This is a genomic window from Paraburkholderia tropica (genome assembly GCF_014171495.1).
In the GTDB taxonomy this organism is placed as follows: domain Bacteria; phylum Pseudomonadota; class Gammaproteobacteria; order Burkholderiales; family Burkholderiaceae; genus Paraburkholderia; species Paraburkholderia tropica.
The window spans coordinates 173,014-230,684 of the sequence record NZ_CP049137.1; the positions used below are offsets into that span (position 1 = coordinate 173,014).

Here is a 57,671-nt window from a genome sequence, read left to right on the forward strand (position 1 = left end):
CGCCTTTGCACAGGGCGCTTAAATGTAGAACTTGAACGGTAGCATTGGCTCGCCTTCGAGAGGCGCCGCGACAAGGATATCGCCAATCGCATCTGCGAATCTGATGGTGACAGGCTCACGATCGTTAAACAGGCATGTATTGAAGTTTATCTTGGAGAGCGCCAATACATCACTCATCACCGTGTCGAGCGACGCTTCACCCCGCCGGATTGTGACCTGCAGGGGGTTTGGAGTGTCCGGTCCCATGTAGGTCGCAAGACGAGGCACGAATCCGGATGTCCAAAGAAACGCGGATCGGCCGCTGACTTTCATTGCCGTACCGCGGATAACCGGATAGGCACCTGCCCGGAACAGCTTCAGTTGGTCCCATGCATCCGCTATCTGCACGCCGACGATGTTAGCGGACGTTCCCTGACATGCCGCCTGGAAGCCAAGCCACTCTTCGTCGCTAAATGACGCCTTCGCATGAATGAACAGCTCTGCCGGATCGCTGCCGTGCCGATTACGATACTCATTGAGAACCGTGCCCACCAAACGCGCGGCAGCCTCCTGATCGAGATGGAACTGCTTCGTGTCAGGATGGAACCAGGGTCCGAGAGCCCCACGAAAAACGACGCCCTCCCCGTCCGACAGGAACATCTGGGCGGCACACACGGAATGGCGAGACGTTCCATCCTGCTCTTGCCGCTTGTACACGAGACCGACGTAGCAGACACCTGGCCGCATGTTCGCAATTTGCCATGGACGCCCCCCACTCTTGTAGTACGAACCCGCACCCAGTTTCCACGCAATCGTTGCGGCATCCTCGACCCCACGCTTCGGTTCCCCGTTAGATTTCACGAAATCGTTCGGCGCAAGCGTGCTCTCGCGCACGATCTGCGTGACGATCTGATGGTTCAGCAACCGGGCTTTCAGTTGCCTCCTGAAGTTCTTCTCGTACTTGTATATCTCCGCCTCTTGCTCGTCCAGGCCGAACAGCGTCGGCTGCGTCGCCAGCTTGAGTGCGTCCCGCTCCGTCAGCGTTACCCTGCCGCCGACACGGGCAGCTTTGGGCACCGTTGACTGCGGGCGCCCGAGTTCATAGACGAACTCAGGCACGACCACATACCAGAAACTGGGCGGATCCTCACTCCGTTTCTGCTCTGCGATCAGACGATCAACGAAAACATCGACTGCAGACTTGATCGCCTCATACCGGTTCGAGATATGGATTCGGCGGTGCAGGTCTGCTTCGTCAATGTCTGAGATGATTGTCGCGGGCTTTGACGACCAGATGGCATGGAATGCTTCCGAGAATCCAGGGAATGGCACATGGTGCGGTTCCAGTGCCTTGGCTCCCCGTCGCTGCTGAGGTGTCGCGATGAACGACGACATGTCGCGAGCCCAACGTTCGAAGCGCTCAAGACCTGATTGCGTTCCAATGAATCCATAGCGTATCTGCCGAGGTGTCTCTCGCGCGTCCACTGGACCGTACAGATATAAACCGTCCCGTGAGTACTCCAGCTGTTGCCCGTATCGAAACGCCAGTTTTGGCTCGGCGACGTGCATGATCTTTGGCCAGTTCGAATCGCTCACTCTTCGGTCTCCTCGGCCTCATCATCCCACTCGTCAAGCATGACATCAGGATCGTCCTCGTCTGCGACTTCTTCGCCGGTCTCGTCGACACTGACCGGGCAACTGATCTGCATTGGCGGAATGCTGGCCGCGATAGCCACGCCGTCCGCCACCGGCAGGCTTAGATCGGACTTCGTGTCCGACAGCCACCATAGGTAAGCACACAGCATGTCGCGCCATCTTGCGTTTCTCCACGCCTTGGCCAGCGACCGGCGAAGTGAATGCGCGCGACGTGGATCCGCGATGGCATCGAGCCCGTTCTCGCTGAAAATCAGCCGGGCTGCGAGACGAACATGTGGAAATGGAGAAGTGCGAAGCTGGGCGTTGACCGCATAATGCCAATGTACCTTGCGCTTGTCGGACTGCCCGATTATCTGTCTCGCACCTCGCCGGAAACCCCAGTCGAACTTGACCTGTCCCAGCGGAACAGTTTTGACGTCGCCCCACCAGCTCGCGCGATTCCCTGCCCCCGCATGCGCTTTCAATCCGCGACGACGACAGTAATTTTCGAACGCCTGCGCGCCCAAATCAGAGTACATGTTCCGCGCCTGGTAGGCGTCAATGCCATAATCAGCCCAGCCCTGCTCCAGGAACGCATCCGTCGGAATTGCTCCAATCTGTTTGGCGGGCAGATCAGTGCCAATCAACCCGGCTGCATCGGGCGTGGCAAATGTTATGACGCCCGCGCGATGCGGCACTACCGGCCACAAATGGCACTGGCGATGCTGGAAGCGCTCCAGCGACGACCCGACCGGCGGCTCGCAATAGAAGACCTGTTCCGGGTTGCGTTGAATTGTGAGCCAGTTCGACATTAAAGGCTCACGTTTTACCAGCAGACGCGCAGAGCCGAAGGCGTGACTTCGCAGCCAGGCGTCCATGGACCCCGGGGCGCCCGAAGGTACCGCCTAGTCCCTGAGTAGCTCCGTCAGTTCCGCCAGCCCCGATGCCCAGCTTTTCCTGAAGTCAATATACTGCGCATGAGCGATGCGGAAAGGTGCATCATAGGGCTCCAGTCGAAGCGGGACGATGAACGACGCGTCGCCAAGCTGACGCGCGAGACCCGTCGCTATTTCGATCTCGTTGCGCACGCCTTGCTTGTCAAGTCCACTGGGCGTGCATACCAGCAACATCTTGACTGCGCGCTGACGTAGCGCCTGTTCAAGTTCTCTCGCCCAGTCAATCCCGCCGTGCAGACGCATCACATCTGCCCAGACTTCGTATCCCATCGCTGTCAGCTTGGCCCCGAGCCAACGCACGAACTCATTATCCTCGGGCGTCGCATGGGAGATGAACAACGCATTTCGAACCGCGGGGACAGTGCCATCCATCGAATCAGACTCCGAAATTACCGCACGTCAATATGCCCGGGTGCGATTGGCCGAAATACTCATCCAGACAGCGAGCCATGAAATGGTCAGCGCCATAGGACACCTTCCGTTGTGGCCGCAACTGCCCCGAACCAGAATCGTCGCGCCGCGTGGTTGACACTTTCGAGATTCAAAGCACCAAACATATCTGGTCTTATGGTTGTCTAGATTTTTGAGTCCGGTGCGACGTTGCCTGCTACTCATACTGGCTCAGGATTGCGCAGCCCATTCTCGAACCTGAGCGCCGCGCGCCGCCGCGTTCCCCCGGCCTCGCTACCGGATTTCCTCTACGTCAGGGTTGGCTGCAAGGAAGGAATTCCATTCGTCGTCCTCGACCAGCACGCGGTACGGATCCGGAGAAATGATCCGCAGCCGCACCGTGGTCTTGTGGTGATGCCACAGCGCATAGACACGCCCCGGCTGGTTCCGGTGAAAAGACTCCCAGCTCAGGCCATGAACGACCTGTCCGTAGCGGTTGAACAGCGCAAGCGCTACCTCCTGATAAGACTCGTAGCCCGCAAATTTCCGCTGACCGCCGGCAAGTCCCAGCGCGGCACGGTTGCGGGGACCATCGATCGGTACAAAAACAGCGGGCGCATCGAAGGCATAGCGCACGACGCGATATTTTTCGGCTCGCTCCCTCAGCCACGTGTACCGGTCAGCCGCGTCCGCCGCAAGGATGTGACACTCGATCGCGACTGTCGCCAGCGTGTTGCCGGTATAAAGAACCGCAAACGCATCCTTGTGGCCAGCCGGCGGGTCGACTCGCAGGTTCCGGTACTTTTCTTCTGGCGGGTCCCAATCCCCACCCGGATGCGCGAACAGGCGGACCAGGGGTTCACTGTTCGCATCCAGCAGCTCAAGTTCCAGGTCCCGGCCTCGGAATCCGCCCGGCGACGCAGCACTCATGACGCAAGCACCGCCGCATAGGCCTGGGCTGCGTGAGAGACTGCTTCCGTTCGATCGCTCGGGGATCCCGACAGGAGCCGTCGAGCATCGTCGTCGACATCCCTCCCCGAACCTATCTTGCCGAACATCGCTTCGATGGGTGTCAGGCCACCCAGGAGATCGTTGGGCGACGTAAAAAATGCGTACGCCTCGGCGCCTCCCGGTTCGTCAAGCGCCTTCAGAACCTGCCGCAACGGCTCACCTGTAATACCCGCCCACGCCTGGAAAGCCGGATACTCCCGCCCCCGCTTGCGCCCCGGGCGAAGGATCGAAAAAAGCTCTCCCGCCCGTTCGCGCTGACGCACCGTCTCGTCTCCAATCCCGCCGAGGGCCTGCCCCATGGCAGCGGCCGAAAGCAATTGCCCCGGATCCTCCTGCAGCACCGCTGGATCCGCTTGCGGCGTCTGGCCGCGCACACACTCAATTACGCGCTCGACTTCAATCTGACGCTGCAGAAGACGCGTTTCAACCATCATTTCGACCCAGGACTGCAGCAACTCGAGCACCGACTCGTTAAGACCTGCTCCGCGCAGCGCCTTGACGTGAGCGGTGTTCACGCGTTTCAAGGCTTCGTCGATCACATTGTTTCTGCGCAAATGCGCCGCCACCCGCTCAACAGTCGACGCGGGAACAGCAGGCAATCCGGACACCACGGTGCTGGTCAAGGCTACATGAAGCTGGTCCTGCACAGAGGCGGAACCACTGCGACCCGGCTTCAGCCGGGAAAGCATATTGGCGACGCCCTGTTCAATTGAGGCGAGCTGATCGTCGCGTTGGTGGCCCAACGCACCTGACTCACGTGAACCAAAGTTGATTGGCATGACGTCTCTCCCGCACAGTTTCCCTTACAGCGACCGATTCTACCTGTTTTTGCCTTAATTGGCTAACTTGCCTTAATTTCGCAATGGCATAAATAGTGTCGCATCAAGCGTTCGCCGACCGTCCTCGCGGACGGACTGATCCGTCACGGCCCGGTCGCACCGGGCCGACAGGCGCGGCACGATCCGACCCCATCGACATCTGGCCGGGATGCCGGCACAGTGCGACGGTGTACCAGACGCGCGTTCGCACACGACATTGGGCTGACTGGCTAACTGGCAGTGCCTCGAGGAGAATGCTCCGCCACCGCAGGCTGCGGGGTCTATCGCTGTTTGCAATCACGGCTCAGGGGTAACGGGCGGCGGCCTCAGGCGCTTGCCACAGTTCAGTATCGACGCAGCCGTCCGAGTGGCGGATATTTTGTCGCGAACTCCCGAAGCGAAAGCATCTCTACCTGGTGAGACGTATAGTCCGCAGTGAAAAAGATCGGAAAATCTCCGGGAGGCTGCCGGACGGTCTGGCTCAGCAACACCACATCGAATATGGATCCGTAGAGGCGCGTGATGAGAGCGATCGAACCACCAACGGAGACCAATGCAAACACGTGCAGGTTCTCCGGTACGGCCACAAACATCGGAGCAAAAGTGTTCGCCCTCTCTAGCGGAGTGATTCCCATCTGGGGATCGTTATGCATGATCGAATTCTTGACCGATGTGAAATCGGTTCGCGTAACGTACTCTGCCCCGAGAGAAAACGCTAAAAGATTGATTCCTATTTTCGCGAGCACGCGTGGTTGGGTAAATATATCAACTCGCATGGAGCCGACATGCACCAGCGGTTGATGCACATCGCTAGAAACTGCTTCTGACGTTTTAATCTGATGTGCTGCCTTCCGAAACAGGGTTAGTGCCTGCTCCTTGCTAAAGCCCGCAGGCAAACGCATCCCGATTTGGCCCGCAGATCGACCAAAGATTCTTGGCCCGAGAGCTGATCGACCTTGACTCTCTGGATCCATGGCGCTGTGCCATATGTAGATGTTGGGCGGCCTTTCTGCATTTTCAGTTGACGAAAATTCGTAATTCCCGTTGCGAAGATCGAAAGTCGTCACTATCAAGCGGTCGCTCGAATGGGTTCCTTTCGCCACTACCGCGACCGTGTCTATGAGACGTCCGCGCAGAGCCTCGAGAAAGGCGACGAGCTGATCGTGATCGGTTGCGTGAGTGCTGCAGTTCAGCCCACCGGTGAGATGGATCTGAGGCAGAACGATGGGGCGTCCAGTTGCGCCCAATTCTATTTCGACTACCTGTCCATCTGCGGTTATGATCGATTTCTGCTCCGCCTGGATGCTGGGTGGATTTCGCTTCGAACCTCTACGCCGACCAGAGGACTGTGAGAACATTCTCGCGACGGCGACGGGAGAAGACCTGAGAAACGCAGCCTCCAGCGGCGAGAAGACCTTGGTGTTGCAGGTGGCACAAACTAGTTCTTTCAGCATGAATCGACGATCGTCGCCGCCCAGCCCTGCAGGGATAGCGTGCTCGTCGGTGAAAGGCCCCGTTCCCCGACAATAGATACAAGTGTTCATATATTGAATACACCACACGATCTGGTCTTCAGACACCTGTCAGAATCCCGGTCTATCGCGCAACGCCTGAAGCGTTCAGTTGCCTAAACCGGAATCACGCAAGCGATTCGTCCGCTGAGTATTCCGCGGCAAGCTTCGCATGTGGGCCGTCGTCTTCGACCACATCGGCCGAGGTGAGCTTGTGCAACATTACATGACCGGCATGTCCGGCAGACTGCCGCATCAGGCCAACAAGACGAGACTGCCCGCAGGCTAGAGCGTCGAGCAATCTTGCTGAGGCAATGCCGGTAGCCAAACGTCGAAGCATTGGGGCAAATGTCATCTTTCCAGGCGCACTCTCAGGCGGCGCGCTCGCTCCTGAAACGCACCTTCTCCGCCTTCCAGGATATCGCACACCAATTTCCGGATCTCTGCGTTTTCAAGCCCACCGGATTTGTAGGTAATTGGCGGAAGCGCTCCTGGCGGATGGGGTCCCGACTCCGCAATAATGATCTGATCTGCATCCGTGTTGATCACGAGGTTAGCGTTGTGCGTCACCATGATGACCTGGCGATACGCCTTCGCTTCGACGAAGAGATGAACCAGCTCCTCAAAAACCGATTTCGGATCGAGATTTTCTTCGGGCTGGTCAATCACCAGCGGGCGGTTGTCGCTGTCGTCGAGCGCCAGATAAAGAAGGAGCAGCACGATGCCGCGGGTGCCAGGAGACAACTTGCGGATATCGACGCCGTCATAGTCGATTCCGTAGCGCACCGCGATATGATCCGTGCCGAACAGCCACTGCGCGAAGCGTCTGGACCAGGCACGAAACTCTGCCTGCTCGCTTTGCGCCACCGGTGAATGCTCAAGGAGATCCTTCTGATACAGATGGCGGAACTCGGCCATCGCAGCGCGCACCGCTGCGGAATCACCGGACTCCCACGCGCCCTTAAGCACGTCATTCGCCTTCTGAAGTAACGTACCTTTCCCACGAAACGCACCGGCCATCCGGAGATCGATGAGGTTGTCCTCCGCCTCAGCCGCCCACTCATCCACGTTCGCCACCCGTGCGACGGAAAACGACAGCTTCTTCAGCGTACCGGACGCAGCGGCCAGCCGGGCCATCAGCGGCGCGTATAACTCTCCCAACACCGTCTGTTCGGCGATCAGTGCGTCGAACGCCCGGCCATAGGCCTGCTCGCGCTCCTTCTGGAGTTCGCGCGCACGATCCTTCGCACCCTGAGCGTCCCTGATCTTGTTGTTGAGCGCCTGCAAGGCCGCCGTCTCCTTCGTGATGCGACCGGATAGCGCCGTATATTTCCGCTGTGTCTCCTTGTCGGCGCTGACCAGTTTCTCCAGACGCGCCATTTCCGCCTCGAGCATCGCGAGCGGCAGCTTGCTGAGATCGGCGTCATCCGGGAAGAAGGGCTTGTTGGGATCGCCCGGTGCCGGGGCGACGCCCTTGACTAATGCGATCTCGCCATCGACCCATTTCACGTAACCGGCAAGATTGTCGTCCACCGGACCTTTGTAATCGAGCAGGAACGAGGCCCACTGCTCGTCCGACATGCCACTGTGAGGATGCCGCACCTGAGCCTGGCGCAAAGCGTCGGGGGCCTGGTTGACGCGGAGATCCTTCACCTCGTCCTGCATGGCGAGGAATGTCTGCCGCTGGCTGGAAAGGTTACGTAGTTTTGATCGCAGCTCGTTTGCGGCTGTTCCGAGTTCCGTGTGGCGCTGGGCGCGCCGTTCGCTGCCCGCCGAGACAAGCTTCGCCCGGTCTGCCGTATAGGCGTCAACCAGCTTTTTCTTCTGTGCGGCCTGGCTCTCGAAGCCGGAGAGGAGCTTCTCCTTTTCCAGCTCATTATTGATCAGATCGGAAAGCTGAGATACAGCCTCGGCCTCGCGTTCACGCGCAAGGCGATGCCGTGATGCGCGCTGTTCGAGTAGCTCCTCGAAATCCAATGCCCCATCGCGCGACTCGTCGGGGTGCGCGTTGAAAATGACCCGCTCGATTTCCCGCAGGAGCCCGTCGGTCAATCCGTTTGACGAGCACAGCTCTTCCACGAATTGCTGGGAGAGATAGCGCACCCGCTCGTAAACAGCGGGGCCATCTGCATCGGTCCCATCGAGCCTGCGGACACTTGCCTCACCCGCCGCCCAACTGACCTTCACCTTCCCGTTTCCGACCAGTTCGCGAGCGCGGACGAGAAAAGAAGGATTCGCCCATTCATTCGCATGCCACGCTTCGCTGGAAATCGAATCGCAGCCGGCCGCAATCATGTCCGCGAGCGCGGTCTTGCCGGACCCGCGCGCGCCGATGATGGCCACCAGTCCTGGATTGAGCGGAATGACCGGCGTGTTGACCCAAGGCGCGTCCTGTATTTCGATCTGAGCGATGACCTGCGATGGCGTCGCGGTGGCAGGCGGCTCCGAGCCGACATAGGCGCGTCCGCCGGGATCGATGCATGCCTGCCGGAGCGAGTCAAACTCCAGTCCGCCCTTGACCCAGGAAAAGCGATCGCCGAATGGGGTGGCGACGTCTTCGAGCTTGTGCGCGTCACTTCCGTGCAGGCACGGTTTAAGGCCCCCATACAGCGCGTGGATTTCTGCGGGTCCGAGGCCACGCTGGCCGAGCCAGAATTCTCGCTGTGACGCGCTGCTGGCGAAGATCACATGAGCGAAACGCTCGATCTCGCGCCGGATCGTCTGATCGGCCGCCTCACGAACGCCGGATGTGCCGTCGTTTGCTCCGCCCGCAACAGCAATCAGGATGTTCTTCTTTGCCCATCCGCTTTCGCTGAAGACCTCACGCAACTGCTGGAAATTCACCTTGAACTGGTTAGCTCCGTAGGCGAGCGCTGCCCGATCATCAGTGATATTCGGATCGGCCTTCTTCCCAAGGCGGATCAGCTCCGATCGCGTACAGTCGAAGCGATCCTGCATCACATTGAACTGAAGGCGGGACAGCAGCCGCTGAAGTTCCTCCAGATGCTTCGGGTCGTCGGGACTCACAAACAGGTGAAGATTGACGAAGCCCCCCTTGGCAGTGGCAACGTCGAGTCGAAGCTCGACATTCGGGAAGACGAGCTTCACCCCTGGCAAGCGGCCTGCAACCTTGTGCCGGCACACTGCCTCATACGTATCGGTAACGTAATAGTCAGTGACTGCAATCGCCTCGATAGCGGGCGTCGCATTTTCCAGGGCAGTGAGATAGTCCTCCCATGCTGTCGGTCCGTTGAACTGATTGTTCATGACGGTACCGGGCGCGTGAATATGTGGCTCCCACCTGCGCCATTCTGACCCCCGACTCATCATTGTCACCAAGCCCCTATTTCCGAAAAAATTTTGGCAATCTCGCTACGTGTTCGCCCGCACAGCACTGCAGGGAGGATACAGCTTCAAAGCTTCCGCCGTTCCTCCCCGGACGCATTGGAATAACGCCCACGCGTCGACAAACCGCCATGGTCTGCTCCATGCCTTGGTTCGCCAGCAACATGAACGAACGCTATGCCGTTTACCTGTCAATCTTCGGCCCCTGTAACCTGGCGCCGGAATTTCGGCTCAAGCATCAATTTGTGCGTCACATAGGTGACGGCCCTGGACGGATTGCGAGGGTCCTTAGCCGTCTTTTCCACCCTGTCCTGCGCCCGCCAGATGCCGAACATGACGATGGCGGCGCCCACTGGAAAGCTCAAAAGCCAGTTCGCGTCCTCATGGGCAATGCTGACTTCGAACGTCTCGACACGGTCTGGAGCAGCGGTTTTCCGGTAGAGCGCGTCACAGTTCAGAAAAGCATTCTTGAACTTCTCTCCCGGTGACGGGACGTAGTGCGAGCGCACGGTCGCCGCCAGCGCGATCGGAAAAGCGTTCGTCCCGCCCTGCCTCACCAGTTCCCACGCTTCGTCGTACCGCTCACGCTCGAAAAAGAAGTCCTTCCATGCGATGCGTCGCGTACCGAAACGCAGAATCAGTTCCGACGCGAGGAACGTATCCGATTCGCATAACGCGCGAAGGGCGACGAGGTCGGCCGTCGTTCGCACGTAACCCGAGAGCTTCTTCTCTGACTGGACAACATCGATGGTGGCATTCCCGCCCGGCGTCCCCGCACCCGTGCCGGGACGGACCGGCGTCGTGCCGGAAAGCCCCTTGCCGCGCAGGCCATTGTGAAGCACGAGCAGTCGCAGTTCGCGTTTGCCGGTATCGAGTGCCTTCACGAAATCCGGATCGGACTGCGCGACGATCGCCGTCAACCGTCCCGGCGCGTCATAGCGGCATCCGGCGACATGCTCGGAATCACTGGTCAGGCCGATGTAGGCGGGCACATCGATTGGCTCGATCCGGTTGGAGCGGTTCTGCTGGTAACGATGCACGAAACGCACCGCACATCCGCATGGCGGATGATCGCAGACAAGATCCGGTATCTCCCGCTGCCCGTCATGAAGCGTCTGCAACGCCTCAACAGTCCACGCCTTTCCCCGTCGGTCCAGTGCGGACCGCATCCTGATTCCTTTTCCCATCGTTCTGAATCTTTTACTGTCAGGAATAGGCATGTTATCCCATCAAGACGCCGGTGTGCGCGCAACAGCAACGTTGAAATAACGACCTGTGGCGAAGGTACCCGCGCCGTACCGCGAGACAAACACGGGAACTGGGCGTTGACCACTGCCTCGTCTCAGACCTGCGGCCTGGTCCGCTGGCAATGGATCGTAACTGGCGCATGCGCTGGCCACGCCACCCGTGTCAACGTCGGGCGCCCCTCGCCGCTCACGCGTCGTGACCGGGCTTTCGCGCTGCGCGTCGAGCCCCGTTCCGCGTCTCGCCCCTGACGGGCATCAATCCCTGGCGCAGCAGATAGCCCCGTCGCCTTCGAGGAAGATGCCGCATCCGCGGCACCGCTGCCCGGTCCACCCGGGACGCGGCATGCATCCGGCTCCCTGGTTACCGCCCTTGACCCGCGACCGTAGCCGATCGCGGGCGGGCATCAAGGGGCGAGGGACCGTGTTGCCCGCACCCCTCCCTCGCCTTTTTCCTTGACGCCCGCCCGCGATCGGCTCCTTCAGTCGCACGGGCGGAAACCCGGGAGCCTGGCGGCAGCAAGGCCAACCCCGAGTTCCACCGGAAGGTGTCCAGCCGCAACGGCACGGCGCATTCCTCCGCCCGGTTTCAGACCTCAACCTTGACTGTGGAGACTGCCATGCAACTCGCATCCTCTTTCCGTTACGGCTCCCCGATGCTGCGCGCCGATTCCCCGCTCTCGGACGACCAGATCCGCCGCGTCGCGCCATCGATTTTCGCGGACGGCAAGCACGAAAGCCGCTCCGAGCGATACACCTACATCCCCACCATCGACGTGCTGCGTGGCCTGCGTAACGAGGGCTTCCAGCCCTTCATGGTGTGCCAGACCCGCGTGCGCGCTCAGGACAAGCGCGAATTCACCAAGCATCTGATCCGCATGCGCCCTGCGAGCGAGATTACCGGCGAGGACGTCAACGAAATCATCCTCCTCAACTCGCACGATGGAAGCAGCGGGTTCCAGTTACTCGGTGGCGTCTATCGCTTCGTCTGCCAGAACGGCATGGTTGCGGGCGAAACCGTGGGCGAGGTCCGCGTCCCTCACAGGGGCAACATCGTGCAGAACGTCGTCAACGGCGCGTTCGACGTGCTCGACGGCTTTGACCTGATCCGCGAACAGAAGGACGGCATGCGCGCCGTGACACTCATCCGTGACGAACAGCACGCGTTCGCCCGCTCGGCCCTCGCCCTGCGCTACGACCCGACCGACAAGGAAGCGCCGCCCCGATCACAGAAAGCCAACTGCTCAACGTGCGCCGCTTCGAGGACCGCCGCGACGATCTCTGGACGGTTTTTAACCGCATTCAAGAATCTTTAACAAAAGGCGGACTGCACGGGCGCTCGCGCAGCGGACGCTCCATGTCCACCCGCCCCGTCACCGGCATCGACCAGAACGTGAAACTGAACCGCGCGCTGTGGATGCTCGCGGACGCGATGCGTCAGATGAAGGCGTAAGCACGGCACGGGCAGCGGCCCATCGCTGCCCGACTCCGGTCCATACCATCAGGACTCCTATTCGGGTCATTCCTGATGGCAAGCCGCAGCACCGTGACCCGGAACCTTCCTTTCCCTATCTGGAGCAAATCATGCAAGCCGAAGTCAACACGCAAATGAACGACACCGCAAACGCCGCCAAAGCCGACACCGTCACAGACTCGACGGCCAATGCTGCGCCGCTGCTCGAAACCAGTTTCGGCAACGAGCAGCCGGTCGTATCCGTACCGTATTCCGCCCTGCGGCGCTCGCCGCTCAATGCCCGTACAAAACCGCTGTCGGGCATTGACTCGCTCGCCACGAACATCAGGGCAAAAGGGCTGTTGCAGAACTTGATTGTTCACGAAGTGAAGGGCTCGCGCGGCAAACATCGCAAGTTTGGCGTTTGTGCCGGTCAGCGTCGACAGGCCGCACTCGACCTGCTGTTCGAGCAGAAACACATCGCCTCCGATTATCCGGTGCCGGTGCGCATCGTCAGCGAGGGCGAAGCCCTTGCCATTTCGCTGATCGAGAACAGCGAACGCGAAGGACTTGATCCGTTCGACGTGCTGCGCGCCTACCGGATGCTCGCTGAGGAGGGTCGCAGCATCGATTACATCGCCGCGCTTTTCTCGGCCGCACCGATCACGATCAAACGACGCATGAAGCTCGCCAACGCCTCCCCAAAGCTGCTTGCCCTGCTGCGCGAGGACGCCATCACGCTCGACCAGCTTTCGGCGCTCGCGCTCACCGATAATCACGAAACGCAGGAGCACATCTGGTTCGAAGCAAACGAGTGGCAACGTCAGCCCAACTATCTGCGGCAGGCGATCACGCGCACCGAGATTGATGCGAACCGTAGCCGTCTGGTGCGCTTCGTGGGGCTGGACGCCTATGAAGCAGCGGGAGGTTACGTGAGACGTGATCTCTTCAGCGACGACGAGAACGCGGGCTACATTGCCGACGCGGAACTGCTGCAACGCCTCGCCGCCGAGAAGCTCGACGCCGCCGCCGAAGAAGTCCGGGCCGAAGGGTGGGGCTGGACCGAACAGCGTATCGAGCGCGACGTGTTCGAACTGAACCGCTACGGCAGACTGCAACCTGTGCAGCGCCCCTTCACCGACGACGAACAGCGGGAAATGGACGCGCTCACCGCGCAGCAGGATGAACTGGCCGAAAAGTTCGAAGCATTGTCTGAGGGCGATGAAAACGCGTACGAGGAAGGCGAACAGCTCGAAACCGAAATCGACAGGGTGAACGCGGCCATTATCGCGCTCGAAAGCCGCGCGGAAACATGGGACGCGCAGCAGATGGCCGAAGCGGGCGCATTCGTGATCGTAAGCCCGCAGGGCGAACTGGTCATCGAACGCGGTCTGGTGCGCCGCGAGAACGGCGCGGCACTGGATACGGTCGGCGCAACGGTAACCGGCACGCCGGAAGCTGAACGCGCATCCGGCAAGACACATGAACCCGAGGCGAAGGAAAAGCCGGTCCACGGCGCGAAGCTCTGCCAGCGCCTCACTGCGCATCGCACCGCCGCTGTTCACGCAGAGCTGATCGCGCAGCCGACCGTCGCCCTTGCCGCCATCCTGCAACGCCTGATCCCGGAAGTCTTTCCGGAGGGATATGGGACGCGTTTCGCACCACATTCGCTGAAACTGTCCTGCACGAGCAACCGCGATAGTCTGCTCGGCGCGGCAGACGATCTGCCCACGAGCACTGCGTGGAGTCTCATCGAGGCACAGCGCGAGCGGTGGGGACGCGAACTCCCTGCGCGGCGCACGGACCTGCTGCCATGGTTAATCGAACAGGACGCCCGCACGACCCTGCTCGACCTGCTTGCCTTCTGCACCGGCGCGCTGCTTGACGGCGTCGCGGGTGACGAAAAACCTCACGCCATCAACGCGCTCGCGAGTGCACTGAACCTTGACATGACGCGGTACTGGACGCCCACGCGCGCCTCGTATTTCGATCACGTCAGCAAGGCGCGCATCGCGGAGGTCGTCGCCAGCGCCGTGTCGCCGAAGGTGGCCGCCGACCTCGGCAAGATGAAGAAGGCCGACGCGGCAGCCGCCGCTGAACTGCGGCTTGTGAAAGCCGCATGGGTCCCGGAAATCCTCACCGATCGCGAAATCCCGGCCACGCCTTCGTGGGAAAGCCACGACGACGAGGATGAGGACGACAACGACGATGCCGATACCGGGGACGGAGGGAACGAAGCGCCGGAAGGTGAAGACGGCCACACGGAACCGCATGCCGGGACCGGCACGGAACACATCAACACCACACCTGCCGACGCAGAAGCCGCTCCCGTCGCCAGCGGCCCGCTGACGCCGTGGCCCTTCCCCACTGCGGATGGCATGAACGGCACGCAATCTGGCCCGCGCGCGACCTGACCCTACCCCTCGCCCCGGCAACGGGGCGAGGCAGGCGACAGGTCCGTACCCGCTGCCTGCTTATCCGACGGAGAAAACCATCATGACCAACCGCATCCGCATGACCGTGCTCGCCACCAATGCAGCGGGCTCGTCCGACCTCTATCTGACGTTCGTCGAGGTGACTGACCTCCAATACAACGAGAGGCAGCACTACGACTTGGCGCTCGCCCGCGCAGAAGATGAAGGCTACCGGGCACCGATGATTGCCTTCGATCAGAACGACGCGGCAGCAGGCATGCTCCGCCACGCCACCGCGTTCATGGAAGGCGAGACCGATGGAGTGTAGGCTGTGCGGGCTGACGGCGAACCGTCTGCCCGCACAGAATGGCTGCTCGCCCAGCAACCTGCCAGCCCGCCCACGCCCGCCGCCAGCATCATCACAACCAGCCCGCCGATTGCCAGCCCGTAACACAACCTCACGAACCGCCGTGCGGCAACCCGCTCATACGACGCCACTGAAGCATGGAACCGTTGTCGCTGCTCGCGCGCCGCGATAGCCATCGCACCCACGAGCCGGTTGCCTGCGGCATGAGCAATCCGGTTCGCGGCCCGTTCCGACAACAACGTCAAAGCCTCGCTGTTCAATTCCGCGAGCGCGGCCCGATAGCGCGTTTCGTGCTCGCTGATCATCTGCTCGGCCAGTTCAATCGTCGCCTTGCAGCGCGCGAGCGCGTCGCGATGCTGCGCCATCAGCACATCCGCCGCCGTGCCCGTCTCGGCACGTACCGCATCGAGACTGCCTGCGCTCGCCTGCCGGATGCGTTCCGGCATCGCCTCATAGAGCCGCCCATAGTATTCAAGCATGACCAGCACAGACCACAGCGCATCGTTATCGCGCAGGTTCAGCGCCCCCGACACCCGCCGCATCCGCAACATACTGGCGTCGTTGGGTAATTCGCCCGTGACGTCGAGAAACAGGCGGGCAAGTTCATCCGGCGGCCTGCCCCGCCTGTTACCCATCGACCGACACCCTGTCAAACATCGTTCCGCACAGCGCGCGCCATCGCAGCAACTCCGCCCGTTCGCCGATATGCATCGTCTCGACAGCCTTGCGTATCGACAGACGCTGACCACGCAGTTCGTCGGCAACCCGATCCGCGAGTTCGGGAAAATCAAGCGACTTGCCCTTCTTCTCAATGGTTTTGCGAAGCTCCGAGGTCTGATACAGCGTGAACTTGTCCGGCGTGCCGAAGTACCCGTTGCGTACAACGTGTGATAGCGCATCGGGGAAGGTCCGGCTGAAACCATGCAGCAGTTCGAGACTGTCGCGCTGCCGGTTAATCACCCACAGGACGACTAGTCGGCGCTGAAGCTCGCCCAACGTACCGGCCAGCATCGCACCAAATCGCGCAACACCTGCCTGATTACGCGCCGCCGTATTGACGATTACTGCCGCGTCCCGGTGTCCGTCGCAGAAATTGACGAGGCCAATCCAGCCGTCTGCATCATCCAGACTATAGGCAACGCAATGCATCTCGTCCTGAACCGCCTTCATGACGTCCGGATTTGAGGTGTCGGTTTCAACCAGCGCGGCATGGATATCCTGACACTGGAGATAATCGGCCAGCGCAAGCGATACAAAGCTCTTGCCCACACCGCCCTTGCTGCCGCCAACCAGATAAATGGGGGAAATCGTCGTGTCCATTTGAGCCCTCTACAAGTTTTCAACATCGGGCGTGATCTCGAACGAGAACGCGTCCCGAATCACCATTGATCCCTGCTGACTGACTGCCCTTCTCCCATCCTGCGTTTTCCCGGCAGGCTTGTTGCCGGCATCTGATGAATGTTTTTGACTACCCTTCTTCGCGCGTGTTGCCGTTGTCGCTCTCGGCACTGCGGCCGCTTCCGCCTGCACAGGTCGACTCTCTTTCGCCGCGCGCTGCATCGCGTATCTCAACGTGCTTGCGCTGATTTCGACGCCATCCTGCGCAAGCTGCTGCACGATTTCCTCCAGCGTGTACCCCTTCTTCTGGGCGCTGCTGATCTGGGCCTGCATAGACCTGATTGCATCCCGGACATTGACGCGATGCTCATGCGCAGGCTTTGCTTGCAGCGTATCGAGACGGCGCGAGGCGGCATCCCATTGCGCCTGGGTAAAGCTCTTCACCATCGGCATGACTCGCTCCGGTGTACGGCCTGAATGCCATCTTGCAAACGGTTGCCGGTGATCGTCAATACCCTAAATCCAGGCTGAATCGGGACACGGGAACACAATGGAATGCAGAGGAACTGGCCGGAACAGTAAATTTTTTTCGCGATTGTGTGGGGACAAACACAAAGGATTCGCACGAGAAATGGCACGACCACACGGGCTACCTGTGGAGCCATCAACGATTTCGTTTCGGCAGTGGTTCCGATGGTAGAAACATTGCGCGCTGAGGGAAACCTCAGTCCTGCATGTTGCGCCGGGCAATCGCGGGATTCGATTCGATCGCCCTGCCGAACAGCGTTTTTCCTGCTCTGCTCGGCAATACCTCGCACCCTCAAGCTGCGGAAGCAACAGGCGACTAGTGTCGAAAGCCAACACCCCGTTTGAATTTTTCTGCGCGACGCACGTAATCCCGCTTTCTACATATTGCGCCAGCACTCATGGCTTCACGTTTTCAATTGATTGGCCGATTTGCGCGCGCAGAGAGATCTACCCGCAAGGTGTTGCCCATATCCCCCAACGAGCGGTTCATTTTTCTGCGTCGATGGATCGTCTTTCTTGCGCCGGGCAATCGCTTTTTTGCGCAGCAGCAGGCTACCCTGCACATGGGATTTTGCGGACGACAAACTGAACAACACAAAAACAAGGAACGGCAGGATAGGCTTGCGCCGGTTTTGGGCGCCGTTCGCCACATGTTCTATTTCGCCCCGTCCCGGCTCGAAGGCATCAGCCAACAGTTATGCAACTGCGGCAACGAGAGCACCCGGAACTGAATCATTCGTTACAGGCAGAGCCTGAGTTGCCGTCTCTTCGCCGAGGCGATAGTAGGCGTTGATAAAGTCCCTTGTAGGAAACTGATTGGTGGTCGGCTCGTGAGGGAAATGCCGATCGATCGACGACCGGAGCCGAAGTGGAAGTGAATGCCAGCTCTCCACACCCAGTTTGATGTATGTGAGCTTGCCCAACTGAGGCTTGTCGTTATAGCGAACGGTCCCCGTCAGAATCACCTTCTGGATATCATTCCTCGTCTCGCGTGGAAAGAGATCGGGAATGTCGATCACGGCGCAGAAGTCGTCCCGGCATCGCTCGATCGCGTAAGCCAGATCTGCAAATTCATAGTTCGGATCGTGCCCCGCATCCACCACTACGATGTCCATGCATTCCCGGGCAATCAGCTCATATATCCCGAGATTCTCGAAATGGCCGCCGTCGCTGAGGCGCATCCATTTTGTCCTGTTGTTATGTACGCCAAGTGCCGCCATGAAATTCAGAAAAAAGGTCGGCCTCCACGTGCGGCGCTCGGGATCGAAGCCCGGATTGATCACCCACACCCCAAGTCCTATGTTGAACACGGTCAGGAGGGAGTTCCATAAGGGGCTTTGCCTGACAGGATGGATGTCAAATGCGGCCCCTGACGTCGCCGCAAGCCGCCAGGTCCACTGATGCTCCCATCTCTTTTTCCTGTTTCCGACATGCCATTCTTTCGTCGGAAAATACCCACCGGAGTTGGTTCCACAATAGCGATGACTGACACAGAAATTTTCCCCACCACGTCGCTGCTTCTTTTCGTCATCGCGTGCAACAGGCGACTGTGAAAAGCAGTTAATCAGATGAATAGGAGCCTCACGACAGCCACCAGTAAAATGCACCGGCTGATCCATGCCACGCCCAAATTTGCGTAGCAAGCCTTCATAATAGATCCGCACCGTCAAGCAGAACCAGTTCGGATTGGCCAGCATCGCTGCAACCACAGTCAGCAAGGAGAGCCAGTAGATGAAGTTCAACTCCACAGCGACAGCGTGGCGCGTCAAACCGCGCATGACCACCTCCATGAGCAATCCGCCAGACAGGATGGCAGTAAAGGCCAATGCGTAGCGCGCACCACGATGGAACCTCGTGATGGCAGGTAGGCGAGGACGTATGCTTAATGCCACGCCAACGATGACCCAGATCAAGACCGCCACTACACATGTCGCTATGTATGGCACTCCTGTCAGATCGATCGGCTGTCGCTGCCCCGATTGCGGATGCCCGGCCCAATATGCAACCTGAATGGCGAAGAATATCGCGGCAAGAAAGAACCAGGGCTGACCAACGGGCGCGGGTCGCTTTCCAAACCGCGACAACGCTAGCTGACATACGCCGATCATCAGTAGAAGCGCCCCTCCGATTCCCGACACATACCGATCAAAAGCACGGAGCGTTGGAAAACTGTCCATGACCAATGGGCCGGACTGGCCAACCAGAAGCAGAAGCGGAGCCAAGGACAACACCATGGACACAAGCCATAGTGCAATCGTTGCCAGCACGGTCAGCAACGAAAATCGGATATATCCCTCGTCGTCGCGATTCAGTTCTGCAAGTACCGTTTCCGCCATGGTCACATCATCGGCCTTCTCCTCTCCACCGGTCTGGATGCCTAACACAGCGGACGCTGCGTAACCCCCACCGGAAACGCTGGAAATATAGTCAATGCGCTCCCACTGCCCTGATCGCTCCATCCAGTTGATCACTCCGAGCGCGAAACATGCAGATCGAACACCGCCTCCTGAGAGCGCGAGCCCGATAGCCGACTGCTTGCGAACCCCAACCGATTGCCGGCGGCGCGAAAGGTACGTTTCTTCGCAATCGCGGACCTTACTTAAATCGATACCGGTTCTTATCAACGACGGCTTGCCCTCTGACTTATCCAATATTTGCCTCGCAGGAAATCAAACGTTAAACAAGAAAGATCCTGTCTGCATATCGGACAATCTGAAATTTTCTTTACCCCAAGTACACTGCCCAACAGATAAATCCGAAATCTGAACAAATATCCTGTCTGTGACAAATTATTGCTCCTCCGCCATACTCAGTCGGCAGACCCGGCGTCGGATCTCATCCTCAGTCAGAGCAGGTTGTCGCCGATTACGTCAAGGATTGGCTTGGCGCCCATTGAGTCGGGATGACGTCGCGCGCGGCGTGATGCTGCCCGCCGTCGAGCAACGATTCGAGACCGCGCCTGCGCCGCCATGCAAGATGACATACAACACGCAAAGTCCCGATGGACTTCACGATCATGTGACGGACAGCAATCGTTGCGCGCCATCTCGCTCGCGCACGGGATATGGCGTCTACCGGGTTTCTCAGCAAAAGTGTGGGTAATTGAAAGTCTGCCCAACCGCGACAGGTCCGTCACGCGCCGGCGCAACAGCGGTCAGTCATAGCCGATCCGCTCAGATCGCGGAGTTCCAGGCGCCCCTTTTTACGGACTTACCATTTTCCCGTCATCTCACATAGCGTACGAGCCAGAGGCCGCGAATGCTGCCCCTTTGGCTCGATTGCGGGACTTACCCATATCTCACGATCCTCATCATCACCTACCCTGACCGCGTAGGCTGCTGCCACCACCGGTGGTGGCACCGATCCTGAACGCGGGAGAACGGATTGATGACGGGCAATATACACACCGTGCAGGTATGCACCGCCCCTTACGTTGCCGGAACAGGCGCACTTGAATCGCGGTTACACGCGGTGCAGGCCAAGTACCCGTTGCACTCCACTATCGTTGACAGGCAATCATGGACCTGGCGGAGGACAGGCCGGTCCGCCTGCCCGGTGTTGCTTTTGCCCGGGATACAGACGGGTGGCGATACGTTCTTCGAACTGGCCTCCCTGATCGGAGAAACTTTTGATCTCGTCATGGCCACACCGCCGCCCGTTGCCGAAGCCGATGAGATGGCGCGGTCGATCAAGAGCGTGCTCGGAGAACTCGGCATTCCCGCCACGAGTATCTGTGGATCTTCTCTCGGCGGATATTTTTGCACAGGCTTTCGCATTGGCCGAGCCAGGAATGGTACATCAACTGTTTCTTGCAAACACGCTCTTCGATGCGACGGTCATGCAAGGCAAGCTGCCGGACGTTCACGAGATCGAGACGGTCAACGCAAACCAGTTGATTGCTGGTCAGCGATCCATGACGACGGATGAAGGCGAGAAGGCACTGCAAACCTTTACCGAGCTTCAGCCGACAAACGAAGCATTGCTCAGGGCCACGCTGCTTGCGTTGGTGCGCGCAAGGCCGCTGCCAAAGGTCCCGCTCCCCGATAGCGCAGTGGTGGTCATTGACGACGATCACGATCCGTCAATGCCGGCACCGATGCGCTACGCCGTACGCGAGCGTCACGCCGGGAGTTTGCAGCTGTGTATTCAGGGTGGAGGTCACCAGCCAGCGATCCAGCGTCCACATACGGTTGCCACCCTCCTCCTTCACCGGCTGACGACAGCCTGACTCATTCTCGAATGTACTTGGGGACATTCCTTTTACGACCTTTACCGCGTAGACGGAGATTGTGATGACGCTTCCCATCAGATGGGTATCCCGCGACGAAATGCTTAACCAGTATGTTGCACGATTCAATGACCTGCACGGTTCCGACCAGGGCTTGCCCGACAGCAACATCGAAGGACATCGAAAGTTCATCTTGAACGTGTTTGGCTTCGAACCGCCGCAGGGAAATGAGGCAGTCAATCCGGTCGGCGACGATACGCCTGCTCTCATCAGTCCGCAAGCCGGGTTCAGCGTCGGCTGGCTCAAGGCTGAAAAGGGCAACGGTCCGGTCCTGCACAACCACGACACCAACGAGACGCTCATCCCGATTGGCGGCCGCTGGCGATTTATCTGGGAAGCCAGTCCGGCGCACGATGAGACCGTGGAACTGGATCCCTACGACACGATTTCCTTTCCGCCGGGTGTGCCACGGCGATTTGAATGCCTGGTGCCCATCCCGGGCGAATCGCACGGCTAGCTGCTGGCAATAGTCGCTGGGGATGCACCGGTTTCCGAGGCAATGCCGGGTGTGAAGGACCTGCTCATGCGCGTCAATAAGGGCGAGCTGAAAACCATCGACAAAGACGGCAACGTTCTGCTCAGCCCCCCAGGCGGCGGCTTCGCGGGTTAAATGGCAACGGATCATCGCCTGCGCGCGAACCAATGCGCGCCCCCTGATATTTTTCATGGAGCCAATTGATGCAACATGAACATCTCGATCTGTTTCTCGATGCGATGCATCGGGGCGATGCCTCTTCGCTGGCGCCTCATGTCGCCGAGAGTATCGTCATCTGGAGCCCGCTCGTCGCCGAGCCGTTCAGGGGCAAAAGCCAGGTCCTGGCTGTGCTGGGCTACCTTCTGAAATTACGGAGACATTCGACGTCAACGACGTTATGCACGGAAACACCCATATCGCCGAGTCGTTCCGGCTGACCTCCGGTGATATTCTGCTGGACGGCATGGATTAGCTGACGCTGGATGCTGACGGCCTGATCGACAGCCTGTCGGTGACGTGGCGGCCGCTTCCTGCAATCGTCGCCATGCAAAACAGGTTGGCGGCAGCGCTTGGCGCGCCGGCTTTGACACTGGTTGAAGCGGACAGCGCGTCGTGAACCAGGCTCTCAACAATCCGTCGTCGCGTGTGAGATGACGACGGATCTGGTCGAGACTGCGTCGAGAAGCATGGCGAGCAATGCGGCTCGACTGCGCACCCCGGCCTTTGCGTAGACCGCGCGAAGGTGATTCTCGATCGTTCGCATACTCACGTCGAGTTCGGCTCCCATGACTTTGGTAGACAACCCCTGCTTGACGAGCAACACGACTTCCAGTTCCCGTGGCGTCAAGGACGTCGTCCACCCTGACACACCAAGTATGCGAGCGGGATCGGGATTTACCAGTTGCACCCTGGCACCATCCAGGCCTGGAGAAGAGACCCGGAGCCCGCGGGTGCAGGCGTTCGGCTCGACATCACCTTCTTCGACACCCAAAGACAGAACCGAGTTGGCTGCCCCCGATGCTGGAGCTGGATATCGTGTGCAATGTGCCCGCCGATGGTCTCAATGACCGACTGAAGGCGTATCAATTGCTCTTCAAGCAGAAGGCCACGGAGTGTCGTGCGGATGATCGGTAAGAGGTCCTCCAGCATCACCTCATCACTTGCTTCGAAAGGCGCCTGATCGTCCTGGCGTTGAAAACATAGGAAAGCTACTGTTCTAACGCCCCCTACTTCGAATACGAACTGGATCCGCAGCATCGGGCCCAGGGCATGGGGTGAGATGAACCGGTCGAGGTATACCTGGATGTCTGCGTCATTTGGCACTCCGCTTGCCGTGATATGGCCACGACGGCACCGCGCGGTGAATGCGCCAAGACCTAAAAAGGGATCCAACCGATATCCCCAGCCCGAATAGGCTCTGGCGACAGGGTGGGCTTCACCAATGTTTTCGATCTGAACAGGCCCAGCCGTGATATTTGTGTCTGAGAAACGTGAAAATACCGAGCCCGTTGCCGACAATAACGTGGTGAGCGGCGCGAGCATGCAACTGCTGGTTTCGCTTGCGCGGGTGCACTGTGCAATGGTCCTGCAAAGTGACGATGGGCTGGAAGAAACAAGCATGTCCGACGACCTCGCTGCAAACTTTCGGGCGGTTTGACACAACTACGCACAATTCGCCACTGATCACGTAGTGCCATATATGTCGAGAAGAAAGCTTAGTGTCGCTAACAAAACTGCTTCGTGAATTCACGAACAGCGGTTGCATAGCGATGGCACAGTACAATGAGAACCTGTCACTACGACTGAGATAACTATGTCACTTTGTGTTACGTGCCTATGTGGCAAGATTTCCGTCAACCTGCACGGCAGTCCGGCGGCACGTGCGAACTGTCACTGTTCGTCATGCAGGAGCTTTTATGGGACGTCCATGTTTTCTGCAACAGCTTGGGCGGCTGATGCAGTCAGCATTGACGATGGCGCAGGCCGGACTTTCAAACATCCGGAAAAGCAGTTGACGAAAACATTTTGCGACGTCTGCGGCGAAGTGATGTTCGGTACCAATCGCCTGGGAATGCGTGTGGTTCCAAATGCATTGGTTGCCCGCGCTACCGATGTGAAGCTCGACGCGGCCTTGGCTCCAACAATGCACCTGTTCTATCGCCAGCGTGTGGTTAATGTTTCGGATGATTTGCCGAAGTATCTCGATGGCTGGGATGGTCCCACGTATGCGGGATAACAGGTCATCGGCAGTGGCGCTCAAGATGCCGGGAACCAATGATGGAGCAGGCCAGCATTAACAATGCTGTATGTGTCTCGATACTTCGCTCGAACCGGATACGCAGCTTGCCGAAGCCGGCTAGCCACGCATGCGTTCGCTCGACGACCCAGCGATGCCTCCCGAGTCGGTCGTTTCGTTCAATACTACGTCTGGCAATGCGGGCTGTGATTGCCCGCTCCTTCAATGCCTGCCAGCATCGCAGGTAGTCGTAGCCCTTGTCCGCGTGAACTTTCTCCGGACGCTGTCGCGGGCGCCCGCGTTTGCCGGCAACTGGTGGTATAGCATCAAGCACGGCTTCCAACTCCTTAGAGTGGTGTCGGTTGGCGCCCGTTACGACCACCGACAACGGAATACCCTGACGGTCTACCGCGATATGCCGTTTGCTCCCAAGCTTGCCACGGTCAGTCGGATTTGGCCCGGTCTGTTGGCACCCCGGGAGCTAGCCACGCTCGCACTGTCGATGCTGACGCGACTCCAGTCAATTGCGTCGTATCCACGCAATCGCGACAACATCTCCGTATGCAATCGAACCCATACGCCGTTGTCCTGCCATTCGCGTAAGCGGCGCCAGCAGGTCATTCCACGGCCGAATCCCATTTCTTGCGGCAAATATTCCCACGGGATGCCTGTGAGCAACACGAACAAGATGCCATTCAACGCCGCACTGTCATCAACGCGCGGCCGGCCGCCTTTGGGTGAGTGGCGCCGTTTTGGCAGCAACGGTTCGAGCGTCTCCCACAACGCTTCATCAATTCGTCTTCGTGTCATCCGCCTTCAAACGTATACCCCTCGACTTCGGATGACACGGTTTTGTTAGCGACTCTTACCAGCAAATTCCGGGCGATACCCGGAACTGCTGATTCCCCGGGTTGAACGCTAGGTCAATGCAGCAAGTACACAGGAACGCGACTTCAATCCATCTGGCAATGGTCGTTTTTAATTCTGCCATCTCAAGATCTGCATCGACGAAAATCCCGGAACATTGCATTCGTGACACGACCATCTATATTGAAGAGGAAGCCGATACGTATTCTCCGTGGCCAAACCTTTTCGATCGACGCCACAGCAACGAGATCGTGCTGAATGCCTGGGAGCATATTCCGTGGAACTTCTGAAACTGGCGATGATCATCGGTGCAGTTGTTGGTATTGCCAAGGGCATCCAGATGTTCAAGCGCCACTGTCGGCAGAGGTTCGGCTACCGTCTCTTCGCCGCACGGGGGTTCTGGCTTGCAGCCATCGGCATCAACTTCCTGTGGTGGGGATTCTACGTCTGGGGAACCGCGTACCTGCACCACACTCCGCAATCGGATGGCATCGTTCTCATCGGAATGGGACTGCTCGCAGTCGCGTGGCTGATTTTCGAGAACATCCGGGATACCGATCTTACTCATGGCCTGGCTGGGTCAGCGCTCCAGCTCGTGCTGTTTTTCCCGCTGGCGATCTACGGCGTCCCGATGCTCCTGATCACGGTGATCTTTCTGCTTTTTGCCACGTTCAAGGCCGGCCCTGCTGCCTGGTTCGCCGAGCCGTAAGCCTCAACCCTGTCGACAGACTGCGGCAAACAAGCCCACTGGATCATCAGCCGTGACCCAGCTATAGAGGATCTACTCCCCCCTCCGCGGCGCCGGATGATCGCTCACAGTCAGGACCGCGTGCCCCTTGATTCTGTTGCAGACGAACGAAAGCGTGCGGCCCGCTGGACGTTCGTGAGCGTCTCCGTCGTTGTGTCGTTCAAGCATTTGAATATCTTTCGACTACTCAAAATCCATGTGAACTCGCGGATGAACGCTTCGGAATAATTCTGCACAACGCGATACGGATTGACGCGGTCATCGTTGACATCATTCAGCACATCGACCTCCGGAGGCGCCCCGCGAGCAGAACAGCCCCGCTGCGCGCGAAGACCTCGACATGGCAAGTGCGATAGCCGAAGCCGACGAATCAGGATATCGGCGACGCCAGACATGGCTTGCCACGGATTCACTCGCCAGATATGGCCACGCAGGCCTCCCGGCGTCAACGATCTACGTCCGGCCCAACGTCGCGAGACCGATCTCCAGCTTCTGGTGTCTGCGGCCCCGGATGCTCACGCCGCACATCTGGCGCCTGCTCCGGTACAGGCCGGTCCCGCTGTACCGGCATCCCCCCAACAAAATAAGCCATCTCGACTGCCATCACACGATCCTCGCGCTCACGCGATCTTGCCATCGCGTAGGCCATCTCCCGCCAGGCGGCAAACACGCCGCCGTGCGCTACCCACGCCGCGTCGCGCTGTGTGTCGGTCGGCAGCGGTTTCCAGTAGCGTGGCATCTCACCGCGCGCGATCATGTGCACGACGGCGGGTTTCGGATAGCGCTTTGTCACGCCACGCGCACGGCGAGGCGTTGCATTGGCCTCGACGCCGTGCTCACGCAGGTGCTCCGCAAAACGTTCGCGCCAGCGCTGGAGATCCTTGTGCCGTGGATTCAGGCGACGTCCATCCGGGCCCCGCACCTGCACGCTCAGGTGTACATGCGGATGGGCCTCGTCATCGTGCGCCGCGAATACATACGCCCGTCCGTCGCCAAACTCCTGTGCCGCAAAGTCACGCGCGGCGTCACGCACAGCCCGCCGGTCCGTGCCCGGCGGCATCGACAGCAGGATATTGAACACTTCGCGGCGTGTGCTGCTCTCTGGAATGCCCCATCCGCCGAGCTGCCACGCCTGCGTCAGATCGCGCAAGGCGTCGACACCGGCGATGCGATCGCCGTTCTGGTCTTCCAGTTCGACCCTGCCGTTGCGCGAGATATAGCGCAGATGACGGCGCACGGCCCCCATACCCTGTGCGCTCGCGGCCTTGTTCGTGATCTTGACCATCACCTCCGGCGTGCGGCTGAGCGTGCGCGCGATGCGGGCACGCATGCGTGCGGCTTCGTCCCGAAGACCGGCACGCGAGAGCCGTGGAGCACGCGCATGGCGCAGCGGCTCCTGGAACAGCCGGTCGCCCCAGTTCACGAGCATCGCGTCGATGTAGATCTTCGGATAAGGCATGTCAGCGGCTCCATCGGTCAAGATTCGCGCGAATGACAGCGGAGGTTGCGCGCAGATGCGTGTCGATCCGCTTGCGCATGTCGGACCAATCCGGCATCCGCTCCCGCGCAGCGAGCTCGCCCCCGCCGGCGCGCACAAGCTGGCCGAGCAGGCGGTTGATGCCGGCAAGCTGCTGGCTCGACTCCCACAGCGCACGCATCTCGTGCTCGTCAAGCTGCGGTTCGCGTGTCAAATGCGCGCGAACCAGTGAGACGATCCAGCGGTTGCCGCTCAGGCCCGACGACGACGCCCGCTGTTCCACGGCCGAAAGCTCCGACACAGTCAGGCGAATCTCAATACGCGTTCGCAGCTCGCCAGCCACCGGTCTGGCGAGATCGCGAACGCCCATGACGGATTGCGCATCCCCATCATCGTCAATGGCAGCCATGATCAGCCGGCGTGCGCCTTCGCCCGCCGTGAGGCCGCGACGCGCGCACCAGTCGTCCCACAGCAATCTGGTTGCACCAAGTTCGACGCACAGACGCTCGCGCGCGGCCACGATTGACCTTAACGGCTCGGCGACATCGGCGACAGCCCGGCCGGTGCCCGTTCGATCTCGGGTGCCAGTGCGCGCGCCTGCGCCGGTCGCCTGCGTTGATCCCGGCCCGACGGCGCTTTCGGATCGAAGACTTTCGGCGTCGGGACAGGCGTGCCGTCCCTGGCGAACGCAACCAGCATGCGTTCGGCGCGCTGCTGCACGCGGGCAATCGAGCGCTCGCCGAAACCCTGTTCACGCATGGCCGTCGCCAGCACGGCCAGGTGCATGGTCTGGTCGTCTTCCGCTCGCCGTGTGCCATGATGAGGATGCGATGGCTCCGGAGCAGGCGCCGCCGGTGAGCCGGCACCGCGCGCATCGTCGGCCGGGGGATTACCGGCGCTCTGCGGCGCGGAAGCTTCAAGGTCAAGGTGACGTTGCACGGCATCGACCTGCCAGGTGTTCCGGTAAACGTCCCTGTCGTCCTCGCCGATCACCCTGCCTTCACCGTCGACGACCGGCACGCGCACGGTCACGAGGCGCTTGCCGAGGTTTTCGAGCACCACCTGCTGACCGATGCCGGCCCCCGACTCGCGCATGGCGCGTTCGAGATCCACGCCCCATACGGCCTGATCGACTCCCGCCTGGTCACGGAACACCACGTAATACGAGTCACTGCGCGCGGGATTGTGCAGGTACGGCGCGCTGCCGTGCTCACGCAGTTCACCGAGATAGCGCCTGGGCGCATCGGCTTCGTCGCTGGTGGTGTTCCGGCTTGCCCGGGAGGTACGCGGTTCCAGCACAGCATCATGCGCTGGCGCGGAAGATGTAGCCGCAGGTACTGAAGGCGTCGCCGAAAACGCAGATGGCCGGGCATCCGCGTGCCCCCGCTGACCGGCAGCAGTCGCCGCATCGGTCGTCGTCATGGTCTCCGACGTCGCCGCTGACGCAGCCGCCACCTCGATGCGATTGTCGAGCCGCGCCTGCCGGGCGTCAGATGGAGAAATTGAATAGAGGAGTCATATGACTCCCCGTGTCAACGGGGATCGGTTTTTCACTTTCTCCAAAGACATGTTGTTTGAGTTTTCTGACGGCGATGTAGCAGTACATCTCGACAGCGGATCAAGCTTCTATGAGCGCAATTTTGTCAAGACCGCTTTCGCCGGCATCTTCATACCGCGCCTCCTGTGTTGCCGAAGTCTGACGTCGCCTTTTCGCTCGCAATTTGAACCGGCATCTCACCGCCTTCTATCCGCTGGCGTGTCACCAGCCTTATCCTGCTTGCGCGCTACGCCGGAATCTCTTCCGGGAACATGCCCCATCTGAGAATATTCGGTTGCTTCGGCACCCAGCGCGATCACGGGCATGTTCACTCTCACCGTATTTGTTACGCAAATAAAGTGCCAAATCAAGACTCTTTATCCTTTCATATAAAAACAAGGATACCTAATCTACCTTAAGGTCCACACCTTTAGGAATGACTCCCTTTTCAGATAGCGCCACAGTGTAATTGCAAGAAGTCTCGCTACCGCGACGATGGCGATGCGTCTCGCGCGTCGGTTTGGTCCCGTGCGCTGCGTGCGTCGGTCAAGCCATTTTGTTAATGCGCTACCGGGCTGGTAGCGCAGCCAAGTCCATGCAATCTCGATCGGCAGCGCGTGTACCCGCCGTTTTGCCTGTTTGCTGATCCCTTGTTCGACTTGGCTTTCACCCCTGTCGTATGGCTTAGGCACCAGTCCGACACACGAGCCGACTTCGCGGCCTTTGCTGAGGTCCCGCCAGAGGAGCTCGAGCGCAAGGCACCCATTTCGCCGATACCCTTCAGGCGCGCCAGCGCATCGAAACGCAGGCGCGCGACTACTGGTACATTTGTCTTTCGCGTCGCCCCAAGCACCGCAAGTTGCTGTTCGAGGGGGGCCAGCCGATCGCACCCACGCCGCTACCGCTCATACAGCTCGCGCGGTAACGGTGCACCGTCGTGGCAGCGTCCTTCGTCGCGCTCGTGCCGGTCTCTCCCAGTAGCCGAGTGCGGCCAGCAGCTAGCGCGTGCGATCTTGGTGCTGCAGGATTTCCTTCTGTAGCTGGCCGCGCTCTCGCATCAAGTGGCGCGATGCCTCATCCTCCGGTAACGGTACGCGAATGAAATGCATGCGATCGCGCTCGCCGCGCAGCCAGACGCGCAAGTTGATGACGAGCTTTATGATATCGAGCTGATCGCTCTTGGCGCGCCGATGGTGGCGTTCAACCGGAATACCGGCCAGATCAATAACGTAGCAGTCGATGCGTCGGGCCCGAAACGCGCGGCGGATCCAGAACGCGCCCTGCCCGGCCTTAGCTCACGGCAATCCGTACATCTGTCGGTAATGACCACCTTTCCTTGTGGGTCTCAATCAGGTCCAACACCGCCTGCGGGCGTGCCGCAGCCTGCGACTGTGCAACGATGTGGACGACCGGCTCTTCGCGCCGCCCGTCGTGAAACGCGACTTTCCAATTGGCTGCCGCCAGTTCCAGCGACACTGCCAGTACCAGTCCGTAACACTACCCGTGTATGCCTGATCGGTGAGCATTATGTTCTCCTGTGGGCAAACCTCAGAATGCTGATTTTAGGCGTCAGCTTGGTGAGTGTGCTGGGCGACGCCGCCTTTAGGAAACTCCTGCTTCTCGAGTGGTCGGCGTAACTCAGTGATTGCTCAAGTTTCGCGCAACGCCATGCGCACCTCGGGCCAGACAGCGAGTGACATCGCAAGCCAGCTGACGTCCCAGATGAACCAGGCAAGTTCGCGGGCAACCGCGACCACCGCGGTGTTCTTCTGCTTGCTGCGTGCGACGAGCTTGCGATAGCGTTCGCATAGGCGTACCTGCGCAGGCGCGGTCAATGACGGGCTCGGAAATCCCTTCGTGGTGGCGCTGGATGTCGGGGCTCACGCCGGCTGGGTGCCGGTAGCTCCAGGCTAGTAGTAACCGTTACCGTTGGCAAATTGCTGGAAAATTTACCCGATTGTTTAAAGTATTAAGCACTAACAGCATGAAAATATAGGCATCTAGCGATAGAATGGTGGTACGCGTGCAGAACCACTACAACCTCGTCAATCGCGCCGACGACGCCTTCGTCGACGCGCTCGCCGCGCGCGGCATCGCGTGGGTGCCGTTCTTTCCGCTCGGCGGTTTCACGCCGATCCAGTCGACGGCGCTCTCGACCCTCGCGCGATCACTCGACGCCACGCCGATGAGCGTCGCGCTCGCCTGGCTGCTGCACCGTTCGCCCAATATTCTGCTGATTCCGGGTACGTCGTCGCGGGCGCATCTGCGCGAAAACCTGCGCGCGCAGGATCTCGAACTGAGCGCGGACGTGCTCGCGAAACTCGATGCGATCGGCAACCCGTCTGCGTGAATCGCCAGGGCTGATCGGATGAATCACGGCGACCCGCGTGAGCGTGCACGCGGGAATACGCCTTGCGTGAGACACGGTTTGGCGCGATGACGGCGCGAAACCGGAGAAGCGGCGATGAACACGCTGCGCATCAGATCGAGGACGGCAAGCTGTATGGCGATACTGGGCGCCTGCGCGGTTTCACTCGGTTACGGACTCGACGCCCAGGCCGCGGGTCCCTTCGACGGCGCGTGGAACGTCACGCTCAATTGCCCGTCCGCGCCTGACAATACATTGAGTTATACCTGGCAATTCCCCGCCACCGTGGTGCAGGGCGTGCTGCATGGCGAACATGGCGTGAAGGACGGAGGCGGCTGGCTCACGCTCGACGGCAAGATCGAGCCCGACGGTTCCTCCACGCTCATGGCGAATGGACTCACGAATGCGCCCGCGTATGCGGTCGGTCATCCGCAGCCGCGCACGCCGTACACGTACGAAGTGAGCGCGCATTTCGACGCGGCTTCGGGCAGCGGCCAGCGCACCACCACGCGGCATTGCGATTTTGTTTTCGTGAAGCAGTGAGCGCCGCTAATCCGGTCGATCGAAGATGACGCAACGTTGACGCATCGATTGCGGATAAAAAAAACGCGGCCCGAAGACCGCGGTGCATGAGCGCTTGTCACTCCCGGCTGCCGTGAATCACGGCGCATCACCGAGCATCAAGGCGGAAACTTCGCCTGCGCCGGCTCAGGTTTGCGAATCCGTGGCGGCCGCGTCGTCGTCGGCCTGCTTTTCATCTTCCTTCTTTTCGACCATGTTCTCGAGCGCCCCCGCGCCTTCGAAGCCCGCGACCGCGGCGGCCGCCTTCGTCAAAAAGCCCGCGTTCGGATCGACTTTCTCAGCCGCTTCCACCGCGGCCACCGCGCCAGCCACTTCACCCAACTTGTCCAGAATGCCCATTTGACCCCTCCGGTTTGCCCGATTTCCGATCACTGCTGTCCATCCCTGCTGCCTGCCTGTCGAGATGCGGGCCGCACACAGACACCGTTGCCGCCGCACCTTTCTCCCATTGCGCTCGCCACGCTCGCCGAGCATCGGCGTTGATGCATTCTGGGCGCGACCGACTGGCAGAGCAATCATAAATCTCCTTGTTTAACAATGGTTAACGGTTGAATCCGCAGACAAATATTGATCCTCGCCAAAGCCCTGCCTATACTGGATTCGTCTCCTCCATGTCTCTATCGACGTGGTTCAAGCCCGCCTTCATCGCGGGCTTTTTTCTTTTGCGGCCCCGGAATCGGTCCATGACTGGCCAGATGCCGGCCAGAGACCGGTCGCTGCGGACGCGCGCGCACTGGCATAATCGACGTTTCGCCTACTTTTTTCTTACGTCCGCCGTCGCAATGAACCTGCATACCTGGTGGCTTTTCCTCGCCACGGTCTTCGTCGTCTGTGCCATCCCCGGTCCCAACATGCTGCTGATCATGTCGCACGGCGCCCAGTACGGCCTGCGCCGCACGAGCGCGACCATGGGCGGCTGCCTGTCCGCGCTCGTGCTGATGCTCGCGGTCTCCGCCGCCGGGCTCGGGGTGTTCCTGCAGGCTTGGCCGACGATGTTCAACGTGCTGCGCTTCATCGGCGCGGCCTATCTCGTGTACCTGGGCGTGAAGGCCTGGGGCGCGCCCGTCGAAGAACACGCCGCCAGCAACGCTGAAGCCGAAACGCTCGCCGCCCGCCCGGCTCGCTCGCCCGCCACGCTGTTCCGCAATGGCTTCCTCGTGGCCAGCAGCAATCCGAAGGCGATCCTCTTCGCCGCCGCGCTGCTGCCGCAGTTCATCGACGCAAGCCGCCCGACGCTGCCGCAGTTCGGCGTGCTGGTGGCGACCTTCGCGGTCTGCGAAGTGAGCTGGTATCTCGTGTACGCGGGCTTCGGCACGCGCATTGGCGCGACGCTCAAGAGCCGCCGCGTGGCGAAGGCGTTCAATCGCGTGACGGGCGGCGTATTCGTCGGCTTCGGCGCGATGATGGCGTTGATGCGGCAGTAATTCGGCTGAAGCGGAAACGGAAGCGGAGCGGAAAACCGCTCCTTTCCGCGAATCGAAGTTCTTCCCACACGGCGCCATGCGGCTCCGCAGGTCCTGTGGAAAAGCGCAAAATCTCCGCCCCGCAGCAGCCGTCTTTCTCCCCCATCCTGCCGACGCCTCGCTCCGGCATCGAGCGCGTCCAACAGGGAAGCGACCAACGCAGACCAACGCAGACCAATGCGGATCGGGGCATCCGTCCATGTGCTCGTCCCTTACCGAACGCTTTTGAGCCGACGAAAAATGCAGCCTCGGTGCTGAATCGTCGAAATGAAACGTTTGCGTGCCCACAAGTGCTTTTTAACCATTGCACGCGCCCCGCCAAGCCGCATATATTCCGACTGGGCATCTCGCGAAACAGATCAGATCTTCAAAAAAAATGAAAGCTGAGCAAGCTGGCGCGTGCGTCAGAACGGCACGCAAATCTGGGCACCTGTCTCCCTCGCGCCTCTCCCAGGCGGCGAACCTCGACTCCACGGGTCTGATAATTTAATGCGCGATCGCATCATAGAGCGCTCGCTGGACAAGCCGACGCGCGACCATGAGCGCAGTTTCAGGTTGCTGGTGGAAAGCGTCACCGATTACGCGATCTACATGCTCGACACGAACGGCATCGTCTCGAACTGGAACGCCGGTGCGCAACGGGCGAAAGGCTATGAGGCGTCCGAGATCGTCGGCCAGCATTTCTCCTGCTTTTACGAGCCCGCGGACCGCGATCGCGGTTTGCCGCAGTACGGCCTCGAAACAGCTCGTCGAACCGGCAAGTTCGAGACCGAAGGCTGGCGCGTTCGCAAGGATGGAAGCCGGCTCTGGGCGCACGTGGTCATCCAGCCGATCTACGGCGATGCCGGCGAGCTGTTCGGCTTCGCAAAAATTACGCGCGATTGCAGCGAAAAGCGCGAGATCTCGCTTGCGCTCGAGGAGACCACGCGCAATCTGGATCTCGCGCTGGACAACATGGCGCATGGATTGTGTCTGTTCGATCATCGCGGACGCCTCGTCGTGTCCAACGACCAGTTCGCCCACATCCTGTCGCTCCCTGGGGGCACCTTGTTCGAAGGGATGCGGCTGAGCACGCTGCTACGGCGAATCGGCGAGCACGCTGGCATGTCCCAGGCTCAGGCGGCAGGGTGGGCCAGAGAGGTCCGCGCGCAGCACGTTCAGCGTTTTGAAGCGAATCAGCAGCAGGCGACGATGGAAGTCGCCCGTCTGGGCCGCAGCATTTCGGTCGTCACGCGCCTGCTGTCGGATGGCGGCTGGGTGTCCACGATCGAAGACATGACCGAGCGGCGTATCGCCGAAAACCGTATCACTCATCTCGCTCATCACGATCACCTGACCGACCTGCCCAATCGTTTGAGCTTCCAGCAACGCTTGTCCGAACTGGCCGAAAGCGCCTCGTCCGAGCAGCCGTTTGCCCTGCTTTTTCTCGATCTGGATCGCTTCAAGTCCGTCAACGACACGCTCGGTCATCATGTCGGCGATGAACTGCTCAAGGCCGTGGCGCAACGGCTCGCCGGCGCCGTGCGCTCGAGCGGCCAGTTGGCCCGTTTGAGCGGCGACGAGTTCGCGATTCTGCAAGTCCCGTTTCGAAGCGTGAATGACGCCGCGGAACTCGCGCAACGCTGCATCGACAATCTCTCCGCGCCGTTCGAAATCACGAACAATGAAATCAGCATCGGCGCAAGCGTCGGCATCGTCGTTCACGCGCGGGCCGGGATCGATGCGGGCACGGTGCTCCAACGCGCGGACCTCGCGCTGTATGCGGCCAAACGCGCGGGCCGCAACTGCTTTCGCCTGTACGAGAGCGGCATGAACAATCCGATCCGACTGCGCAACGAACTCGAAGACGATCTGCGAAACGCCCTGCGCGCGAATCAGCTGGAATTGCATTATCAGCCCATCGTCGAAGCGCATAGCGGCATCACCACCGCATGCGAGGCGCTGCTGCGCTGGCGTCATCCCAAACGGGGCCCCATGTCGCCCGCCGAATTCATTCCGGTTGCGGAAGAGCGAGGCTTGATGCCGGAACTCGGAGCGTGGGTGCTGGAGAAGGCGTGTCGGGACGCGGCGCTCTGGCCTGCGCATATTCGCCTGAGCGTGAACGTTTCGCCGGCTCAGCTGATTCACGCAGACTTCACGCTCATCCTCGCGAACGCACTCACGAACGCGGCGCTTCCGGCACATCGTCTCGAAGTGGAAATCACCGAATCGGTATTGCTGGAATCGTCCGGCACGTCCTCGCGCATTCTGAACGAAATTCGCGCAATGGGCGTGGGTGTCGCGATGGACGATTTCGGCAAGGGCTATTCGTCATTGGGGCTGCTGCAGAGCGTTCCCTTTACGCGCGTGAAGATCGATCGCGGCTTTGTGAATGGACTCGGTAATAATCCGAAATCGGCCGCCATTATCCACGCGATCACCGAGCTGTGCCGCAGCCTCGATCTGCCGATTACCGCCGAAGGCGTGGAAACGAGAGACCAACGGCAAGCGTTGCTCGATGAGCGCTGTCACGAACTGCAAGGCTTTTTCTTCGCCAAGCCGGCCCCCGTCATTGCACTCGAACGCTATCTGCATGCGTGATGGCCGTGCGGCGATCGCAGGCCATCGATATTGACGGTCGCGAGGCGAAGAGTTCTTCGGCAACCGCATTTTCTACGGCGCAACTCACGCCCCGCTCATTGCCGGATTGACCGCCCCCGGCTATCTATACGCGATACCGACTCGGTATCGCATTCTCCAGCGACAGTATTGGACGCCGCAACCGCTGGCTGCGTATCCTCCAGGGCGTTGTTTGGCGGCACCGCGCAACTCGTCGTCACGGCGCGAGCGGCACGCCCGGATGCGTGGTCATGAGCGCGATCGCCGGATAAATCAGCAGCGTCGTGAGCGCGATCGAGGCGAGCGCCATCGGTTTGCGCGCGCGCATGCGGTCCGCCAACAGCCCCGAGACGAGACACATCACCATCATGGTCGCGCCCGATACGCAGCCCGCCATCAACGAAAGCGAGGTCGGCAGGTGCAGCACGCGCACCAGAAAGGTCGGCATGAAGAACACCACGAGGTACATGCCCACCGTGCTCGCGACGATCGACAGTACGCCGCGCACGATCTTGCTCTTGTGCGAGGCAAAAAGTTCGGTGAGCGGTTGCGTCTCGTGCGCGCGCGCCTCGAGCGTTTCGTCGAGGTGTCGCCGGATGTAGAGACCGACCGGCGCAATCAGCAAGCCGAGCAGAAACGGCACGCGCCAGCCCCAGGATTCGAGCGACGACGTGTCGAGGGTCGCGTAGAGCGCCGCGCCGCTGAGCGCGCCGATCACCGCCGCGCTGCCCTGGCTCGCGCCTCGCCAGCCAATCCGGAAGCCCCGCGTGCTTTCGCGAGTGGCGCATGCGCAATCACGTCGCCAGCCGCACGATACTGCCGGAAATTGACAGTATCGACCATTAGACTGAGCTTCCTTTCCAGGCGAGGAGCCAAAGAAATGAAGTTCGCATCGGTTCGTGTTGTTACTCGGAATATCGATGGGATGGTGGCGTTTTATCAAAGGCTATCCGGCCTCGAAGCGCTACGTCCGGCCGATGGATTTGCTGAAATGCGCTTCGAAGGCGCGACGCTTGCCATGTCGTCCGAGCAGTTGATCGCGCGTTTCAATGCCGGTGCTGCCACGGCCGCGGCGAATCAATCGGCGATTCTGGAGTTCGAAGTGGAGGATGTCGACGCGGTGTTCGATCGGATGAATGCCTGCGGCACACAGGTCGTCATGCCGACCACGTTGATGCCGTGGGGTAATCGTTCGCTCTTGCTGCGCGACCCGGACGGAAATCTCGTCAACGTGTTTTCTCGCCCGAGGGTTTGAGGAAACCGGCCGCCGTGATCGACCTGGGCAAAAGACACGCGGTCGTCACAAAAGCATCGACGCAGCAGCGGACAAATCGCAATCCCGGCAGCGTCATTTGCTTAGCGTAGAAGATTCCTTCGTGGAACGCGGCCGAAACGGTACATTTTGCACCTGCCCGATTTGACGATGGACCGCAAAACATGACCCGATTCGACCGCCGCCGTACCGTACTCGCCGCGCTGGGCGCCACGCTCGCAGGCGCCGCGCTGCCCGCCTGGGCCAAATTTCAGCCCGATCAATTCCGCATCGGCTATCAGAAGGCCGCGAGCACGCTGGTGCTGCTCAAGGCGAACGGCGCGCTCGAAAAGCGCCTCGCGCCGCTCGGCATCAAGTTGACGTGGAACGAGTTCCCGGCGGGGCCGCAACTGCTCGAAGGCTTGAACGTCGGCGCGATCGATTTCGGTTACGTGGGCGAAGCGCCGCCGGTTTTCGCGCAGGCCGCCGGCGCGGACTTTGTCTACACCGCCTACGAAGTGCCGACGCCCCACGCCGAAGGTCTGGTGGTCGGCAAGCAATCGCCGATCAAGACCGTTGCCGAACTCAAGGGCAAGAAAATCGCCTTGAACAAGGGATCGGACGTGCACTGGTTCCTCGTCGCGCTGCTGCAGAAGAACGGCATCGCGCTGAGCGATATCCAGCCCGTCTACCTCGCGCCCGCCGATGCGCGCGCCGCGCTGCAAAGCGGTTCGATCGACGCGTGGGCAGTGTGGGACCCGTTCCTCGCGGCGGTGGAGGCGCAGGACGGCGCCCGTCTCATCACCGACGCGAACGGCATCGCCCAGCATCATCAATTCTTCCTGAGTCAGCGCGAATTCGCGCAAAAGCGCAAGGACGCGATTGCGATCGCCCTCGACGAACTCTGCAAAACGGGCCAATGGGTTCGCGCCAATCCTGCCGCGGCGGCCGCACAACTTGCGCCGATCCAGGGGCTCGACGCCACGATCATCGAGAGCGGCCTCAAGCACTACGCGCACATCTACAAGCCGATCGATGCAGAAGTGATCGCGCAACAACAGCAGATCGCCGATACCTTCTACGAACTCAAACTCATTCCGCGCAAGATCGTGACGAAGGACGCCTTGCTCGCCTGAGCCGCGAAAGCGGGTTCTCGATTGCAAACGGCTGCAAGCGGCTGCGCGCGGGTCAAGCGGCGCGCGCAGCGAACCCGCTCGCCGGGATCGGAACGACCCTTATGCGCCGATCAATTTCCGCGCCCGGCGCATCCTGCGCTTGCGCGTGCGCGCCAATGCCGCGAGCGTGACGTCGCGGCTGGCTGCATCGGCAAAGACTTCGCGATGAGCATCGACCAGGTGTGTCACCGATACCGCATCGTTGAGCGCCCCAAAGCGCTTTTGCAGCTTCTTGAGCGACTTCAGACGCTTCACCTCGCGACGCGGCAAATCGGCAGCAAAAAACTCCAGCAAGTAACGCAATTGCTTCGCTGCTTTGCGGACGTCGTGCCACGCGGCGTAATCGTCACGCTTCGCGCGCTTCGCCCGTCGCTCGCGCTTTGTCAGGGCGCGTTGCGCGGCCCGCACCCGCTCGCGCGCAAAACGTTTGACCGGCACGCGCTCATGAGCGGTATTCAACTCGCGATTCGTCGTGTGCAGCATCTCGCGCAAGGCGGGTTTGAGGCCGGTGGCGGCGAGCGTCGCGCGCGCCCGTTCGCAGGCCTCGGCGCGCGCCACCCGCATGCGTTCGCCGACAGGCGCGGACTTGTCGGCGTCCTCACCCAGCAACTGCAACGCGATATCCCAATCGCGCGCGCTGCCCGCCGCCATGCCCGCGCGCTTCAGATAGGCGCGCTCGACCGCCACCTTTTCCCGGTCGAGCAGCGGACGCCACGCCCACAAAAGCGTGCGCAGGCGCCGCAACGCCACCCGCAGCTTGTGCAGCTCGTCGGCGTTCTCGTCGAGCCGCGCGGCACGCTGGATCGCTTCATCCACGAGCGGCTTTGCGCAGGTGGAAAAGCGCGTCTGCGCGTTCTCGCGCGGCTTCGGCTTTCCGGGTTTTCGCAGTTTCATCTTCGCCTCGCTTGACGCTGCCGCCTTGCACCTGCCGCCATCATGCCTGCACCGATTCCGCCTGCGCCGCGCGCGTCCAGATACGATGCTGGCCGGCCGCCTCGATAAACGCCTTCAGCACGGCCTTGAGGTCCGATGCATCGCCTTGCGCCACGCCGTCCGCCTGCGCGGGCAACTGCGCCGCCGCGAGCAGCAAACGTCCTGTGTCGATCGCGGCGAGCGCTTTCAGGTGGCGAAACGCTTCAGCCACGAAATGGCGGGCATCGCCCGATTGCGCGAGCGTTTGCGACGCCGTCTCGCCGCCCGTCACGAACACCGCGTCGAACATCACCGAAGGCATGCCGGCAATCGTGGCATCCGGCACGACGCCGTCGATGGGCGCAAGCGTCGGCGCGACGACCAGCGCCGTTGCGCCTTCCTTCGCCAACGCATCGCGCACGGTTTTGAGCGTGGCGGCGTCCGCACCCGGCGCCGCCAGCAAGGCGATCTTGCGCGTCTTGATGCCGGGCTGCGCGCGGTTGAGCAAACTGAGCGCAGGCGACGTGGCCGGATTCGGCTTGCCCGCTTTCTTGCCCGCCTTCGGCTTGGGCAAACCGAGCGCGAGCGCGACGCGGGCGGCGAGATCGGCATCGATATTCGCCAGAATCTCGTTGACGACGCGCTCGCGAATCTCCGGCTTCTTGACCTTGCCCAGCTCGAACGTATACGCCGCCACTATGTGCTCTTTTTCCGGCGTCGACATGCTGTGATAGAACATCGTCGCCTGTGAAAAGTGATCGGCGAACGACTCGCTGCGCACGCGAATCCTGGTGCCGTCCACGCGCTCCTGATAACTTTCGAAACCACCTTTGGCCGGCGGCGTTTCCTTCGGCCAGCCGTCGCCGACCGAATTGGGCTCATAAGACGCCTGCCCCACGTTGATTGTTTGCCGATGCATGGCGTCGCGCTGATTGTTCGCGTACGGGCACACGGGGCGATTGATCGGAATCTCGTGGAAATTCGGGCCGCCCAGACGGCTGATCTGCGTATCGGTGTACGAGAACAATCGCCCTTGCAAAAGCGGATCGTTCGTGAAATCGATGCCCGGCACGATATGCCCGGGATGAAACGCGACCTGCTCGGTTTCCGCGAAAAAATTATCCGGGTTGCGATTGAGCGTCATCTTGCCGATGATCTTCACCGGCACCAGTTCTTCCGGTACGAGTTTGGTCGGATCGAGCAGATCGAAACCGAACTTGTGCTCGTCTTCCTCTTCGATGATCTGCACGCCCAGTTCATATTCCGGATAATCGCCGCGCTCGATCGCTTCCCACAAATCGCGCCGATGAAAATCGGGGTCCTTGCCGGCGATTTTCTGCGCTTCGTCCCAGATCAGCGAATAGGAACCGAGCACAGGACGCCAATGCCATTTGATGAAGCGCGCCCGACCTTTCGCATTGACGAAGCGAAACGTGTGTACGCCGAACCCTTCCATCGTTCGCAGACTGCGCGGAATCGCGCGGTCCGACATGGCCCAGATGACCGTGTGCGCGCTTTCGGGCACAAGCGAGACAAAGTCCCAAAAAGTATCGTGCGCACTGGCGCCCGTCGGCATTTCATCGGGCGCCTCCGGTTTGACCGCGTGAACGAAATCGGGGAATTTGATCGCGTCCTGAATAAAGAACACCGGCACGTTATTACCGACGAGATCGAAATTGCCTTCATCGGTATAAAACTTGGTGGCGAAACCACGCACGTCGCGCACGGTATCGGCAGAGCCGCGCGGACCTTGAACAGTCGAAAACCGCACATAGACAGGCGTCAGTTTCGCGGGGTCCTGCAGAAAATCGGCGCGGGTGAGATCGGCTTGCGATTCATAGACCTGAAAGACGCCGTGCGCGGCAGAACCGCGTGCGTGCACAATACGTTCCGGAATGCGCTCGTGGTCGAAATGCGTGATTTTCTCGCGCAGGATGAAATCTTCGAGAAGCGAGGGACCACGGGGACCGGCGCGCAAGGAATTCTGGTTATCGGCGATCTTGACGCCCTGATTGGTGCGCAACGCTTCACCCTCCGCGCGCGAGCGAAAGGGCTCCAGACTCTGCGACTTGGCGTCCGTCTGGGCGGCGCCGTTCGATGGTGCGGAGTCTTTGCTATGGGGACGATTGCGATGTGGCATGGGTGCCTCCTGAAAGTGAGCCAACCTTCAGCGCAATCCCTATGCCATGCTACGCACAAGCAGCGCGCCAGCCCCGCGCTCCGGGGCAAGCTTCGCAGTGCATTCATGCGGCACGTTTCACGACTGGCTTCGCATACTTGCCAAGAAACATCACGAGCGCGGCCTCATCGCTCTTCAAGCCGCGCCGGCGTGAAATGCCCATCGCCGCAGCCAGTTCACCGGCTTCGAATGCCGCGATGATGGCCGGATGCACGTAACACTTGCGGCACACAGCCGGCGTATTGCGCAACAGTTGCGAGACCGCCTTGATGGTGCTGACCAGTTGCGAACGCGCCTCGGTCACCGTCGCCCACTCCAGCTTCCTTAAAGCCGCGAGCGCGAACACGCTGCCTGCCCACGTTCGATAGTCCTTTGCTGTGAATTCCGCGCCGGTCGCCTCGCGCAGATAATCGTTGACGTCCGCCGAGTCGACGACGTGCCGTGTGCCGTCCGCATCGAGATACTGAAACAGCTCCTGGCCCGGCAAATCCATACAGCGCTTCATGATGCGCGCCACGCGCGGGTCGCTCACGGCGACGTCGTGTTCGATGCCGCTCTTGCCGCGAAACCGGAAGCGCAGCCCCTTCGGCGACACGGTCAGATGCCGCTTGCGCAGCGTCGTCAATCCGTATGAGCGATTGTCTCGCGCGTACTCTTCGCTGCCGATCCGGATCAGCGTCGTATCGAGCAGACGCACCACGGTCGCCAGCACCTTGTTGCGCGGCATGCCGTCGAGCGCGAGATCGCGTTCGACGCAGGCGCGCAGCTTCGGCAGCGCCGCGCCAAACGCGAGCAAACGCTCGTATTTATCGGCATCGCGGGTCGCGCGCCACTCGGGATGATAGCGATACTGCTTGCGCCCGCGTGCGTCGCGACCGGTCGCCTGAAGATGGCCGCGCGCATCCGGGCAGATCCAGACATCGGTATAGGCGGGCGGAATGGCCAGCGCACGAATGCGGCGGATTTCGCGCTCGCCGTCGATGCGCTTGCCGCGTGTATCGAAGTACACGAAACCGCTGCGACTGCGCTTGCGCGTGTAGCCCCGGCGCGAGTCGTCGACATAACGCAGCCCGCAGGGAAGCTCGTCCGCCACGGCCTTGCGAACGACAGCGAGTCGTTCGGGGACGTCGGTCAATACTTGATGTCTGGTCACCCTCGCCTCCCGCGCGTGTTGTTCGTGTTCGACAACGCGCCAGCAATTCACGTGCCGCCGCGCGGCGTGGGCGTTGCCGTCGACGTCAACCGCATCGGCGAATCTCACGGGCATCGTGCTTGCGCTCTGAAGCATGTACCTACCTGCAACGGGGCGTCGTGCCCCTCGCCACCCAGGAGTTTTCATGCAGCCAGCCGTCCGTCGCCGCTCGCGCCAGAACTCGACCCTCGCCGCGCTCGTCTGCGCAGCCCTGCTGATCACCACCTTCGTGCTCGCCGAAATGAAACCGTGGTCCCGTAAGCCCGCCGAAGCCGGCCTGTGCGCCGACAATCCGCCGCAATGGCGCGAGAAAGCGCTCAGAGGCAAGATCGCCGGCGCGACTGCGCCCGCGTTCGCCAGCAAGCAGTTCGCGATTCAGCCGGGCGCTCACTGGGACGACGAAGCACGTCACTGGGTCGTCCCTTTTCGAACGCCGGATCAAAACGCGGCTACGCCGAATTTCACTGCGCTGATCGATTGCACGGGCGCCGTCGCCGTGCAAGGTGGAAACGGCGCTTGATCGGCGGCGCACGGCCTGCCGTGTGGATCTCGCGCGCGACTGCGGTCTCGATGCGCGTGCGCCTGCGCGCGTCCTTGATTTCCGGTCAAGAGTGTTTTGACCGGCGGTCTATTTACGCGGAACGACGGGTCGTGCAGAGTCTGTCGACCGATAGACTCCCCAAGCCCACACCCACGCACCGTGAAAGCACCGAACCCGCCAGAAGACGCCTTACGTCCACGCGCGACGGCGGACGACTCCTGGGTCGCGCGCGCATTGCATCTTCTCGGCGCCGATCTGTGCGGCGGGATGGCGATCGCCGATGTCGCCGCATGCATGCACATGTCGAAGGCGCATTTCTTCGGCGCCTTCAGGGATAAAGTGGGAGAGACGCCGCATCGATGGCGGCTGAAACAACGCATTGCCGCAGCGCAACGCGATCTGATCACGCTGCCGCTGAAAACGTCGGATATCGCGCAGAAATATGGTTTCAGCGATCAGGCGCACTTCAGTCGCGTATTCAAGCAGTTCGTGGGCGAATCACCCTGTTCCTGGCGGGCGCGCATGAAGGAAATCCGCGCAATTCTCGCCTGCGAGCAATTGCGTTCGTGCTAGAGCCCATGCCGCGATGTCCGCGCGACGTCGCGCGCGGAGTTGACGCGGCAATTCGTGAAGCCCTCAACGCTAGCTGTTCCAGCCAAGATCCCGCGAAATCGCGTTCGCCGTTTCCAGCAGCGGCTCCAGCATCAATTGCTGCATCGAACCAAGGTCATGAATGGCCTTGAGCTCAATGACCGACAGCGCGGCCACGACCTGTCCGGTTACATCGCGAATGGGCGCGCCAATACTCGTCACGTAGTCTTCGCGCTCGCCGTCGTCGGTCGCCCAGCCGCGCTCGCGCACGGTGCGCAGTTCACGCTCCAGCGCCTCATAGGAAAGCAGGCTCGTCGGCGTGTGTTTCTCGAACACGTAATGTTCGAAAAGCGCCTGTCTCGCGTCTTCGGGTAGCGACGCAAGAATACATTTCGCGACACTCGCCGTATGCAGGCAGGCCGCCTGACCGATGCGCGACGTGAGACGAATGGACCGCTTGGGCTCGATCTTGTCGATATAGACGATCGCATCGTGCTGCAGCTCGGCAAGATGCACGGTCTGATCGCGCAACTCGCTCAACGCCACGAGATGCGGATGCGCCAGCTGCGCGAGATTGAACTGGTCCTGCGCGCGATGCGCCAGCGAGACGATGCCCGGCCCGACACCATAACGGCCATCCGCGAGCTTGCGCAGCAGCCGCTGCCCCTGCAACACCTCCATGATGCGCAACGCCGTCGAACGATGGACGTCGAGTCGCCGCGCGACCTCAGCCGGCGTTTGCGGTCCTTCGCCCAGCAAGACCAGCACTTCGATCGCGCGCTCGATGCTTTGTGACACGTCGTATCTCCTCTCTCTTTCTCGAACAGACGCCCGGCGGTCGCGGAGCAATCCGCTCGACGCGGCTACGCCTACGCGTTTTCCCTTGGTTGCCCCAAAGGCTTGCGAAGGGTACTGTCGACCTTGTGTTGCGAAATATACATCTATGTTGCGTATAGCGCAACACATTTAACCGCAATCTCACCCTTGAAGGAGAACATCAACGTGTACAAGGTGTACGTCACCGATCACGACTACCCCGACCTCGCGATCGAGGAGTCCGTGCTGGCGCCCATCGGCGCGCAGGTCATCGGCTTGCAGAACCGCACGGGCGCGCATCTCGCACAAGCCGCGCGCGACGCCGACGCGCTGATGCAGCAATACGCGAAGATTTCGGCCGATACGATCGGCTCGCTCAAGCAGTGCAAGGTCATCGCGCGCTACGGCATCGGCCTGGACATTCTCGATGTCAAGGCGGCCCACGCTGCGGGCATCGTCGTGACCAACGTGCCGGATTATTGCCTCGAAGAAGTGGCCGACCATTCCATCAGCATGGCGCTCACGCTATTGCGCTCGATTCCCACCTACGCCGACGCGACGCGGCGCGGCACCTGGCACTGGTCGGCGTGGAACCGGCCTATCCGGCGCTTGCGCGGCAGCGTGTTCGGCTTTGTCGGCTTCGGGCGCATCGCGCAGAACATGGCGCACAAGCTCAAACCATTCGGCCTGGAACTGCTCGCGTACGACCCGTATGTTTCGGCGGGCGTGATGCACTCGCACGGCGTGCGTAAAGTCGAGTTCGACGAACTGCTTCGTCACGCCGATCTCGTCGACGTGATGTGCCCATACACGCCCGAGACACATCATCTGATCGACGAAGCGGCCATCGAGCGCATGAAACCCGGCGCGCTGCTGGTCAACTGCGCGCGCGGCAAGATCGTCGACAACGCGGCGCTGCATCGCGCGCTCACCAGCCGCCGGCTCGCCGCCGCGGCGCTCGACGACACAGAAGAAGAACCCGCCAAACAGACCGACTGGTCGCCGAACGACAATCCGCTGTTCTCGCTCGACAACTGCATCATCACGCCGCACGTCGCCTACGTTTCCGAAGATGCGCTGCACGAGGCTCGCCGCGTCGCCGCCGAAAACGTGCGTGCCGTGCTGCTCGGACAGGTGCCGCCTAACGCGGTGCATTATCGCAACTGATCTTTTAGTACTACTTCAGGAATTCAAATGAGCATCATCATCAACCCGCGCCCCGAGCTGAATACCGACCTGATCGCGCGATTCGTCGCGATGGCGGACGTCATGTCGCTGTCCTGCGTGGTCTCCGATGCGCTCGAGCGCAACGGCACCATGCGCCACGATATCAAGCCGCGTGCGGCCGCACACAAGATCATCGGCCCCGCATTGACGGTCCAGCTCACGGCCGGCGACATCGTCGACTGCCTCGAAATCTTCACGGTCGCGCGGCCCGGCGACGTCGTCGTGATCGACGCATTCGGCGAGACCGAAACGTCGATCTGGGGCGGCCTCATGACGGGTCTCGCGAAAAACGCGGGCATCGTCGGCGCGGTGATCGACGGCAGTTGCCGGGACACCGACGAGGCGCGCTTCCTCGACTTCGCGATTTCCTCGAAAGCCGTCGGCCCGCGCCAGGCGCACACGGCGCTCTCGGGTCGTCGCGAGCCGCTCAAGGTCAACGTGCCGGTTTCGTGCGGCGGCGTGATCGTCCATCCCGGCGATCTCGTGGTCGCCGACGAAATCGGCGTGGCCGTCGTGCCGGTCGCGCAGATGGCCGAGGTTCACGAACGCGCCGCGACCATCGCGCGCAATGAAGCGCAAATGCGAGAACTCATTCTCGAGGGCAAGACATTCCAGGACCTGCTCGCGAAGTTCGGCCGCATCTAGTCCGCGCGCCAGCAGGCCGGGAGACAAGAAGGAGACACCGTATGCATACTCATTTCAAAGACGCGCCCATGCGCGCGCTGCCCAAACCGCGAGGCCGACGCCGCTGGTACGTCCTCGCCCTGCTTTGCCTGCTCGCGCTGGTGAACAACATCGATCGACTCGCCCTGTCGATCGCCGCCCCGGCCATGCAAGCCGACCTCGGCATCACCGCGACCGAAATCGGCCTGCTCGGCAGTGCGTTTTCGCTCTTCTATGCGTTCGGCCAATTGCCCGCTGGGTGGTTCGTCGATCGCTTCGGACCGCGCTGGCTGCTCGGCATTTCAGTCATGGTCTGGAGCGCGGCGACGGCCGCGATGGGGATTTCGAATTCGCTTGGCGCGTTCGTCTGCGCCCGTGCCGCGCTCGGCATCGCCGAGGCGCCGTCCTTGCCGTCCACCAACAAGATCGTGACGCAATGGTTTCCGCGCCGCGAACAAGGCATCGCCAACGCAAGCTGGGACGCGGCGCTGAAGGTCGGCCCCGCCTTCCTGACGTTTGCGCTCGTGTGGGTCGTGGCGGAACTCGGCTGGCGCACGATGTTTTACTTTGCAGGCGCAGCCGGCATTGTCGTCGCCATCGTATTTCTGGCGAGTTTCCGCGACGTGAATCGTTGCCGCCAGCTCGGCAGCGAAGAGCGTCAATGGATCGATCAGGATCACGAATTATTATCCGGAACGGAATCGCGCGCACCGTGGCTCACGCTGTTCAAGCGACGCAGCATGTGGGGCATGATGGCGGGCTTCTTCTGCAACATGTGGGTCTACCAGACCTTCCTCGTCTTCATTCCGCTCTTCATCATCAAGCAGTTCGGCGTGAAATTCGCGTCGCTCGGCCTCGTCGCCAGCGTGCCGTGGATCGGCGCCATCATCGGCGATCTCGCCAGCGGCGTGCTTTCCGGCAAGCTCGCCACGCGTCCGGGCTGGAGCACGCTGCGCGCCAAGAAGGTCACGCTCGTGGGCGCGCTGCTGCTTCAGGCCGTCGTGCTGGCGCTGCTGCCGCTCAACAGCCTCTTCGGCGCGACGCAAGGCCTGACGTTCGCCGTTCTGCTGATGGCGTTCGCTCTCGGCTTCAACGGCGCGGTCGTGGCGCATGCCTGGTCGCTGCCGGCCGAAGTCACTGCGGCGTCGACGGTCGCTTCGGTCGGTGCGGTGCAAAACTTCGGCGGTTTTCTCGGCGCGACGGTTTCGCCGCTCGTCGCGGGCGTGATCGTCGATGCCACGGGGTCGTTCGCGTCGGTGTTCGTCATATCGGCGTTCGTTTCGGTGCTGGGCGCTGGCATCTATCACTGGTTCGTGCGCCAGCCCATCATCGCCGCGTCCGAAGACGCCCTGAACGCCTCCATTCAGATCTCCGCTACCTGAACAGCCTGTGGCTTCGCTCCAACCACTCTCCAACAATCAAGGACGTCGACGATGAAATTACGCAACCTCACCCTGCTCGCGACCGCGGCCCTCTTTGCCCTCCAGGCCGGCGCGACCCAAGCCGCGGACAACACCTCCATTGCCGGTATCGTCTTTCAGCAGGACATGTTCATGCGCAGCGTCGCACGCGGCATGAGCGAAGAAGCCAAGGCGGAAAACGTCACCCTGCTCGACGGCAACTCCGACAACAAGGCCGAAAAAGAAGCCAGCCTGATCGACACCTACGTGGCGCGTGGCGTGAAGGCCATCGTCATTGCGCCGCTCAGCGATCAGGCGTCGATTCCCGCGCTCAAGCGCGCGCACGACAAGGGCGTCCAGATCGTCACGTGGACCACCGACATCAAGGCCGACTTTCCGGCCGCGCGCGTGGGGTCGTCCGGCGCCATCATGGGCGGCGGAACCGGCAAGGCCGCCGCACGCTTCATCAAGGAGAAACTCGGCGGCTCGGCCACAGTCGGCCTGATCGGCTTCAAGGCGCAGTTGCCCGAGTTGAGCAACGCGCGCACGCAGGGCTTCCTTACCGAAGCACGCAAGGGCGGCAAGCTCAACGTGGTCGCGGAACAGGATGCATGGCTCGCGGAAAAAGCCGTGAGCGTGGTCAGCGACATGCTCACGGCCAACCCCAACATCAACGTGATCTACGCGGCCAACGAAGGCGGCACCGTGGGCGCGGTCCAGGCCGTGCGGCGCATGAACAAGCAGGGCAAGGTCTTCGTCTTCGGCACCGACGGTTCCGAGCAGTTGACGAATTTCCTCCAGGACAACGACGACGTGCTGGTGGCCACCACCGCCGCGCAGCCCAAGCTCATCGGCCGCGAAGCGGTGAAGGCGGCGCTCAGGGCCGTCAAGGGTCAGCCGGTGGACAAGGTCATCGAAGTGCCCGCCGTGCCGCTGAGCCGCGACGACCCCAAGACGCTCGCCACTTACGCCGCGAGCCTCAAAAATGTCAATTGAGATGGCCAGCGAAAGCGCCCGTCTTGCCACGACCGCGCGTATCGAAGTGCGCGGTCTGTCGCGAAGCTTTGGCGCCAGCATCGCGCTCAAACCTTTCACGCATACGTTCGAGCCCGGGCAGATTCACGCGTTGATGGGCAAGAACGGCTCGGGCAAGTCCACGCTGTTGAAGATTCTCGCGGGCTCGATTCGCGCGGATGCCGGCAAGCTCATCATCAACGACGAGGAATGCGATTTCCATCACCCGTCCGATGCATTCGACGCAGGCATCCGCATGGTGCACCAGGAGTTGTCGCTGGTGCCCACGCTTTCGGTTGCGGAGAACATTTTCCTCGGACGCTTGCCGCTCGCGCGCAAAGGACTGGTGCGCGGCATCGACTGGAAGCAGTTGCGCGAGGACGCTGCCCGCATGCTCGAAAGCACCGGGCTGGAGATTTCGCCGGACGCGCTGGTGTCGACACTGCCGGTCGGTCAGCAGCAGATGATCGAGATCGTCAAGGCTTACGCGACTTCGCCCGCCGTGCTGCTGCTCGACGAGCCGACCTCGGCGCTCAGTCATCGCGAAGTCGAGCGACTCTTCATGCTGGTGCGACGCCTGCGCTCGCACGGCGTGACGATGCTGTACATCACGCACCGCATGAACGAGATCTTCGATATCGCCGATACCTGCACGGTGCTGCGCGACGGCGATCACATCAGTTCGCTGCCGATCGCGCAGACGAGCCCGAAGGACGTCGTGCGCGCGATGTTCGGCGAGCATCACTTGCCGGCGCGCGTGCAGCCGCGCCAGCTCAGTGCGAACGAGCCCGCGCTCTCGGTCCGGAACCTGCATCGCAAGGGCGCATTCGAAAACATCCACTTCGATTTGAGGCGCGGCGAAGTACTGGGCATCGCGGGCATGCTCGGCGCCGGGCGCACCGAATTGCTGCGTTCGATCTTCGGCGCCGACCCGCTCGACGGCGGCACGATCGAACTGCACGGCGAAACCGTCGACTCGCCCTCGCCCTCCGCGATGAAAAAGCGCGGCCTTGGCTACACGCCGGAGAACCGCAAGGAACATGCGCTCGTGCAGGCGCAGTCGATCCACGCGAATCTGTGCATGGCCGGGCTCGCACGCCTGTCGCGCTTCGGCTTCGTCAACAGCCGGATGGAAGCGGAACCGGTGCGCCGGCAAATCGCTGAAATGGCCATCAAGGCGCAGGACGCGCAATTGCCGGTGTCGTCGATGTCGGGCGGCAATCAGCAGAAGGTAGTGCTGGGCAACTGGTTCAACACGAACCCGCGCGTGATGTTCTTCGACGAGCCCAGCCGTGGCATCGACATCCAGGCGAAGGAGCAGATCTTCAACATCATTCGCGAAAAGGCCTTGCACGGCATGAGCGCGATCGTCGTGTCGAGCGAACCCGAGGAATTGCTCGAGGTGTGCGATCGCATTCTGGTCATGCACCACGGGCGCTTCGTGGCCGAGGTGGACCCGCAAACGATCGCACTCGACGATCTCTACCAAATCATGATGGAGGGCGTGCAATGAACGCCAAAGACAGCACCTTGACCGCCACAACGTCACCCGCACGCACACGGCAGCCTGCAAACGGTCTGCTGTATCGCTACATGCTCGAGGTCGTGCTGATTCTCGTGGCCGTGATGCTCACGATCTACGCGCCGGGTTTTTCCACGCTGTCCAATCTGCTCAATGTGATGCGGACGATCTCCATGCTCGGCATCGTCGCCTGTGGCATGACCGCAGTGATCATCTGCGCCGAAATCGATCTCTCGGTCGGCTCCGGCATGGCGCTGGCAGGCTGCATTCTGGCGTGGGTGGTCGGCGCCTGCACGCCGTTCGTCGGGAGCATCGCGGCCGTGATCCTGGGCGCATGTGCCGCAATTATCTGCGGCATGGCGTGCGGCGCGTTCAGTGGCGCGATGAAAGCGGTATTCAACGTGCCGACTTTCATCACAACGCTCGGCTTGTTCACCGCGCTGCGCGGCGCCGCGAACCTGATTACCGGCGGCTATCCTCTGGCGACGTTTCCGGGCTGGTTCGATTTTGTCGGCAACGGCGCCTTGTTTGGCCTGCCGTTTCCGGCCTTCGTCTTCGTGGCCGTGGTGCTGATCATGCACTTCGTGATGAACTACACCACGTTCGGCCGGGCCGTCTATGCAGTCGGCGGCAATCCCTAGGCCGCGCGCCTCTCGGGCATCAAGGTCTCGTGGATCAAAACCGCCACGCTGGTGCTGACCGGCGGTCTCGCCGCAGTAAGCGGCATTCTGATTGCCTCGCAGATCGGCTCCGGCACCGGCACGACGGCCACGGGCATGGAACTCGACGTGATCGCGGCGACCATCATCGGCGGAACCAGTCTGTTCGGCGGCAAGGGCCGCATCTGGGGCACTTTTGTCGGCGTACTGTTTCTTGGCGTGATCGGCAACGGTATGACACTGCTGAATGTTTCGGAGTACTGGCAGTATGTCGTGCGCGGCGGTCTGATTGTCGCCGCGGTCATGCTCAGTCAAGTGACCGACAAGCGTCGCTGATCGATTCCCTCAACGTGTTGCGTGAAGCGGCATCAATACCGATGCCGCTTCACGCCGAGCGGCGCCGAGCGGCGCCTCCCTCACGCGAAACACCGCTTCGAACAACACGTTCGCGTGATCGGCGGCCTCTTGCACCGTCATGCCACGCAAAATGGCAATCAACGGGCAGGCTTTCAACGCCGTCTTCAGTTGTGAGCAGATTTCCGCTCTGCGCACTTTGTCGGATTCGAAATTCATTATCACGTTGTTTCATTCGGGGATTGAGTGCGCAATCGTCGGCAGCAGTCCCGCCTCGCGGGCGATATGGAAAAGCCCGCATTCGGTGGTGCCGTGCAGAATGCCCGCATCGGGCGCGCCGATTCGATGGAGCGCCGTCCGATAGCGTTCGCACAGGTTTTCTGCGCCGATCAAACCGAGTTTCCAGTCGTCCAGTGTCGATCCCTGGCTTGCCAGATGACTCGACAGCCCCGCGAGTTCATGTCCGATCAGCAAACCCGATAAATAATCGGATTGCTGTTCGGGTCGCAGTTCGCCGGTGAGTCCGAGCGTGCGGGTACTGAAGATGGTCGACAGCATGCCGGTTGCGCCCGCATGCACGGCCATGTCGATACCACGCAGGAAGGCGTCGTCGTCGCGGCCTCCGCTCGGATGCATCGTGCGGCCGAGGATGGTGTAGTCGCGCAACACGGCGAATACTTCGCCGGTCATGAAGGTGAGGAAGCGTTCGAGATAGCCGTCGACCACGAACGCCCATTTCGCGTGCGTGCCAGGCAAGCCGATCAGCGTCTTGCCGCCAGCGCCCAGCGCCGGATGTGCGGTCAGCGCGCCGAAGATTTGCGTTTCCTCTCCGCGCATCACGTTAGGGAACGCGCCGCGTTCGATGATGCCCGGCACGATATGGACCAGCGTGCCGCGTGACGACACAACCGTCTTTAACGCGCCGATTAGCGGCGCGCTGTTCGCGGGCGCCGCAATATAAGGCGCCTCCGCCCAGCCTTGCGCGCTGCCGACCATGCCGGCCGCGATCACCGGCACGGCGCTCGCATTCAGCCAGTCGCCGCATATCGATTCGAATACGTCGTCGAAGCCGCCCGACTCGCGCGGCTTCGGCAAATGCATGATGCCGCAGGCAGAGTGCCAGGAATCGAGCACGCGACCCGACACGTCGAACAGATAGGCGCGTAGCGACGACGTGCCCCAATCGAGCCCGATCAGCGCGGGCGTTTCGGTGGATTGAATGTCCATGCCTGTTTCCTGCTACATAAATCCTGGCCCGGACACTTCGGATCGCCGCGCGGATTGCAAGCGCCGAAGTGCATGGGGCGCATTGACAATGCACGGTGCGCGCGCTTGCTGCGGCGCGCCTCACCGTGCATCGACGCTATGCCGCGAGATAGCCGCCGTCGACGGCCACGATCGCCGCCGTCATGAACGACGCGGCGGGCGTACAGAGAAACAGTGCGACCTGAGCCACTTCGTCGGGCGAACCCCAGCGAGCAAGCGGCGTTCTGCCGAGAATGGCCTGCGAGCGGCTATCGTCGTTTTGCAGCGCCTGGGTCAGCGGCGTGGCGATCCAGCCGGGCGCGACGGCATTGACGCGAATGCCGTCCGCTGCATAAGCAATCGCCAGCGACTTGGTCAATTGCGCGACCGCGCCCTTGCTCGCGCTATAGGCGGGCACGAGACCGCCGCCGAAAAAGCTCAGCATCGACGCCGTATTGACAATGCAGCCCGACGATTGCTTGAGCAACGCGCGCGCGGCCGCGCACACCCGCATGGTGCCGTTCAGGTTGATGTCGAGAACCTTTTCGAATACCTCGACCTGGTGTTCGTCGCCGCGCCGGATCACGCCGGCACAATTCACCACGATATCCAGACGCTCGAAGGGGCCGAGCACCGCATTCACCTCGTCGGTCGAACACACATCCAGCGTGACCTGTTCGACCGTCCTGGCGAGCGTGTCGGCCGTATCGGCGGGCGGCGGCAATCCCGCCGCGAAAACCTTTGCGCCGAGTTGCGCAAGGCCGTTGGCGATCGCCGCGCCGATACCGGTTCGTCCACCTGTCACCAGCGCGACTTTTCCTTCGAGCAGTCCTTCTTTGAACGTCATATGAGTTCCGAAATCAAGGGTTTCTGGTTTTCAATCGACATTATTTTCACTACTACGCGTTTTGAATAAAATCGTGTAGAGACGTTCTAAATAAGCCGATCAGCGAATGAATTGATCGACGTAGTCCTCACCCAGACCGACCGACGCATAGTGCTTTCTGCACATATCGATCTTCGTAAAGACGTCTTCGTAGCCGGTGTAATTGCCGTAAGGATCGCAATAGAACATCACGCCATTCACCTGAAAATAGGTAATCATTTCTTCAACGTCGTCCGGCACGTAGAGCGTATGGGTCTCGCCCGGCGGCTCGTAGACGTAGCTGCCTTCGGTGGCGGTCCACTCGTGCTCCAGATACTTCCAGCGCCCCTTCAACACCATGCCGTGCACGCCCTGCGGATGGCGATGGCGGCTCAGCACGCCCGACTTGCGCACGCGCAGCAGGTTCATCCAGTAACCCTGCGAGGCGTTCAGGCAGAGCGGACGAAACGAGACGTTCTCCGCCTGCGGCACCCATACGCGCTCGTCGTCGGGGATGGCGAAGGGCACGACGACCTCTTTCTGGGCCTCCTTGGGAAATGGCAACTGGTACGGCATCATGGGGGAATACTTCTCGATGATTTCCGGCATGGTAGTGCTCCGTTGTGGCTTTTTCGGGGACAATCAAGCGCCGACATTCGATAAGCCGACGCCGCTTTACAGCGTCGCGCCTTTGTCGGCATGGCAGGTATCGCGTTCAGACTTCGAGGGGGTGAATTTGCGCGGGAGTGTGTCGATCAGCGCCCCGGCAACGGCGCCCGCCTGTCCAGCGTGATGGCTGCGATGACGCACGGCATCGCGATTGGCGCGCAGCTCGTCGATCGACCGCATGCCCATCAGGGCAAGCGTCAATTCGGTTTCCGTGCGCAGCAATTCGATCGCCTGGCTCACGCCCTTGCGCCCGGCCGCGCCGAGTCCGTAGGCATAGGCGCGTCCGAGCAGCACGGCGTCCGCGCCCAGGCCGATTGCCTTGACGATATGACTGCCGCGCCGAATGCCGCTGTCGAGCAACACCTCCGCGCGCCCGGCGACAAACCGTGCAATGTCCGGCAGCACGGAAATCGACGAGCGCGCGCCATCGAGTTGACGTCCACCGTGATTGGACACGCAGACGCCATCCGCGCCGCCATCGAGCGCGCGGCTCGCATCCTCGACGGACAGCACGCCCTTCACCACCAGCTTGCCTGGCCATTGCTCGCGCAGCCACGCGAGATCGGCCCAGTTCATGCCAGGGTCCACGTTGCCGGACAGGTAAGCGGCCTGCGCCATCAGGCTGCGCGGCACCCCGGCCTTGCCCTTCACGTTGCCGAGCGTCAGCCTGCCGTTCAGCCCCATGCGCAGACACCACGCGGGCCGCGACAGCAGATCGAGCACGGTGCCGAGTTTCAGCGACGAAGCGGTGCGAAATCCGTTGCGCGTATCGCGTTCCCGCACGGAAGACACGTTGGTGTCGGCGGTCAGGAACAGCGTGGTCACGCCAACCTGCCAGGCGCGCTGGACAATTTCGGTTGCCAGCTCGCGATCCTTGAAGACATACAACTGCATCGCGAGACCGCGCGGCATCACCGCGCCGACCTCCTCGATAGAGTTGATCGAAAAAGTCGACAAACACATCGGGATATCGGCTTGTGTCGCCGCCCTCGCCGCCTGCACCTCGCCGTTCGGCCAGAACGATCCGGCGAATCCCACAGGGGCGAGCATCGCGGGCATCGAGTAGCGCGCGCCGAGGATGTCGCTCGACAGATCGCGTTTCGAAAGATCGACGAGCACACGCTGCTCGAGCGTCCACTCATCGAAGTCTTCGGTGTTGCTCGCCAGCGTGCGTTCTGAAAACGCACCGCCGTCGATATAGTCGAAGAACATGCGTGGCAACTTGCGCCGTGCCTGCCGACGCAGATCCTCAATATTGGAGATGGTCATGGGCACGCGATTCCGTCATGTCCGCTCGACGTGCAGATACGCGTCGTCTTCCGGCTGATAGCCGAGATAGCGGATGGCATCGCTCAAATCCCAATCCATGCCCGCGTTATTCGACACGCCATTCACGATGATGGCCGGTGCCGGCCATTCGTCGCTGGGCGCGAGCACCGAGCGAATGAACAACTGGTCGAGATCGCGATTGGACAGCCACATGTTGCGGAACCACCGCAGGGTGCGGCGCGCCGCTTCGTCCAGCTCGGTCGTATCCGAGGTCGAAGCGGGCGAGCCGGAATGCGTGATGTCGCGCGCATTGTTATCGCCGGTCAGCGCCCAGCCGACCCGTATCGACACCGTACTCAAACGTCCTTCGGACAACTCAGCAATGGAGGCGCAAAGTTTTTCGCCCATGACTTTTGCGGTGCCGTACGCGAGCGAATGCAATTCGCGCTTGCCGTCGTGCCAGCGCGTGCCGGGCGCCGTGGCGATCCCGGTCGTCAAGCGCCCCGGCCCCATCTGTTGCGCCAGCGGCTCGTCCTTGTACGCGCCCATCGTATGATTCGACGACGCGAACACGAAGCGGCCAACGCCGGCGCGCACGCATTCCATCAACAGATTTTGCGTCATGTCGTAGGACGCCATGGACTCGAGCCACGACGAATCCGGAACGGGATTCAAGGCGGCAAAGTGGATGACCGCGTCCACCTCGTTCATCGCCTCGGTCCATTCGCCGGCGCGTTGCGTGAGGTCGCCGCGCACCAGCCGCAGACGCTTGCGCGCGTGCTCCGAGAACTTCGAATAATCGCCGCTGCGGTCGATGCCGATGACCTGCTCGCACCAGTCGGCGCGCGTGAGCGCTTCGACCACTTTCTGTCCGAGGTTGCCGCCGGCACCCGTAACCATGATCTTGCGGGGCATAGTGTGATTCACGGTGTCATTCTCCCTGGATAAATTCGAGGCACACTGCGGTGGGAATCGGATAGGTGTAGCCGGTGTCGTTCAAGGCACCCGTCTGCGCATCGATCGCATACACGCGGATGAAACCGTCATCCTGTGCGGCAGCCAGTAGATACTTTCCGTCGGGTGAGATCGCCAGATCGCGGGGCGTGCGCCCGCCCAGACTCCAGTTGCCGACCGGCGTGAGCGTGCCCGCGGCCTCGTCGATGCGCGCGCAAAAGATCGAGTCATGTCCGCGATTGCCGACGTAGACGAATTTGCCCGAGGGATGCAGCCGCATGCCGCCCGCACCGCTTTCGCCGCCGAAGTCTTCGGGCAGGCTGGACACTTCGCAGACGAGTTCTGCGGCGTGGTCCGCGAGCCGGTACATTCGCACGGTCGACGCGAGTTCGTAGTTGGCGAGCAGATGCTTGCCGGACGCCGTGAACACGAGATGACGCGGACCGGCGCCGGGCGCGGCATCGAGAAACCGGTCCGGCGTCTTGATGACCTTGCTTGCGTCGAGCGCATGGCGCACGACGCCATCGACGCCGAGATCGGCCAGATACAGATGGCGACGGTCCGGACTGAACACCGCGCAATGAGCATGCGGCGCCTCCTGACGCGCGGCGTTCGGGCCGCTGCCTTCACGTTCGAGCACGACCGGCTCGCCCGCCGGCACGCCATTCGCATCGAGCCTGTAGGCGAGCACTTCGCCGCTCAGATAATTCGATGCGAGCAGCAAGGCCAGTTCTTCGTCCACGGCGACGTGACACGGCCACGCGCCCGGCGTCGACAGATCGCCGAGCAGTGTGAGCGAGCGACCGGCCGCATCGACTTCATACGTGCTCACGCCTGGGCCGTCCTCGGCGTTCACTTCGCGAACCGCATACAGGCGGCGGCCATCCTTCGATAGCGTGAGATACGACGGATTCGCCGCGCGCTCGACCGCGCGTTCGCTCAAGCGGCCAGTCGATGCGTCGAAATCCAGCAGATAAATGCCTGCGCCCTTGCCCTCCACATGCGGCATGGGCAAGGTATAAGTGCCCACCGCCAGCGTGCACGTACTGCCCGCGTCCTTGTTCACGTTTGTCTCCATGTTTTATTCGTTTCCGGCGAACCGGTAGTCCCGCTGCCCGGCTTCTTCTGGCCGGTGCGCGGAACAGGCGTGCTGCCGCCTACAACACGCCGCCGCTGTTGCGAATGTTGTTGATCATCTTTTCGCGCGTCGAAGCCAGATGCTGACGAATGGCGCGCGCCGCCGCCGCGTCGTCTTTCGCCACGACCGCTTCGAGAATCGCGAGGTGCTCCGTATGCACGCGACGAGGCGGCACGAGAGGCCGATAGAAATGGCTGCGCATGATGTGCATATAGATGTTGAGATTTTCGTAGCTGGTCTTCAGGCGCTGATTCGCGCACGCGTCGATCAATGCGTTGTGGAATCCCGCATCGGCGACGGAAAACGCCGTGTAGTCGCGGAACTCGTCGTTCGACATGAAGCCGCTCATCTCCTCGATCAGCGACTGCATGCGCGCCGTCACCGCCGCGCTTTCCGGACTGTGAAT

At 61.2% G+C, this 57,671-nt stretch carries 52 protein-coding genes and 5 pseudogenes (1 of these 57 running past the window's edge); 22 read left to right on the plus strand and 35 right to left on the minus strand.

Going from position 1 to position 57,671, the window contains the following annotated elements:
- Nucleotides 1-18: 18 nt before the first annotated feature.
- From G5S35_RS31380 to G5S35_RS31415, 8 genes are all read right to left on the minus strand, one after another.
- Nucleotides 19-1,575 carry an argonaute/piwi family protein gene (locus tag G5S35_RS31380; RefSeq protein ID WP_202035049.1) on the minus strand — a complete coding sequence of 519 codons (1,557 nt, stop codon included), beginning with the start codon at nt 1,573-1,575 and terminating at the stop codon, nt 19-21.
- Nucleotides 1,572-2,492, minus strand: coding sequence for a toll/interleukin-1 receptor domain-containing protein (locus G5S35_RS31385; RefSeq protein ID WP_183040417.1), 921 nt, complete (start codon nt 2,490-2,492; stop codon nt 1,572-1,574). The genes G5S35_RS31380 and G5S35_RS31385 overlap by 4 nt, the downstream gene beginning before the upstream one ends.
- Before the next feature lie 27 nt (nt 2,493-2,519).
- A complete protein-coding gene (locus tag G5S35_RS31390; RefSeq protein ID WP_183040418.1) occupies nt 2,520-2,942 on the minus strand; it encodes a toll/interleukin-1 receptor domain-containing protein in 423 nt (140 codons plus the stop codon).
- A gap of 312 nt (nt 2,943-3,254) precedes the next feature.
- Nucleotides 3,255-3,890: an RES domain-containing protein gene (locus G5S35_RS31395; protein WP_183040419.1), complete on the minus strand. Its 636-nt coding sequence runs from the start codon at nt 3,888-3,890 to the stop codon at nt 3,255-3,257.
- Entirely contained in the window at nt 3,887-4,750 is an 864-nt protein-coding gene (locus tag G5S35_RS31400) for a hypothetical protein (RefSeq protein WP_183040420.1), read from the minus strand. The genes G5S35_RS31395 and G5S35_RS31400 overlap by 4 nt, the downstream gene beginning before the upstream one ends.
- 383 nt (nt 4,751-5,133) lie before the next feature.
- Complete coding sequence (locus G5S35_RS31405) at nt 5,134-6,369, minus strand: hypothetical protein (protein WP_183040421.1); 1,236 nt, start codon at nt 6,367-6,369, stop codon at nt 5,134-5,136.
- 282 nt (nt 6,370-6,651) lie between these two features.
- Nucleotides 6,652-9,630 (minus strand): TrlF family AAA-like ATPase, encoded by a 2,979-nt coding sequence (locus G5S35_RS31410; RefSeq protein ID WP_183040643.1) that lies wholly within the window; start codon nt 9,628-9,630, stop codon nt 6,652-6,654.
- A 206-nt stretch (nt 9,631-9,836) separates the two neighbouring features.
- A complete protein-coding gene (locus tag G5S35_RS31415) occupies nt 9,837-10,814 on the minus strand; it encodes an ATP synthase subunit J (protein ID WP_237181898.1) in 978 nt (325 codons plus the stop codon).
- Nucleotides 10,815-11,509: 695 nt separating this feature from the next.
- On the opposite strand from G5S35_RS31415, the pseudogene G5S35_RS31420 reads away from it, so the two are divergent.
- The 3 genes and pseudogenes from G5S35_RS31420 (at nt 11,510) to G5S35_RS31430 (ending at nt 15,084) form a co-directional block, all read left to right on the plus strand.
- Nucleotides 11,510-12,342, plus strand: a pseudogene (locus G5S35_RS31420) (DUF932 domain-containing protein).
- A gap of 131 nt (nt 12,343-12,473) precedes the next feature.
- Entirely contained in the window at nt 12,474-14,756 is a 2,283-nt protein-coding gene (locus G5S35_RS31425) for a ParB/RepB/Spo0J family partition protein (protein WP_183040423.1), read from the plus strand.
- Nucleotides 14,757-14,838: 82 nt separating this feature from the next.
- Nucleotides 14,839-15,084, plus strand: a complete 246-nt coding sequence (locus G5S35_RS31430; RefSeq protein ID WP_183040424.1) for a hypothetical protein — start codon at nt 14,839-14,841, stop codon at nt 15,082-15,084.
- Here the strand turns inward: G5S35_RS31430 and G5S35_RS31435 are convergent.
- From G5S35_RS31435 to G5S35_RS31455, 5 genes are all read right to left on the minus strand, one after another.
- A complete protein-coding gene (locus G5S35_RS31435; protein WP_183040425.1) occupies nt 15,012-15,758 on the minus strand; it encodes a hypothetical protein in 747 nt (248 codons plus the stop codon). The genes G5S35_RS31430 and G5S35_RS31435 overlap by 73 nt on opposite strands.
- Nucleotides 15,751-16,443, minus strand: a complete 693-nt coding sequence (locus G5S35_RS31440; protein ID WP_183040426.1) for a nucleotide-binding protein — start codon at nt 16,441-16,443, stop codon at nt 15,751-15,753. Before G5S35_RS31440 ends, G5S35_RS31435 begins: the two co-directional genes overlap by 8 nt.
- A gap of 9 nt (nt 16,444-16,452) precedes the next feature.
- A complete protein-coding gene (locus G5S35_RS31445; protein WP_183040427.1) occupies nt 16,453-16,914 on the minus strand; it encodes a hypothetical protein in 462 nt (153 codons plus the stop codon).
- 479 nt (nt 16,915-17,393) lie between these two features.
- The gene (locus G5S35_RS31450; protein WP_183040428.1) at nt 17,394-17,681 is read right to left on the minus strand and encodes a hypothetical protein; all 288 of its coding nucleotides are present in this window, start codon (nt 17,679-17,681) and stop codon (nt 17,394-17,396) included.
- A 3-nt stretch (nt 17,682-17,684) separates the two neighbouring features.
- The gene (locus G5S35_RS31455; RefSeq protein WP_183040429.1) at nt 17,685-19,640 is read right to left on the minus strand and encodes a patatin-like phospholipase domain-containing protein; all 1,956 of its coding nucleotides are present in this window, start codon (nt 19,638-19,640) and stop codon (nt 17,685-17,687) included.
- A gap of 1,082 nt (nt 19,641-20,722) precedes the next feature.
- Between G5S35_RS31455 and G5S35_RS31460 the strand changes: the two genes are divergently transcribed.
- From G5S35_RS31460 to G5S35_RS31470, 3 genes are all read left to right on the plus strand, one after another.
- Nucleotides 20,723-21,217, plus strand: coding sequence for a hypothetical protein (locus G5S35_RS31460; protein ID WP_183040430.1), 495 nt, complete (start codon nt 20,723-20,725; stop codon nt 21,215-21,217).
- 64 nt (nt 21,218-21,281) lie between these two features.
- A complete protein-coding gene (locus tag G5S35_RS31465) occupies nt 21,282-21,734 on the plus strand; it encodes a cupin domain-containing protein (protein WP_183040431.1) in 453 nt (150 codons plus the stop codon).
- Between the two features lie 221 nt (nt 21,735-21,955).
- Nucleotides 21,956-22,189 carry a nuclear transport factor 2-like protein gene (locus G5S35_RS31470; protein ID WP_183040432.1) on the plus strand — a complete coding sequence of 78 codons (234 nt, stop codon included), beginning with the start codon at nt 21,956-21,958 and terminating at the stop codon, nt 22,187-22,189.
- 188 nt (nt 22,190-22,377) lie between these two features.
- Here G5S35_RS31470 and G5S35_RS31475 read toward each other — a convergent pair whose 3' ends face one another.
- Together G5S35_RS31475 and G5S35_RS31480 are read right to left on the minus strand one after the other, a co-directional pair.
- Nucleotides 22,378-22,659, minus strand: coding sequence for a response regulator transcription factor (locus tag G5S35_RS31475; RefSeq protein WP_338048743.1), 282 nt, complete (start codon nt 22,657-22,659; stop codon nt 22,378-22,380).
- The gene (locus tag G5S35_RS31480) at nt 22,647-23,294 is read right to left on the minus strand and encodes a hypothetical protein (RefSeq protein WP_183040434.1); all 648 of its coding nucleotides are present in this window, start codon (nt 23,292-23,294) and stop codon (nt 22,647-22,649) included. The genes G5S35_RS31475 and G5S35_RS31480 overlap by 13 nt, the downstream gene beginning before the upstream one ends.
- A 265-nt stretch (nt 23,295-23,559) precedes the next feature.
- Between G5S35_RS31480 and G5S35_RS31485 the strand changes: the two genes are divergently transcribed.
- Complete coding sequence (locus tag G5S35_RS31485) at nt 23,560-23,988, plus strand: GFA family protein (protein WP_183040644.1); 429 nt, start codon at nt 23,560-23,562, stop codon at nt 23,986-23,988.
- Nucleotides 23,989-23,992: 4 nt separating this feature from the next.
- Here G5S35_RS31485 and G5S35_RS31490 read toward each other — a convergent pair.
- Nucleotides 23,993-24,798 (minus strand): IS5 family transposase gene (locus G5S35_RS31490; RefSeq protein ID WP_420874558.1). Its coding sequence is split into 2 segments (ribosomal slippage): nt 23,993-24,459 and nt 24,459-24,798, totalling 807 coding nucleotides; the frame shifts between segments, so codons are not numbered across the junction.
- A gap of 334 nt (nt 24,799-25,132) precedes the next feature.
- On the opposite strand from G5S35_RS31490, the gene G5S35_RS31495 reads away from it, so the two are divergent.
- Entirely contained in the window at nt 25,133-25,564 is a 432-nt protein-coding gene (locus tag G5S35_RS31495; protein ID WP_183040436.1) for a hypothetical protein, read from the plus strand.
- Nucleotides 25,565-26,048: 484 nt separating this feature from the next.
- Here G5S35_RS31495 and G5S35_RS31500 read toward each other — a convergent pair whose 3' ends face one another.
- The 5 genes and pseudogenes from G5S35_RS31500 to G5S35_RS31520 all read right to left on the minus strand — a co-directional run.
- The gene (locus G5S35_RS31500) at nt 26,049-27,062 is read right to left on the minus strand and encodes a relaxase/mobilization nuclease domain-containing protein (RefSeq protein WP_183040437.1); all 1,014 of its coding nucleotides are present in this window, start codon (nt 27,060-27,062) and stop codon (nt 26,049-26,051) included.
- Nucleotide 27,063: 1 nt separating this feature from the next.
- Nucleotides 27,064-27,600 (minus strand): plasmid stabilization protein, encoded by a 537-nt coding sequence (locus G5S35_RS31505; RefSeq protein WP_183040438.1) that lies wholly within the window; start codon nt 27,598-27,600, stop codon nt 27,064-27,066.
- Between the two features lie 8 nt (nt 27,601-27,608).
- Nucleotides 27,609-28,502 (minus strand): hypothetical protein, encoded by an 894-nt coding sequence (locus G5S35_RS31510; RefSeq protein WP_183040439.1) that lies wholly within the window; start codon nt 28,500-28,502, stop codon nt 27,609-27,611.
- Between the two features lie 520 nt (nt 28,503-29,022).
- Nucleotides 29,023-30,105: pseudogene (locus G5S35_RS40430) on the minus strand (transposase).
- A 161-nt stretch (nt 30,106-30,266) separates the two neighbouring features.
- A pseudogene (locus tag G5S35_RS31520) lies at nt 30,267-30,528 on the minus strand (IS110 family transposase); the annotation flags it as partial.
- A gap of 103 nt (nt 30,529-30,631) precedes the next feature.
- Between G5S35_RS31520 and G5S35_RS31525 the strand changes: the two are divergent.
- Together G5S35_RS31525 and G5S35_RS31530 are read left to right on the plus strand one after the other, a co-directional pair.
- A pseudogene (locus G5S35_RS31525) lies at nt 30,632-30,967 on the plus strand (aldo/keto reductase); the annotation flags it as partial.
- 153 nt (nt 30,968-31,120) lie between these two features.
- The gene (locus tag G5S35_RS31530; RefSeq protein WP_183040441.1) at nt 31,121-31,528 is read left to right on the plus strand and encodes a hypothetical protein; all 408 of its coding nucleotides are present in this window, start codon (nt 31,121-31,123) and stop codon (nt 31,526-31,528) included.
- 165 nt (nt 31,529-31,693) lie between these two features.
- Here G5S35_RS31530 and G5S35_RS31535 read toward each other — a convergent pair whose 3' ends face one another.
- On the minus strand, nt 31,694-31,906 hold the full coding sequence (locus tag G5S35_RS31535) for a hypothetical protein (RefSeq protein ID WP_110326245.1): 213 nt from the start codon (nt 31,904-31,906) through the stop codon (nt 31,694-31,696).
- Nucleotides 31,907-32,349: 443 nt separating this feature from the next.
- Here G5S35_RS31535 and G5S35_RS31540 point away from each other — a divergent pair, with 443 nt between their 5' ends.
- Together G5S35_RS31540 and G5S35_RS31545 are read left to right on the plus strand one after the other, a co-directional pair.
- Nucleotides 32,350-32,991 (plus strand): LysE family translocator, encoded by a 642-nt coding sequence (locus G5S35_RS31540; RefSeq protein ID WP_065059117.1) that lies wholly within the window; start codon nt 32,350-32,352, stop codon nt 32,989-32,991.
- A gap of 528 nt (nt 32,992-33,519) precedes the next feature.
- Nucleotides 33,520-35,610: a sensor domain-containing protein gene (locus G5S35_RS31545; RefSeq protein ID WP_065059116.1), complete on the plus strand. Its 2,091-nt coding sequence runs from the start codon at nt 33,520-33,522 to the stop codon at nt 35,608-35,610.
- A gap of 235 nt (nt 35,611-35,845) precedes the next feature.
- Here G5S35_RS31545 and G5S35_RS31550 read toward each other — a convergent pair whose 3' ends face one another.
- The gene (locus G5S35_RS31550) at nt 35,846-36,346 is read right to left on the minus strand and encodes an MFS transporter (protein WP_237181908.1); all 501 of its coding nucleotides are present in this window, start codon (nt 36,344-36,346) and stop codon (nt 35,846-35,848) included.
- Between the two features lie 162 nt (nt 36,347-36,508).
- Between G5S35_RS31550 and G5S35_RS31555 the strand changes: the two genes are divergently transcribed.
- Both G5S35_RS31555 and G5S35_RS31560 read left to right on the plus strand, forming a co-directional pair.
- Nucleotides 36,509-36,883 carry a VOC family protein gene (locus G5S35_RS31555; protein ID WP_183040443.1) on the plus strand — a complete coding sequence of 125 codons (375 nt, stop codon included), beginning with the start codon at nt 36,509-36,511 and terminating at the stop codon, nt 36,881-36,883.
- A 182-nt stretch (nt 36,884-37,065) separates the two neighbouring features.
- A complete protein-coding gene (locus tag G5S35_RS31560; protein ID WP_183040444.1) occupies nt 37,066-38,016 on the plus strand; it encodes a sulfonate ABC transporter substrate-binding protein in 951 nt (316 codons plus the stop codon).
- A gap of 99 nt (nt 38,017-38,115) precedes the next feature.
- Here G5S35_RS31560 and G5S35_RS31565 read toward each other — a convergent pair whose 3' ends face one another.
- From G5S35_RS31565 to G5S35_RS31575, 3 genes are all read right to left on the minus strand, one after another.
- The gene (locus G5S35_RS31565; RefSeq protein WP_237181910.1) at nt 38,116-38,871 is read right to left on the minus strand and encodes a CHAD domain-containing protein; all 756 of its coding nucleotides are present in this window, start codon (nt 38,869-38,871) and stop codon (nt 38,116-38,118) included.
- Nucleotides 38,872-38,989: 118 nt separating this feature from the next.
- Nucleotides 38,990-41,107: a catalase HPII gene (gene katE / locus G5S35_RS31570; RefSeq protein ID WP_183040446.1), complete on the minus strand. Its 2,118-nt coding sequence runs from the start codon at nt 41,105-41,107 to the stop codon at nt 38,990-38,992.
- A gap of 103 nt (nt 41,108-41,210) precedes the next feature.
- Entirely contained in the window at nt 41,211-42,281 is a 1,071-nt protein-coding gene (locus G5S35_RS31575) for a DNA topoisomerase IB (protein ID WP_244145692.1), read from the minus strand.
- 202 nt (nt 42,282-42,483) lie between these two features.
- Between G5S35_RS31575 and G5S35_RS31580 the strand changes: the two genes are divergently transcribed.
- Together G5S35_RS31580 and G5S35_RS31585 are read left to right on the plus strand one after the other, a co-directional pair.
- Entirely contained in the window at nt 42,484-42,858 is a 375-nt protein-coding gene (locus G5S35_RS31580) for a hypothetical protein (RefSeq protein ID WP_065059110.1), read from the plus strand.
- 180 nt (nt 42,859-43,038) lie between these two features.
- Entirely contained in the window at nt 43,039-43,452 is a 414-nt protein-coding gene (locus G5S35_RS31585) for a helix-turn-helix transcriptional regulator (protein WP_124261303.1), read from the plus strand.
- A 69-nt stretch (nt 43,453-43,521) separates the two neighbouring features.
- Here G5S35_RS31585 and G5S35_RS31590 read toward each other — a convergent pair whose 3' ends face one another.
- Nucleotides 43,522-44,268: an IclR family transcriptional regulator gene (locus G5S35_RS31590; RefSeq protein WP_065059108.1), complete on the minus strand. Its 747-nt coding sequence runs from the start codon at nt 44,266-44,268 to the stop codon at nt 43,522-43,524.
- A 204-nt stretch (nt 44,269-44,472) separates the two neighbouring features.
- Between G5S35_RS31590 and G5S35_RS31595 the strand changes: the two genes are divergently transcribed.
- The 6 genes and pseudogenes from G5S35_RS31595 to G5S35_RS39745 all read left to right on the plus strand — a co-directional run bounded on the left by G5S35_RS31595 (nt 44,473) and on the right by G5S35_RS39745 (nt 51,107).
- Complete coding sequence (locus G5S35_RS31595) at nt 44,473-45,453, plus strand: C-terminal binding protein (RefSeq protein WP_183040447.1); 981 nt, start codon at nt 44,473-44,475, stop codon at nt 45,451-45,453.
- Nucleotides 45,454-45,480: 27 nt separating this feature from the next.
- The gene (locus G5S35_RS31600; protein WP_065059106.1) at nt 45,481-46,158 is read left to right on the plus strand and encodes an RraA family protein; all 678 of its coding nucleotides are present in this window, start codon (nt 45,481-45,483) and stop codon (nt 46,156-46,158) included.
- Between the two features lie 41 nt (nt 46,159-46,199).
- The gene (locus G5S35_RS31605; protein ID WP_202035050.1) at nt 46,200-47,558 is read left to right on the plus strand and encodes an MFS transporter; all 1,359 of its coding nucleotides are present in this window, start codon (nt 46,200-46,202) and stop codon (nt 47,556-47,558) included.
- A 51-nt stretch (nt 47,559-47,609) separates the two neighbouring features.
- Nucleotides 47,610-48,572 carry a substrate-binding domain-containing protein gene (locus tag G5S35_RS31610; protein WP_074984977.1) on the plus strand — a complete coding sequence of 321 codons (963 nt, stop codon included), beginning with the start codon at nt 47,610-47,612 and terminating at the stop codon, nt 48,570-48,572.
- Nucleotides 48,562-50,103 (plus strand): sugar ABC transporter ATP-binding protein, encoded by a 1,542-nt coding sequence (locus tag G5S35_RS31615; RefSeq protein WP_183040448.1) that lies wholly within the window; start codon nt 48,562-48,564, stop codon nt 50,101-50,103. The genes G5S35_RS31610 and G5S35_RS31615 overlap by 11 nt, the downstream gene beginning before the upstream one ends.
- 206 nt (nt 50,104-50,309) lie before the next feature.
- Nucleotides 50,310-51,107: pseudogene (locus G5S35_RS39745) on the plus strand (ABC transporter permease).
- Nucleotides 51,108-51,116: 9 nt separating this feature from the next.
- Here the strand turns inward: G5S35_RS39745 and G5S35_RS31630 are convergent.
- From G5S35_RS31630 to G5S35_RS31665, 8 genes are all read right to left on the minus strand, one after another.
- Nucleotides 51,117-51,344: a hypothetical protein gene (locus tag G5S35_RS31630; protein WP_183040450.1), complete on the minus strand. Its 228-nt coding sequence runs from the start codon at nt 51,342-51,344 to the stop codon at nt 51,117-51,119.
- A gap of 12 nt (nt 51,345-51,356) precedes the next feature.
- Nucleotides 51,357-52,352, minus strand: coding sequence for a 2-dehydro-3-deoxygalactonokinase (locus tag G5S35_RS31635; protein ID WP_183040451.1), 996 nt, complete (start codon nt 52,350-52,352; stop codon nt 51,357-51,359).
- Between the two features lie 136 nt (nt 52,353-52,488).
- The gene (locus G5S35_RS31640) at nt 52,489-53,217 is read right to left on the minus strand and encodes an SDR family NAD(P)-dependent oxidoreductase (RefSeq protein WP_183040452.1); all 729 of its coding nucleotides are present in this window, start codon (nt 53,215-53,217) and stop codon (nt 52,489-52,491) included.
- Nucleotides 53,218-53,316: 99 nt separating this feature from the next.
- Nucleotides 53,317-53,844, minus strand: coding sequence for a 2,4'-dihydroxyacetophenone dioxygenase family protein (locus G5S35_RS31645; RefSeq protein ID WP_065059099.1), 528 nt, complete (start codon nt 53,842-53,844; stop codon nt 53,317-53,319).
- 66 nt (nt 53,845-53,910) lie between these two features.
- Complete coding sequence (locus G5S35_RS31650) at nt 53,911-55,173, minus strand: alpha-hydroxy acid oxidase (protein WP_074984984.1); 1,263 nt, start codon at nt 55,171-55,173, stop codon at nt 53,911-53,913.
- A gap of 15 nt (nt 55,174-55,188) precedes the next feature.
- Nucleotides 55,189-56,100 (minus strand): NAD-dependent epimerase/dehydratase family protein, encoded by a 912-nt coding sequence (locus G5S35_RS31655; protein ID WP_237181913.1) that lies wholly within the window; start codon nt 56,098-56,100, stop codon nt 55,189-55,191.
- Between the two features lie 4 nt (nt 56,101-56,104).
- Entirely contained in the window at nt 56,105-57,205 is a 1,101-nt protein-coding gene (locus tag G5S35_RS31660) for a lactonase family protein (RefSeq protein ID WP_065059096.1), read from the minus strand.
- A gap of 79 nt (nt 57,206-57,284) precedes the next feature.
- Nucleotides 57,285-57,671 carry the 3' portion of a GntR family transcriptional regulator gene (locus G5S35_RS31665; protein WP_065059095.1) on the minus strand. Its footprint extends 303 nt past the window's final position, so the window shows 387 of its 690 coding nt (coding positions 304-690); its start codon lies off the right edge, out of view — the gene reads right to left on this strand; the stop codon is at nt 57,285-57,287.

Coding starts and splice junctions, on each gene's coding strand:
- G5S35_RS31560 (WP_183040444.1), top strand. CDS start 37,066: ATGACCCGATTCGACCGCCGCCGTACCGTACTCGCCGCGCTGGGCGCC.
- G5S35_RS31415 (WP_237181898.1), bottom strand. CDS start 10,814: ATGCGGTCCGCACTGGACCGACGGGGAAAGGCGTGGACTGTTGAGGCG.
- G5S35_RS31640 (WP_183040452.1), bottom strand. CDS start 53,217: ATGACGTTCAAAGAAGGACTGCTCGAAGGAAAAGTCGCGCTGGTGACA.
- G5S35_RS31600 (WP_065059106.1), top strand. CDS start 45,481: ATGAGCATCATCATCAACCCGCGCCCCGAGCTGAATACCGACCTGATC.
- G5S35_RS31400 (WP_183040420.1), bottom strand. CDS start 4,750: ATGCCAATCAACTTTGGTTCACGTGAGTCAGGTGCGTTGGGCCACCAA.
- G5S35_RS31445 (WP_183040427.1), bottom strand. CDS start 16,914: ATGCCGATGGTGAAGAGCTTTACCCAGGCGCAATGGGATGCCGCCTCG.
- G5S35_RS31390 (WP_183040418.1), bottom strand. CDS start 2,942: ATGGATGGCACTGTCCCCGCGGTTCGAAATGCGTTGTTCATCTCCCAT.
- G5S35_RS31630 (WP_183040450.1), bottom strand. CDS start 51,344: ATGAATTTCGAATCCGACAAAGTGCGCAGAGCGGAAATCTGCTCACAA.
- G5S35_RS31615 (WP_183040448.1), top strand. CDS start 48,562: ATGTCAATTGAGATGGCCAGCGAAAGCGCCCGTCTTGCCACGACCGCG.
- G5S35_RS31470 (WP_183040432.1), top strand. CDS start 21,956: ATGCAACATGAACATCTCGATCTGTTTCTCGATGCGATGCATCGGGGC.
- G5S35_RS31545 (WP_065059116.1), top strand. CDS start 33,520: ATGCGCGATCGCATCATAGAGCGCTCGCTGGACAAGCCGACGCGCGAC.
- G5S35_RS31465 (WP_183040431.1), top strand. CDS start 21,282: ATGACGCTTCCCATCAGATGGGTATCCCGCGACGAAATGCTTAACCAG.
- G5S35_RS31395 (WP_183040419.1), bottom strand. CDS start 3,890: ATGAGTGCTGCGTCGCCGGGCGGATTCCGAGGCCGGGACCTGGAACTT.
- G5S35_RS31650 (WP_074984984.1), bottom strand. CDS start 55,173: ATGACCATCTCCAATATTGAGGATCTGCGTCGGCAGGCACGGCGCAAG.
- G5S35_RS31410 (WP_183040643.1), bottom strand. CDS start 9,630: ATGATGAGTCGGGGGTCAGAATGGCGCAGGTGGGAGCCACATATTCAC.
- G5S35_RS31555 (WP_183040443.1), top strand. CDS start 36,509: ATGAAGTTCGCATCGGTTCGTGTTGTTACTCGGAATATCGATGGGATG.
- G5S35_RS31530 (WP_183040441.1), top strand. CDS start 31,121: ATGGCGATACTGGGCGCCTGCGCGGTTTCACTCGGTTACGGACTCGAC.
- G5S35_RS31425 (WP_183040423.1), top strand. CDS start 12,474: ATGCAAGCCGAAGTCAACACGCAAATGAACGACACCGCAAACGCCGCC.
- G5S35_RS31660 (WP_065059096.1), bottom strand. CDS start 57,205: ATGGAGACAAACGTGAACAAGGACGCGGGCAGTACGTGCACGCTGGCG.
- G5S35_RS31580 (WP_065059110.1), top strand. CDS start 42,484: ATGCAGCCAGCCGTCCGTCGCCGCTCGCGCCAGAACTCGACCCTCGCC.
- G5S35_RS31535 (WP_110326245.1), bottom strand. CDS start 31,906: ATGGGCATTCTGGACAAGTTGGGTGAAGTGGCTGGCGCGGTGGCCGCG.
- G5S35_RS31605 (WP_202035050.1), top strand. CDS start 46,200: ATGCATACTCATTTCAAAGACGCGCCCATGCGCGCGCTGCCCAAACCG.
- G5S35_RS31635 (WP_183040451.1), bottom strand. CDS start 52,352: ATGGACATTCAATCCACCGAAACGCCCGCGCTGATCGGGCTCGATTGG.
- G5S35_RS31430 (WP_183040424.1), top strand. CDS start 14,839: ATGACCAACCGCATCCGCATGACCGTGCTCGCCACCAATGCAGCGGGC.
- G5S35_RS31440 (WP_183040426.1), bottom strand. CDS start 16,443: ATGGACACGACGATTTCCCCCATTTATCTGGTTGGCGGCAGCAAGGGC.
- G5S35_RS31610 (WP_074984977.1), top strand. CDS start 47,610: ATGAAATTACGCAACCTCACCCTGCTCGCGACCGCGGCCCTCTTTGCC.
- G5S35_RS31385 (WP_183040417.1), bottom strand. CDS start 2,492: ATGGACGCCTGGCTGCGAAGTCACGCCTTCGGCTCTGCGCGTCTGCTG.
- katE (WP_183040446.1), bottom strand. CDS start 41,107: ATGCCACATCGCAATCGTCCCCATAGCAAAGACTCCGCACCATCGAAC.
- G5S35_RS31645 (WP_065059099.1), bottom strand. CDS start 53,844: ATGCCGGAAATCATCGAGAAGTATTCCCCCATGATGCCGTACCAGTTG.
- G5S35_RS31540 (WP_065059117.1), top strand. CDS start 32,350: ATGAACCTGCATACCTGGTGGCTTTTCCTCGCCACGGTCTTCGTCGTC.
- G5S35_RS31510 (WP_183040439.1), bottom strand. CDS start 28,502: ATGACGACGACCGATGCGGCGACTGCTGCCGGTCAGCGGGGGCACGCG.
- G5S35_RS31480 (WP_183040434.1), bottom strand. CDS start 23,294: ATGCTCGCGCCGCTCACCACGTTATTGTCGGCAACGGGCTCGGTATTT.
- G5S35_RS31500 (WP_183040437.1), bottom strand. CDS start 27,062: ATGCCTTATCCGAAGATCTACATCGACGCGATGCTCGTGAACTGGGGC.
- G5S35_RS31435 (WP_183040425.1), bottom strand. CDS start 15,758: ATGGGTAACAGGCGGGGCAGGCCGCCGGATGAACTTGCCCGCCTGTTT.